50 protein-coding genes, 2 tRNA genes, 3 rRNA genes and 1 pseudogene (1 of these 56 only partly in view) are annotated in these 57,671 nt (G+C 48.5%); 26 read left to right on the top strand and 30 right to left on the bottom strand.

The window, feature by feature from the left end:
• Both ACZ5R2_RS01725 and ACZ5R2_RS01730 read left to right on the top strand, forming a co-directional pair.
• On the top strand, window positions 1-1,542 hold the 3' portion of the coding sequence (locus tag ACZ5R2_RS01725) for a hypothetical protein (protein ID WP_464900508.1). The gene continues 519 nt to the left of window position 1, outside the view; 1,542 of the gene's 2,061 nt are visible here — the last part of the coding sequence; its start codon lies off the left edge, out of view; its stop codon occupies window positions 1,540-1,542.
• 2 nt (window positions 1,543-1,544) lie between these two features.
• The gene (locus tag ACZ5R2_RS01730) at window positions 1,545-2,003 is read left to right on the top strand and encodes a hypothetical protein (RefSeq protein WP_464900509.1); all 459 of its coding nucleotides are present in this window, start codon (window positions 1,545-1,547) and stop codon (window positions 2,001-2,003) included.
• Window positions 2,004-2,244: 241 nt separating this feature from the next.
• Here the strand turns inward: ACZ5R2_RS01730 and ACZ5R2_RS01735 are convergent, their stop codons facing one another.
• The 5 genes from ACZ5R2_RS01735 to ACZ5R2_RS01755 form a co-directional block, all read right to left on the bottom strand.
• A complete protein-coding gene (locus ACZ5R2_RS01735; RefSeq protein ID WP_464900510.1) occupies window positions 2,245-2,871 on the bottom strand; it encodes a hypothetical protein in 627 nt (208 codons plus the stop codon).
• 130 nt (window positions 2,872-3,001) lie between these two features.
• On the bottom strand, window positions 3,002-3,262 hold the full coding sequence (locus ACZ5R2_RS01740) for a hypothetical protein (protein ID WP_464900511.1): 261 nt from the start codon (window positions 3,260-3,262) through the stop codon (window positions 3,002-3,004).
• Between the two features lie 54 nt (window positions 3,263-3,316).
• A protein-coding gene (locus ACZ5R2_RS01745) for an IS3 family transposase (RefSeq protein WP_464900512.1) occupies window positions 3,317-4,851 on the bottom strand; the annotation gives its coding sequence in 2 pieces (ribosomal slippage) (window positions 3,317-4,398 and window positions 4,398-4,851; 1,536 coding nt in all).
• A gap of 308 nt (window positions 4,852-5,159) precedes the next feature.
• Complete coding sequence (locus tag ACZ5R2_RS01750; protein ID WP_464900513.1) at window positions 5,160-6,545, bottom strand: DEAD/DEAH box helicase; 1,386 nt, start codon at window positions 6,543-6,545, stop codon at window positions 5,160-5,162.
• Window positions 6,539-7,063: a hypothetical protein gene (locus tag ACZ5R2_RS01755; protein WP_464900514.1), complete on the bottom strand. Its 525-nt coding sequence runs from the start codon at window positions 7,061-7,063 to the stop codon at window positions 6,539-6,541. The genes ACZ5R2_RS01750 and ACZ5R2_RS01755 overlap by 7 nt, the downstream gene beginning before the upstream one ends.
• A gap of 105 nt (window positions 7,064-7,168) precedes the next feature.
• On the opposite strand from ACZ5R2_RS01755, the gene ACZ5R2_RS01760 reads away from it, so the two are divergent.
• The 4 genes from ACZ5R2_RS01760 (at window position 7,169) to ACZ5R2_RS01775 (ending at window position 10,821) form a co-directional block, all read left to right on the top strand.
• Entirely contained in the window at window positions 7,169-7,513 is a 345-nt protein-coding gene (locus ACZ5R2_RS01760) for a helix-turn-helix domain-containing protein (RefSeq protein ID WP_464900515.1), read from the top strand.
• Window positions 7,514-7,869: 356 nt separating this feature from the next.
• Window positions 7,870-8,886, top strand: a complete 1,017-nt coding sequence (locus tag ACZ5R2_RS01765; RefSeq protein WP_464900516.1) for an SMEK domain-containing protein — start codon at window positions 7,870-7,872, stop codon at window positions 8,884-8,886.
• Entirely contained in the window at window positions 8,883-9,125 is a 243-nt protein-coding gene (locus ACZ5R2_RS01770) for an ABC-three component system middle component 6 (RefSeq protein WP_464900517.1), read from the top strand. Before ACZ5R2_RS01765 ends, ACZ5R2_RS01770 begins: the two co-directional genes overlap by 4 nt.
• Entirely contained in the window at window positions 9,091-10,821 is a 1,731-nt protein-coding gene (locus ACZ5R2_RS01775; protein ID WP_464900518.1) for a DUF2326 domain-containing protein, read from the top strand. The genes ACZ5R2_RS01770 and ACZ5R2_RS01775 overlap by 35 nt, the downstream gene beginning before the upstream one ends.
• A 40-nt stretch (window positions 10,822-10,861) precedes the next feature.
• Here the strand turns inward: ACZ5R2_RS01775 and ACZ5R2_RS01780 are convergent, their stop codons facing one another.
• From ACZ5R2_RS01780 to ACZ5R2_RS01790, 3 genes are all read right to left on the bottom strand, one after another.
• The gene (locus tag ACZ5R2_RS01780; RefSeq protein WP_464902404.1) at window positions 10,862-11,230 is read right to left on the bottom strand and encodes a transposase; all 369 of its coding nucleotides are present in this window, start codon (window positions 11,228-11,230) and stop codon (window positions 10,862-10,864) included.
• Window positions 11,231-11,711: 481 nt separating this feature from the next.
• The gene (locus ACZ5R2_RS01785; RefSeq protein WP_464900796.1) at window positions 11,712-12,323 is read right to left on the bottom strand and encodes a bifunctional 4-hydroxy-2-oxoglutarate aldolase/2-dehydro-3-deoxy-phosphogluconate aldolase; all 612 of its coding nucleotides are present in this window, start codon (window positions 12,321-12,323) and stop codon (window positions 11,712-11,714) included.
• Window positions 12,324-12,332: 9 nt separating this feature from the next.
• Entirely contained in the window at window positions 12,333-13,709 is a 1,377-nt protein-coding gene (locus ACZ5R2_RS01790) for a GntP family permease (protein ID WP_438461241.1), read from the bottom strand.
• Between the two features lie 151 nt (window positions 13,710-13,860).
• Here ACZ5R2_RS01790 and ACZ5R2_RS01795 point away from each other — a divergent pair, with 151 nt between their 5' ends.
• Both ACZ5R2_RS01795 and edd read left to right on the top strand, forming a co-directional pair.
• Window positions 13,861-14,379, top strand: coding sequence for a gluconokinase (locus tag ACZ5R2_RS01795; RefSeq protein WP_464900797.1), 519 nt, complete (start codon window positions 13,861-13,863; stop codon window positions 14,377-14,379).
• Window positions 14,379-16,175 (top strand): phosphogluconate dehydratase, encoded by a 1,797-nt coding sequence (gene edd / locus ACZ5R2_RS01800; protein ID WP_464900798.1) that lies wholly within the window; start codon window positions 14,379-14,381, stop codon window positions 16,173-16,175. The genes ACZ5R2_RS01795 and edd overlap by 1 nt, the downstream gene beginning before the upstream one ends.
• 54 nt (window positions 16,176-16,229) lie before the next feature.
• On the opposite strand, the gene ACZ5R2_RS01805 is transcribed toward edd, so the two are convergent.
• Entirely contained in the window at window positions 16,230-17,237 is a 1,008-nt protein-coding gene (locus ACZ5R2_RS01805) for a substrate-binding domain-containing protein (RefSeq protein ID WP_464900799.1), read from the bottom strand.
• 73 nt (window positions 17,238-17,310) lie between these two features.
• Entirely contained in the window at window positions 17,311-17,631 is a 321-nt protein-coding gene (gene metJ, locus ACZ5R2_RS01810) for a met regulon transcriptional regulator MetJ (RefSeq protein WP_438461245.1), read from the bottom strand.
• A 210-nt stretch (window positions 17,632-17,841) separates the two neighbouring features.
• On the opposite strand from metJ, the gene ACZ5R2_RS01815 reads away from it, so the two are divergent.
• From ACZ5R2_RS01815 to metF, 3 genes are all read left to right on the top strand, one after another.
• The gene (locus ACZ5R2_RS01815; protein ID WP_464900800.1) at window positions 17,842-19,008 is read left to right on the top strand and encodes an O-succinylhomoserine (thiol)-lyase; all 1,167 of its coding nucleotides are present in this window, start codon (window positions 17,842-17,844) and stop codon (window positions 19,006-19,008) included.
• 1 nt (window position 19,009) lies between these two features.
• Window positions 19,010-21,424 carry a bifunctional aspartate kinase/homoserine dehydrogenase II gene (locus ACZ5R2_RS01820; RefSeq protein ID WP_464900801.1) on the top strand — a complete coding sequence of 805 codons (2,415 nt, stop codon included), beginning with the start codon at window positions 19,010-19,012 and terminating at the stop codon, window positions 21,422-21,424.
• A 213-nt stretch (window positions 21,425-21,637) separates the two neighbouring features.
• Window positions 21,638-22,534, top strand: coding sequence for a methylenetetrahydrofolate reductase (gene metF / locus ACZ5R2_RS01825; protein WP_464900802.1), 897 nt, complete (start codon window positions 21,638-21,640; stop codon window positions 22,532-22,534).
• A 62-nt stretch (window positions 22,535-22,596) separates the two neighbouring features.
• On the opposite strand, the gene zapB is transcribed toward metF, so the two are convergent.
• On the bottom strand, window positions 22,597-22,839 hold the full coding sequence (gene zapB, locus ACZ5R2_RS01830) for a cell division protein ZapB (protein WP_438461249.1): 243 nt from the start codon (window positions 22,837-22,839) through the stop codon (window positions 22,597-22,599).
• Between the two features lie 255 nt (window positions 22,840-23,094).
• Between zapB and glpX the strand changes: the two genes are divergently transcribed.
• Window positions 23,095-24,102 carry a class II fructose-bisphosphatase gene (gene glpX / locus ACZ5R2_RS01835; RefSeq protein WP_438461250.1) on the top strand — a complete coding sequence of 336 codons (1,008 nt, stop codon included), beginning with the start codon at window positions 23,095-23,097 and terminating at the stop codon, window positions 24,100-24,102.
• A 169-nt stretch (window positions 24,103-24,271) separates the two neighbouring features.
• Here the strand turns inward: glpX and ltrA are convergent.
• A pseudogene (ltrA, locus tag ACZ5R2_RS01840) lies at window positions 24,272-25,535 on the bottom strand (group II intron reverse transcriptase/maturase).
• Between the two features lie 250 nt (window positions 25,536-25,785).
• On the opposite strand from ltrA, the gene ACZ5R2_RS01845 reads away from it, so the two are divergent.
• The gene (locus ACZ5R2_RS01845; RefSeq protein ID WP_464900803.1) at window positions 25,786-26,115 is read left to right on the top strand and encodes a hypothetical protein; all 330 of its coding nucleotides are present in this window, start codon (window positions 25,786-25,788) and stop codon (window positions 26,113-26,115) included.
• Between the two features lie 564 nt (window positions 26,116-26,679).
• Here ACZ5R2_RS01845 and ACZ5R2_RS01850 read toward each other — a convergent pair.
• The 3 genes from ACZ5R2_RS01850 to ACZ5R2_RS01860 all read right to left on the bottom strand — a co-directional run bounded on the left by ACZ5R2_RS01850 (window position 26,680) and on the right by ACZ5R2_RS01860 (window position 31,063).
• Window positions 26,680-28,299, bottom strand: coding sequence for an AAA family ATPase (locus tag ACZ5R2_RS01850; protein ID WP_464900804.1), 1,620 nt, complete (start codon window positions 28,297-28,299; stop codon window positions 26,680-26,682).
• A gap of 769 nt (window positions 28,300-29,068) precedes the next feature.
• Window positions 29,069-30,715, bottom strand: coding sequence for a chaperonin GroEL (groL, locus tag ACZ5R2_RS01855; protein WP_464900805.1), 1,647 nt, complete (start codon window positions 30,713-30,715; stop codon window positions 29,069-29,071).
• A gap of 57 nt (window positions 30,716-30,772) precedes the next feature.
• Window positions 30,773-31,063, bottom strand: coding sequence for a co-chaperone GroES (locus ACZ5R2_RS01860; RefSeq protein WP_464900806.1), 291 nt, complete (start codon window positions 31,061-31,063; stop codon window positions 30,773-30,775).
• A 284-nt stretch (window positions 31,064-31,347) separates the two neighbouring features.
• On the opposite strand from ACZ5R2_RS01860, the gene ACZ5R2_RS01865 reads away from it, so the two are divergent.
• On the top strand, window positions 31,348-31,677 hold the full coding sequence (locus ACZ5R2_RS01865) for a DUF3135 domain-containing protein (RefSeq protein ID WP_464900807.1): 330 nt from the start codon (window positions 31,348-31,350) through the stop codon (window positions 31,675-31,677).
• Window positions 31,678-31,827: 150 nt separating this feature from the next.
• On the opposite strand, the gene ACZ5R2_RS01870 is transcribed toward ACZ5R2_RS01865, so the two are convergent.
• From ACZ5R2_RS01870 to ACZ5R2_RS01890, 5 genes are all read right to left on the bottom strand, one after another.
• Window positions 31,828-31,918: transfer RNA gene (locus tag ACZ5R2_RS01870), tRNA-Ser, on the bottom strand.
• A 59-nt stretch (window positions 31,919-31,977) separates the two neighbouring features.
• Window positions 31,978-32,093, bottom strand: a 5S ribosomal RNA gene (rrf, locus tag ACZ5R2_RS01875).
• Window positions 32,094-32,181: 88 nt separating this feature from the next.
• Window positions 32,182-35,067 (bottom strand): 23S ribosomal RNA (locus ACZ5R2_RS01880).
• A gap of 341 nt (window positions 35,068-35,408) precedes the next feature.
• Window positions 35,409-35,484: transfer RNA gene (locus tag ACZ5R2_RS01885), tRNA-Glu, on the bottom strand.
• A gap of 99 nt (window positions 35,485-35,583) precedes the next feature.
• Window positions 35,584-37,151 (bottom strand): 16S ribosomal RNA (locus ACZ5R2_RS01890).
• Together the 16S, 23S and 5S rRNA genes with 2 tRNA genes alongside form the textbook arrangement of a ribosomal RNA operon.
• Window positions 37,152-37,645: 494 nt before the next feature.
• Here ACZ5R2_RS01890 and ACZ5R2_RS01895 point away from each other — a divergent pair.
• Window positions 37,646-38,191: a gamma carbonic anhydrase family protein gene (locus tag ACZ5R2_RS01895; protein WP_464900808.1), complete on the top strand. Its 546-nt coding sequence runs from the start codon at window positions 37,646-37,648 to the stop codon at window positions 38,189-38,191.
• 105 nt (window positions 38,192-38,296) lie between these two features.
• Here the strand turns inward: ACZ5R2_RS01895 and ACZ5R2_RS01900 are convergent, their stop codons facing one another.
• From ACZ5R2_RS01900 to tsaC, 4 genes are read right to left on the bottom strand one after another with little or no spacing between them, the layout of a single operon-like run.
• A complete protein-coding gene (locus ACZ5R2_RS01900; protein WP_464900809.1) occupies window positions 38,297-38,560 on the bottom strand; it encodes a DUF1488 family protein in 264 nt (87 codons plus the stop codon).
• Entirely contained in the window at window positions 38,560-39,393 is an 834-nt protein-coding gene (gene aroE, locus ACZ5R2_RS01905) for a shikimate dehydrogenase (protein WP_464900810.1), read from the bottom strand. Before aroE ends, ACZ5R2_RS01900 begins: the two co-directional genes overlap by 1 nt.
• A 12-nt stretch (window positions 39,394-39,405) precedes the next feature.
• Window positions 39,406-40,338, bottom strand: a complete 933-nt coding sequence (hemF, locus tag ACZ5R2_RS01910; RefSeq protein WP_464900811.1) for an oxygen-dependent coproporphyrinogen oxidase — start codon at window positions 40,336-40,338, stop codon at window positions 39,406-39,408.
• 34 nt (window positions 40,339-40,372) lie between these two features.
• The gene (tsaC, locus tag ACZ5R2_RS01915) at window positions 40,373-40,930 is read right to left on the bottom strand and encodes an L-threonylcarbamoyladenylate synthase type 1 TsaC (RefSeq protein ID WP_464900812.1); all 558 of its coding nucleotides are present in this window, start codon (window positions 40,928-40,930) and stop codon (window positions 40,373-40,375) included.
• Window positions 40,931-41,113: 183 nt separating this feature from the next.
• Here tsaC and purE point away from each other — a divergent pair, with 183 nt between their 5' ends.
• From purE to ACZ5R2_RS01930, 3 genes are all read left to right on the top strand, one after another.
• The gene (gene purE, locus ACZ5R2_RS01920; RefSeq protein WP_438461183.1) at window positions 41,114-41,599 is read left to right on the top strand and encodes a 5-(carboxyamino)imidazole ribonucleotide mutase; all 486 of its coding nucleotides are present in this window, start codon (window positions 41,114-41,116) and stop codon (window positions 41,597-41,599) included.
• Between the two features lie 3 nt (window positions 41,600-41,602).
• Window positions 41,603-42,733, top strand: a complete 1,131-nt coding sequence (locus tag ACZ5R2_RS01925) for a 5-(carboxyamino)imidazole ribonucleotide synthase (RefSeq protein WP_464900813.1) — start codon at window positions 41,603-41,605, stop codon at window positions 42,731-42,733.
• Between the two features lie 120 nt (window positions 42,734-42,853).
• Complete coding sequence (locus tag ACZ5R2_RS01930) at window positions 42,854-43,891, top strand: IS110 family RNA-guided transposase (protein ID WP_464900814.1); 1,038 nt, start codon at window positions 42,854-42,856, stop codon at window positions 43,889-43,891.
• A gap of 402 nt (window positions 43,892-44,293) precedes the next feature.
• Here the strand turns inward: ACZ5R2_RS01930 and ACZ5R2_RS01935 are convergent, their stop codons facing one another.
• From ACZ5R2_RS01935 to ACZ5R2_RS01950, 4 genes are read right to left on the bottom strand one after another with little or no spacing between them, the layout of a single operon-like run.
• Entirely contained in the window at window positions 44,294-44,872 is a 579-nt protein-coding gene (locus ACZ5R2_RS01935; protein ID WP_464900815.1) for a DNA topoisomerase family protein, read from the bottom strand.
• 8 nt (window positions 44,873-44,880) lie between these two features.
• Window positions 44,881-45,357: a DUF494 family protein gene (locus ACZ5R2_RS01940; protein ID WP_438461186.1), complete on the bottom strand. Its 477-nt coding sequence runs from the start codon at window positions 45,355-45,357 to the stop codon at window positions 44,881-44,883.
• Complete coding sequence (gene dprA, locus ACZ5R2_RS01945) at window positions 45,354-46,478, bottom strand: DNA-processing protein DprA (RefSeq protein ID WP_464900816.1); 1,125 nt, start codon at window positions 46,476-46,478, stop codon at window positions 45,354-45,356. Before dprA ends, ACZ5R2_RS01940 begins: the two co-directional genes overlap by 4 nt.
• Window positions 46,471-47,304 carry a hypothetical protein gene (locus ACZ5R2_RS01950; protein ID WP_464900817.1) on the bottom strand — a complete coding sequence of 278 codons (834 nt, stop codon included), beginning with the start codon at window positions 47,302-47,304 and terminating at the stop codon, window positions 46,471-46,473. The genes dprA and ACZ5R2_RS01950 overlap by 8 nt, the downstream gene beginning before the upstream one ends.
• A gap of 137 nt (window positions 47,305-47,441) precedes the next feature.
• Between ACZ5R2_RS01950 and def the strand changes: the two genes are divergently transcribed.
• The 5 genes from def to ACZ5R2_RS01975 all read left to right on the top strand — a co-directional run bounded on the left by def (window position 47,442) and on the right by ACZ5R2_RS01975 (window position 53,188).
• Complete coding sequence (gene def, locus ACZ5R2_RS01955; RefSeq protein ID WP_464900818.1) at window positions 47,442-47,960, top strand: peptide deformylase; 519 nt, start codon at window positions 47,442-47,444, stop codon at window positions 47,958-47,960.
• Between the two features lie 17 nt (window positions 47,961-47,977).
• On the top strand, window positions 47,978-48,925 hold the full coding sequence (gene fmt, locus ACZ5R2_RS01960; protein ID WP_464900819.1) for a methionyl-tRNA formyltransferase: 948 nt from the start codon (window positions 47,978-47,980) through the stop codon (window positions 48,923-48,925).
• A gap of 72 nt (window positions 48,926-48,997) precedes the next feature.
• Complete coding sequence (rsmB, locus tag ACZ5R2_RS01965) at window positions 48,998-50,278, top strand: 16S rRNA (cytosine(967)-C(5))-methyltransferase RsmB (protein ID WP_464900820.1); 1,281 nt, start codon at window positions 48,998-49,000, stop codon at window positions 50,276-50,278.
• A gap of 64 nt (window positions 50,279-50,342) precedes the next feature.
• A complete protein-coding gene (trkA, locus tag ACZ5R2_RS01970) occupies window positions 50,343-51,719 on the top strand; it encodes a Trk system potassium transporter TrkA (RefSeq protein WP_464900821.1) in 1,377 nt (458 codons plus the stop codon).
• An 11-nt stretch (window positions 51,720-51,730) separates the two neighbouring features.
• Window positions 51,731-53,188 carry a TrkH family potassium uptake protein gene (locus tag ACZ5R2_RS01975; protein WP_464900822.1) on the top strand — a complete coding sequence of 486 codons (1,458 nt, stop codon included), beginning with the start codon at window positions 51,731-51,733 and terminating at the stop codon, window positions 53,186-53,188.
• A gap of 22 nt (window positions 53,189-53,210) precedes the next feature.
• On the opposite strand, the gene trhA is transcribed toward ACZ5R2_RS01975, so the two are convergent.
• On the bottom strand, window positions 53,211-53,858 hold the full coding sequence (gene trhA / locus ACZ5R2_RS01980) for a PAQR family membrane homeostasis protein TrhA (RefSeq protein ID WP_464902409.1): 648 nt from the start codon (window positions 53,856-53,858) through the stop codon (window positions 53,211-53,213).
• A 71-nt stretch (window positions 53,859-53,929) separates the two neighbouring features.
• Entirely contained in the window at window positions 53,930-54,727 is a 798-nt protein-coding gene (locus ACZ5R2_RS01985) for a sporulation protein (RefSeq protein ID WP_464900823.1), read from the bottom strand.
• Between the two features lie 305 nt (window positions 54,728-55,032).
• Between ACZ5R2_RS01985 and ACZ5R2_RS01990 the strand changes: the two genes are divergently transcribed.
• From ACZ5R2_RS01990 to ccoG, 3 genes are all read left to right on the top strand, one after another.
• Window positions 55,033-55,200, top strand: a complete 168-nt coding sequence (locus tag ACZ5R2_RS01990) for a hypothetical protein (protein WP_438461195.1) — start codon at window positions 55,033-55,035, stop codon at window positions 55,198-55,200.
• A gap of 220 nt (window positions 55,201-55,420) precedes the next feature.
• On the top strand, window positions 55,421-55,687 hold the full coding sequence (locus ACZ5R2_RS01995; protein ID WP_464900824.1) for a YihD family protein: 267 nt from the start codon (window positions 55,421-55,423) through the stop codon (window positions 55,685-55,687).
• A gap of 535 nt (window positions 55,688-56,222) precedes the next feature.
• The gene (ccoG, locus tag ACZ5R2_RS02000; RefSeq protein ID WP_464900825.1) at window positions 56,223-57,626 is read left to right on the top strand and encodes a cytochrome c oxidase accessory protein CcoG; all 1,404 of its coding nucleotides are present in this window, start codon (window positions 56,223-56,225) and stop codon (window positions 57,624-57,626) included.
• Window positions 57,627-57,671 lie beyond the last annotated feature (45 nt).

A 57,671-nucleotide genomic window follows, 5' to 3' on the forward strand; every position in this document is an offset into this window, starting at 1 on the left:
CAATATACCCCTTGGCATAAGATAGCGTTGGGCTTTACTCCAATCGAATCAAATAAAGAAGCTAGGCGCTTAAATGATCTAGAGCGGCAACAAACATTAGTTATTCCTGAGCGTCTTTGTCACGCCATCTATGGCAAGGCAATGGCGCTTATTGAAGAAGCGCTCCCTAACGCCACGCTCATTGCCAATACTGAACGTGACCTCCAAGATAACTACATGCAAGGGAAGCAAATCGTAGAAGATAAGGTGAAAGCTGGCGGTGTATTCAGATTCATGAATTCCGATGGAAGTATTGATAATCAAAAGTTTTCCAGCGTTATTGCCGACAACCAACCCAAGCAACCAAATGAGCTGATTGCGCCACTGACAACAAAGCTACCCAACATCCCTTTGAAGAATGGCAATGATTTTAAGCGATACTTAGGCCTGCTCATCACGGCGAGTTACATTGTGTGTGGCGGCTTTAGTGGTATGCGTGATAGCGAACTCGATAAACTCACTCCGAACAGTTATTACCTAGACTCACTGAGTGGCCGAGAGCTTCACCTTCTGCAATCTCATACATTTAAACTAGGTGAAAAACGAGAGACTTGGGTCACGGCAGCCGTTTCAAAAACCGCGATTGATTTGATGTCCATCATCACAAAAAGATGGCGAGAAAAAGTCCAATACCCCGATGAGAAATATGCAAATTCTCTTTGGGTGAACCAAACTCACCGCTCTCATGCGCCAAAATTAATTGCGGATTGGAATAGGCGATTAAAACAATTTTGTAAACAGTTTGATTTTGTTATTACTGATGACGATTACCAAGATTGCGTGGAGTCGAACCCTCGCTCACAGGTCAAAATTGAAAACCAAGTTGTGGTTGGTCAACCTTGGCCTATGAGCACTCACCAATTCAGACGGAGCCTCGCGTTCTACTGCATTAAAAATCGGTTAAGCTCTCTGGTTGCACTCAAGCAGCAATTCAAACATCTGTATTTGGCGATGACAGAGTGGTACACGAATGGGGGGCAGTTGGCTAGCCTTCGTGATTTAACAGTCGATCCAAAAATCCAGCAAACACTTGATGAGATTAACGCTGAATCTACTACCAATAAAATCTTCAAACAGTGGCATTCTAATGAAACATTATCGGGCGCACATGGCAAAGCCATCATGATGATGCGAGGTGATGTCCCAACAATCTACAGCTCTTGGGACACCATTTATAAAGCGGTAAAAGACGGAAAACTCACGCTCCATGGTTCACTACATAGCTACTGCAAGAGTGGCTATGATTGCGATATGGATGGTGTTGTTGCACCGCAATTTTGCGTCGATTGTTCGTCTGGAAGCAGCATTATTGATGAGCAACAAGCAAAGTGGTGGCAAAAGAGGCATCGTAGTCTATCGGCCTATATGACAACAGGAGACGATATTACGGTCACGGATAGAAGCCATTACATTACTCAAATTAGAGCGGCAGAAAACGTTATGCGTGACTTTAAAATGGAATTTACTCCTTTTGAAGCTGAACTTAATATCACGGAGATTTAAGCATGAGCAAGCGCGAAAACACATTAGTCGCCCTCGAGGCAGCGTTAGACCGAATAGCCAATGGTAAGCCGAAGCACATCCCCAAAAGCCGCAAATTGAGCGTGAGAGCGGTAGAGGAAGAAGCAAAACTCGGTAATGGCAGTGGTTATTACTACCCCGAGTTTGTTGAGAAGGTGAAGCAGACCAAAGTTGATATTGCAGAAGGAAAAGGCGAATACGTTCAGCCAGAAATACAAGCGGTGCGGGGTAAGCTCAAAGAACAAAAGCGTATTAAAAGTAACTTCAAAGACAAATATGAGGCGGAGCGAGAGAAGTTGGCCCTGTTTGCGGCTGCACAGCACCACCTGAATGATAAGTTAGTTAAGGCACTTGCTCATATTGATGAACTTGAATACGAGAATGCGGAGCTTCGGGAGAAGCTTGCCAAGCTAAAAAGAAGTACTGTAGTGCCAATTAAGTAGTTCTACCGTTGCCCACTTGAATGATAGTTGAGTGGGCTTACCAACCAACGCTTTGTGATTACTGCCCTTCGTGACTCACTTCTGGACAAAGGTGCTTTACAGGTTTTGCTAAATAAGTAAATAACGGATTACTCTTAGTATCGAAAACGCACAGATCGTGAGCCGAATTTCGCACGCCCAGTGAAGGGGCAATTTTGAAGCGCAGCGGAAAAAGTGTACAGCTTGCGCAGCTTGTTAAGTTTTACTTGAGAAGAGATATAACCCCGAACACAATCGTTAGCACCAGACCTATTATTGCTAGCGGCACCGACCACTTATTCGAAGCCTGTACTCTATCAAGAGAATCTTGCCTTACTTCAATTAAGCCAGCTAAATCTGACAGTTTCTCGCTTGCTGATTCTTTGTCAGAGTGCTCAATGAATTTTTGCACATCAATTATTAAATTTCTTTCGGCAGTGGGGACATCACTAAATGGGCTTTCTGTTTCTATTGCCTTGATTATTTCAGTAACTTTATCTTTTATGCTCGATATGCTTTCAGTTGATAAACTCTGAGACGAAACAACGTTTACTAGGTATTCTCTGAGATGTTTTGAGAGACCAGCTCTATAGCTAGCATCGTCCCCACCAAGTTCGTTGATACCTTTGTAGATATTCACAACATCATCGACGGTATCCAAAGACCCGTTATAAAATCCTGCAGACAAGGTTTCCCAAAGCTTAACCTTCCTGTCTCTTCTCCGCTCTATGGTACGTAACAAGAATTTTTTTGCTGTAAATACATAAACTACCGTAAAAGCTACCGTAAACAACGAAAGGACAAACCTCCCATCCGAAAATAGGCTTGTTATTTCTATTATGGCACTCAATCAAAATCTCCTTGAAACTTAACGCTTGTCATACGTAAAACTGCTACATATCATTCTTTTCATTTTATCACCTATCACGCATAGTTTTAGTCTTTCTTGTCGAGTTTCTAACTTTAATGTTCACCGAAAACTAGTGAATAGTAACGTCGTTATCAAATTGATCTAGGCCTGGTAGGGAAAGGGCAGAATATGCTTGTAGCATACTTATGTGCTGATTGGAGTAAAGCTCTTTTAGCGTACCGTATAGAGTGCAAAGCTGTTGGCGAGTGGGTTTATATCCCATTGCCTCTAGTTCTAGTATTTCACTTTCAGACTTCAACAAAATAAGCTTAAGACGCTCTTGCTCTTCAGCTAGTTTCAAAGGGTCAAGTGATAGGGCCAGGTCCATCATAGACTCGATAGAAAGCGGCGTTTTTCAAGGTAGTTGTCATCATTTGCTTACTTATTAAGCGGCTTCTCTTTCTGGATTTAGGTGAACTTTACCAACCGGATCACAGTTCCTAATATCGCCAGGCCATCGTGCAGGAGTTCGCTGTTTTGCTGCAAGCAGCACCTTTGCTCGGCTCTCCAAGATCTCTTTGTCTTTACCATTGTGACGCTGCGAAGGCGTGACATAGTTCAGCTTGCTGTGCTTGTGCTCGGTGTTGTACCAACGCACGAAGGACTCCACCCAACCTCGACTAGCTTCTAGGTCTTCAAAGCCCTTCTTTGGCCAATTAGGCATGTACTTTACTGTTCGGAACAGTGATTCAACATAAGGATTGTCATCACTGACCCTTGGTCGGCTATATGATGAGGTTATGCCTAACTCATCCATTTTTGCTCTGAACGTCAGTGACTTCATCGGCGCGCCATTATCTGAGTGAAGAACCAGTGGCTGATTAAAGCACTGTTCGCGCATCACAGTGCGCTGAAGTAACTGCGAGGCTAGCGTACCGCACTCTTGTTCATACACCTCGTAACCGACGATTTTTCGGCTGTATATGTCCTCGATAGCGTAAAGATAAAAGTGCTGGCCTCGAACCTTTGACGGCAAGTAGGTTATATCCCATGTGTACACTTGGTTCGAGTCTGTAGCCGTGTAACTTGTTGGCTTTGCTTGCTTTTGTCGGCTCCGTTGACGCCCTCGATTGTGGAGCTGTCCTTGCGCTTTCAGTATCCGATAGTAGCTCGACTCTGAAGCGATATACTCACCTTTATCAAGCAAGGTTGGTACGATCTGAGTCGGAGGTAAGCTCGCGAACTCGGGGCGGTTACACACTTCGATAATGGCATCTCGCTCTTGCTGAGATAGCTTGTTAGCAGGCTCCGGGCGAGCGCAAGTCGGTCTTTTGTCCACCTGAACTTCACCTTGTCGATACCAGCGACGATAGGTTCTCAAGTCAATTTGAGCCTCATGACATGCCTGCTCTAATCGGCAACCACTTTGTTTCGCATCATGGATTAGAGCAATCAGGTAGTGCCTTTCATCGGCTGAGGTTAGTCGTCCTCTGGCTCTTCCCCGTAAAAGGCTCTCAGCTTTTTTCGCAGAACCAACAGAGCGGCAGTTTCGGCCAGTGCCTTCTCTTTGTGGCGTAACTCCTTCTTAAGCTCTTTGATTTCAAGCTTATCGGCTTTAGCTTGCTTCTTTGCTTCGGCTTCACGCTCTTTACTCGACATAAACCCTTGCATACATTCACTGCGCCAGCCTTGGACTTCTTCAGGGAACAAGCCTTTTTCACGACAATATTGGCCGAGTTCACTCTCGGTCATCGAGTAAGTCTCGGCCACGATGGCGAGTTTAGTTTGAGCAGACCAATGCTCTGATGAAGTGTTGCTATTTGGCACTGCGGCTCCTGAACTTCTAAGTTGCTTTCGCCAATGATACAGGGTTGCGGTGCTAATGCCTTCTTCTTTTGATAGTTCACTCACTGACATTGAATAGGGAGGCAGTAGCTTCTTCAATATGGCTTCTTTTCTTTCTGCTGGAATACGAGACAAGGTTCACTCACTTCCGCCCAAACTGGTTAAATTTTAACAGTGACAACTATCCTGCCAGAGGGGGAAAGTTTGCCATCTGCAAAAGGATAGATATTGGTCACGTCCAATAATATGCTTGTAAAATGTTTTTTCATTTCTGCTAACCTTTGTTTCTAGTTATAACGTCAATAGGCGTTCAATAACTAAAGACAATAATTTGACTCACGCACACAAGAGGCCAGAGTTTTGCGACGAACAACGCAGTTATCGAACGATGAGAGTTCCTAGGAAATGATATGTTGAACAGTTGGTGGCTTGGTAGCCTCAAACTAGTCTTGCCTTGCCGTGAAGGCGGCTATCACACGCTGCCTGAAATAACCTAGTTTTATCTCGTTCAAAGCGAAGTTTGGTACCAATGATTCGCGTGGATTTTGATTTTTAGATCCCCAGCCAACCTGTGAGTAGTTACTTTGTCTTTCTTCATGCAATGACAGGGTACTCAAGTTATCAGTTTTGTTATTGGTATCACATACTATCGGTGTTTCCACGCTCGCGAACATACATGATGCCGGTATGTCTTGTTCAATCTGTTCCGAAAACTCTATTAAACTTTGTTCCGCAAAAGTGAATAGCCATGCATGTTGGTTTTCTATTCCATTAACCCGGAGAATCCGGCCAAGTACTTGTCTAAAGTACAATTCTGTTTTGACTGAGCTCATATGACAACAAACCTGAAGACGAGGGATATCTGTACCCTCACTAATCATCCCGACACTAACGATCCATTGTGTGTTGTCATTACGAAAACGGTCTATTTCGGCTAAAGGTTCGTCATGTCGGTAGCTTACGATAGAAACGGTTTGAGCGTATTTTTCCGAAAGAATTTTTTTTATTTTTTGCGCATGCTCAACCGAAGAAGCAACAACCAAACCACCGGCATCATGAGTTAAACGGCGTATCTCCTCGAGCTTTTTGCACCCTAGGCCAAGTAGGTGTTCCATTGCTTCTTGATTGTGTAAAACACTTTGATAAGAGGCCTTAGTTTGCTTAAGCATTTCAAGAATTGACGAAAAAGATTGTTTTTCGCCGTCATTTGTTACTGTCAAATGTTCGTTATCGACGAGAACTACCTTAGGGCTCCGACAAACGTTATCGGCAATGGCTTGTTTTAAGCTGTATTGGTAGTCAACCAGAAGCTTACCATCAGGATCACTGTATTGAGCCATAACGATTGGTAAGGAGTCTGAGCGCCAAGGAGTACCAGACATTGCGAGAGTGTACGTTGCTAATCCTTGGATTTTTGTCAGTATTTGTTCTCCCCAAACATTCGCAATACCGGTCTCGGAGCCAGAGCAATGGTGGATTTCATCAAACACAACAAATACTCGGAAGTTACTCAGGCTCTCCCAAAATTCATCATCAAGAAATTGAATCGACTGATAGGTGAGTGAACGGCCAATAGCGCCCAACCCACCACTAAAAGAGCACTTTAGAGTTTTCGAAAATGTCTTTTTAATCCCTTCGGCTACAGCCAACGACGGAGAGAAACACAGTACGAGGTCTATCATGTCATTTTGCAACAACCTTGAAGCTATGTTGGCAGCTAGCACTGTTTTTCCGGCGCCGGGGGTCGCTTGGCAAAAAAAGTGGTTGTGTACGGTGGAGTACTTTTCTAGCGCTTTGTCGGAACACTCGGCTTGCCAGTACCTCAGCATGAGGCTGCTTCCTCAGAAAGACTGTTGATAGCATGGGTAAGCGCGTTTACTTTACCAAGCAAATGCGCCGAGCGCTCTTTTGCTTGTTCGAGTAAAGGGCTTAGCTTTGTTTCTAGCTCCTGGAAACGACGGATGACTGATTGATACTCATCTATTTCACTGAGAACAATTTCTAGCTCTGCTTTGTACTGGCCGTGCTCGCAGAACAATACTGAGTAATCATTACCAGAAGGTGAGCTAATCCGAGTCGTCTGAACCTTTGGCTCGACTTGTAGGTTTTTAAACTGGCCAGTCTGGAAGTACCTTTTCTTTCGTCCTTTACCCTCACTTACAAGCCAATTGTTGTCAGTAAAGCGCTTGATCTGGCGATATACCATCCGTCTAGCTTCGTCTGGGTCAGTTCTACCATTATCAGTAGAAACAAAGGCATCTCTTAACTCAACAACTGAAAAGCCATCCATTTCTTGTTCAATCAACAACTTGTGCATCATGGCACTGATTTTAGTAGAACGTTTCATTTACAACTCATACAAAGTCAAAAAAACTAAGGATTGCTTAGTATACAGAAATTAGTAAAACTAAGAAAATCTTAGTTACCTTGAGATCAGATGTATGAATAGTCAGTGTCGTTCATTAGCCCAATCCCAGAGCGTCTTAAACAAGCTCGAAAGAAAGCAAAAATTTCCCAAAAGGCTTTGGGTGAGCGTATAGGCATGGATGAAAGCTCCGCAAGCCCCAGAATGAACCAGTACGAAAAGGGCAAGCATACCCCTGATATAGGGACACTAAAGGCATTAGCAGATGAACTTGGTGTGCCCTTGAGCTACTTCTTTTGTGAAGATGAGATTTCTGCTGAGTTGGCTGTTAATCTGAATAAGCTTTCTCTAGCTGATAAGAAGAAAGTTCTTGCAATGACAACTCTATTGATTGACGAATCGGGTGAAGATAGCAGTTCAAATCCTCGTTAAGTGGTTTCTATTAGAGTTGGTGCGGTGGTGTAATAACGTGCACTTGTTCTCCCAGGTCAGGTCATCTCATCACACATCGCCCTACAAGGGCGTGTTTCATGCACAGTGCATGTTTGATGCCGTTCCAGAACACCTCTGGACAAAACCGTGTCAGTCACATTGCTAATTTAGTAATTGCTGAATTAACTCTGATATGGAAAGTCGCTTTGCTAAGCACCCAGTCTGAGTGATGCAGATCAGAACACTTCTCTCAATAATCCTCTCACTATATTGTACCAAATCGTTGGTTTTCATAGAATGGAGTGAAAGAGAAAGGCAAATCTCCTATAGATTATATTTTGGTTAAGTAGCAGGTTATGACTCAAGACGAGCGCATTGAAGTTATCAATAAGATATCTCGAACACTATCAATATTGATGTGTGACATGAAGTTGCATCAGTCAATGAACATCTATGCATTAAACATTCATGCGGAAGATTTTTACTGTAATGTGTTCAACTTTCTTTACCAAGGTAAAGACTTCAATAATGCGAATTCGGCTAGTTCTAACGAGGCATACATAGACCTAGTTGATCACAAATCAAAACACATGATTCAAGTGACGACATCAACGGGTAAAGATAAAATTGATAACAGCCTCAAGATATTGGAGTCATATAACCCACATTACAAGCAGTATGAGTTTGATATCTTCTTCTTACTTGACAAGCCTAAAAACCTCCAAAGAGCAACAATTGAGTCATACAAGAACAAGTATGGTATTGAAGACATTCGAGATCATCTGAAAGATCATACAGATTTGCTTAATGATATTAAGATCTTAAAAGATGGTAGGTTACGAGCTATCTATGAAGAGTTCTTCAAGGATATCAGTGAAAAGTACACTGATGAAATGACGTTGCAAATCGTATTCGACCTACTAGTTAAGGACAGTAACTCTAAGAACGTGGATTACTCGGTTGACTTCAACAATGTAGGCCTAGAAAAGAAAATTGGGATAAACAATTTGAATCGCCGCGTTTCTAATCAGTTACTTATGGGGAGTGAGGCTTCTCTGCCTGTATATGAACACATTGAAGGTGCGGTCTTAACAGAGTTGCGAGTACTGATTGTTGACGGTTTATACACTAATATTATTAAACAATCTCTTTCTAAGGTTGGTGCCGCTCCTAGAGAGTTAGCTAGAAAGAAAACCGACGAGCTTCACCACCTAGCGAGTAAAGATTATAAGTTGGACTTTTCTGCGATACTTGGAGAGCTTTGCCACAAGATTGAAGATGAAACGTACAAGGTTAGCTACCAAGAAACGTCCATGGCTTGGGTTATCATTGCTTACTTTTTTGAAGAATGTGATATTGGAATGAAACAATGATTTTGCCAACCAAAGTCTTAAAACCAGTTGATTCTTTGTATTGTATCTCAGCCTATGTGGTTGAGGTTTTACAGGGGACTGATGGGGTTGATTTTGACGTCCTTTTGGATGAGCTTAACCGTGTGTATCCAATAGAAATTTCCATTGAAAAACTACAATATTGTTTAGACTTCCTATTCATTATGGGAAAGCTGGAGCTAGAAAATGAAACTTTTAAAGCTGTATTCAAGCAATCCTAATTTTAAAACCATCAATTTTAATGAGGGGATGAATATTGTCGCAGGTCTACAAACTAGCTCACTATCAACCCGTACCTGTAATGGAATCGGGAAGAGTACATCTCTTCAATTAGTCCACTTGTTGCTTGGTGGGCAATTAGATTCAAAATACCCAAGTGATAAAACGCTACAGAGCTATTTGTCTGAATACGGAACATTTTCATTAGACTTTGAGGTTGGAACAGTACCTTACACCTCTACCGTCCACTTTAAGGATGGTATCTACTATTTAAATGAGGAAAAAATAGGAAAGTGTAAGACGTTTTCGAACAAGCTCTCTGAGAAAATATTAATGGGGGCAATCAATGATGTGTCTTTTAAACAAACATTAAATTGTTTTGCTAGAAGATACCTCCCTGGTCGTAACTATTACTCTGATGCATTGATGCAGCAAGGAAGGTCTGCTGAAGACTTTTACCAACGAATTGCAAACCTATCGCTTCTTGGGTTAGATGTTTCTCTAGCTAAACAGTTTAAAAGTGTTCGTGAAGACTTGGATCAAATCAAGAAAACAAAAGATTCGCTTCAGAAAGCAAACTTAACTGCTAATGAAAGTGAGTTGCGAGACCTAGAAGATAAATTAGAACGTTTGCTTGAAAGTAAAGCCAACTTTGATATTGCTCCAAATTACAATGAGTTGAAGCGTGATGCTGATTTACTGACTGATGAAATGAATAAGTTCCGAAATGAAGTGTTTAAAATTGAACGTGACGTTAGGAACAAAGAGCGGGCGCTCGATGAAAGCCAGGAAGTAAAATCAGTAGATCTAGATAGAGTGGAACAGATATTCACTGAAGCTGAGTTCCACTTCCCAGATTCAGTACAGGTACAGCTTCAGCAAGCACAAGATTTTCATGTACGTATTCATAGTGCTCGTCGAGAACGTTTGATGTCTCAGGTAAAAATGCTCAATGATAAGCGTGAGCATCTAGAGGCTTTGTTAACAGAAAAAGAAGAGCGCCGAGATAGCATTCTTAAAGACTTGGATTCGAAAGGTGCACTTGAAGAGTTTAACTCAATCGTTGAGCATATCCGTACGACAGAAAATAAAATCGCAGACCTATCAAGTTACCAAAATACTTTTGCTGAGCTAGAGAAACAAAAACTCGCATTAGAAAGTAAAAAGGCCGCTTTAAATCTCAAAGCTATAGAGTACATTGATGCTCAAAGCGCTCATATTCAAGGGATAGAGAAAAAGTTCCGTACATTGGTTCGACGATTCTATGATGATCATGGTGGCGCGATACGAATTCAGAAGAATAGCGGTGAAGCAAAGTACCTCTTTGACATAGAGCCATATATTCAAAAAGATTCATCTCAAGGCGTAGGTGAAGTGAAAATATTCTGTTATGACATGTTGTTATTTGAACTAAACAAAAATTTATTAGGTTTCATGGCTCATGATAGCGCGCTATTTGGTGGGGTAGACCTACGTCAAACTAAGATGATGTTTAAGATTGCGCTGGAAATGTGTAAAAAGCATGGGCTTCAGTATTTTGTGAATATCAACAAAGACGTCTATGAAAAACTTATCTCTACTGACCAAGAGGGTGACATTCTTACTATTGAAGATAAGCAAGCGCTACTAGATGGAACTGTGCTAGAACTATTCGATGATAAACCTGAACATACTCTCTTTGGTGAGTACTTCGGATAAGCAAAGAGGGCGTTCAAAAATCTGTGTCAGCTAATTTTGGCTAGATATCTAAGACATCATCCAAGCGCCCATCAAAGTGAATCGCCAGTTGGGACAATGTCATATTCCAGTTCTGGATTGGCATTGTCCATTTCTTAGAAGCATTCAATAACTCTGCGTACAGCAGTTTTAGCAAGCTATTTTCGTTCGGGAACCCACCCTTAGTTTTGGTCAGTTTACGGAACTGACGGTGTACCACCTCGATAGCATTCGTCGTGTAGATAGCTTTTCGAATGTACTCTGGATACTTAAAGTAAACGGACAGATTTGCCTGTTTGTTCCGCCAAGAACGCAGCACGATTTCAGGATAAAATGTGGACAGTTTTATCGCAAAAGCCTTTGCAGCGCAGATTAGGTATATTGGGTCAATTACTGCGTACTTTAGGAAAGTAGTTCTAAGGAGCTAAAAAGATTTGGGGCAGAAAGTGAGTTCATCACGCAGTGTGCGTGACGCAAGCTGCGTGATTAGTTTATAGCTCGGAAAGGGGCATAAGTGATTTAGGGTCGGTATAAACCGAGATTGAATGTGGTTAATTTTCTGGAAAGTGGTATATTGAATTTAACTTTTTTGGGAAAATTAGTTCCAAAAGTCGATTTTTCTGGAAAGGCTAGAAAGGCTCTTCCTATCAACCTTTCCAGATTTATTTCAGAAACCACCTGTGTTGGTAGTTCGTTACGATGCGCTAAGCGCAACGTCGATTAAATAGCAAAAGGGTCATCATAATGATGACCCTTTTCTTTTAGGTGCGAGGTTCGGGGACGGGCGTTGTCCTACGAGACGCGAGGAATTTCTCACTTGCTGGATATACTCGCACCTCGGAGCGCAGCGTTACTCGAACCCCGCCCCTGTTTTAATTTAGCGCTTTAACCAACGCAGCAATACCATCCCAGTCGCCATTATCGAGCATCTCTGGGGGTACCATCCAAGTACCGCCGCAGGCAAGGACTGAGCCTAAGCCAAGGTAGTCATCAACATTCGCTGGGGTAATGCCACCAGTAGGCATAAAACTCACTGGGTAGACTGCCGAGAGTGCTTTGAGCATCGGCACGCCGCCAGACGGCTGAGCTGGGAAGAACTTCAGCGTTTTTAGGCCAAGCTCCATCGCCTGCTCAACCAGGCTTGGGTTGTTGACCCCTGGAACAATCGCGATATTGCGCTGCTGACAGTATTTGACTGTTGTCGGGTTAAGACCTGGGCTGACAATAAAGTCTGCCCCAGCCTCAATCGCCATATCCACTTGCTCTGTAGTCAAAACAGTACCTGCGCCGATCAATAGCTCAGGGTAAGCCGCGCGCATCTTGGCAATCGACTCCGCTGCCGCTGGCGTACGAAACGTCACTTCTGCGCAAGGTAGGCCATTGTCCACCAACACTTTCGCCAAGGGCTCAGCATGTGCGACATCGTTGATCGCAATAACCGGAACGATTTTGATTTGTTTGAGTTTCTCTTCTAGCGTCTTCATATCAAACCCTTACAGAATGAAGCTAAGGATAGCGACGATAAGGAAGGCAATTGTACCCAGTAGGGTCTCCATCACAGTCCAAGTTTTCAGTGTGGTCTTCTCATCCATCTCAAGTAGGCGAGACACCAGCCAGAAGCCAGAATCGTTAAAGTGAGACAGCACCGTTGCACCACCAGCAATCGCAATCACGATAAAGCATAGGTCAAGCTCGCTTAGGCCAGTTGATGCCGTTACCACTGGTGCAATCAAAGCAGCTGTCGTCGTCAGTGCCACGGTTGCCGAGCCTTGAGCAACACGCAAACAAGTAGAGATAACAAACGCAGCGACAACCACTGGCATGCCTGTGTCGGTCAGAACGCCCGCTAGTGCATCACCGATACCGCTTGCACGCAGCACGCCGCCAAACATACCACCTGCGCCAGTCACCAATATAACGCCACAGATAGGTGCCAGTGAATCGCCACACAGCTTCTCAAGTTTTGCCATGCCGTAGTCTTTAGCAAACACAGCCAGCGCCACAATCAAGGTGATCAGTAGAGCTACCGGGGTTTTACCCAGCATACGTAAGAATTCAACCGTTGGCGTTGAGCCTTCGATCACACCCGCAACCGCCAGCGTATTAAGACCGGTATCCAAACAGATAAGCAGAACTGGCAAAACCAAGATGGTCATAACTGTGCCGAACTTTGGCAGCTTAGACTCATCGATCACGGTATCGCTGTTGAAGAAGGCTTTTGATAGTGGAATATCAAACTTCTTACCTGCATACAAACCAAATAGATAAGCACCTAGGTACCAAGTTGGGATAGCAACGAGAATACCAACAACAAGTAGTAGACCAATGTTTGCGCCTAGGAACTCCGCTGCCGCGACCGGCCCTGGGTGAGGCGGTACAAACGCGTGCATTACCGCAAAGGCACCGGCTGAAGGCAGTGCGTATTTGATTGGTGAGCCGCCAAATCGAGCCGCAACACTGAAGATGATTGGCATCATCACCACTAGGCCCGCATCAAAAAAGATTGGGAAGCCAAATAGTAGCGAGGCAACACCTAGAGCTAGAGGAGCACGCTCCTCACCAAAGCGACCAATCAGGGTATCTGCCAGAACTTTCGCCCCGCCGGTCACTTCAAGAATCTTACCGATCATGGCGCCAAGACCAACGAGTAGAGCAACAGAGGCCAATGTGCCACCAAAGCCCCCCATCATCGTCGGTACAACTTGATCAGAAGAAACGCCCGTCGCAATTGCCGTGCCTAAGCTTACGATAGTAAGCGAAGCAAATGCGTGGACTTTTAATTTAATAATCAATAACAAAAGTGCAGCTATCGCGACTGCAGCAATGGTCAGTAGGTAGGTAGGGTCAGAGACTTGGGCTAACTGCTCCATAATTTCACCTTTTAATGATTGTTTGTGATGTAGTTCACTTTTATCTCAGTTACGGGTAACATGTTACCGATAACATGAATAATATAAACCCATATTTTAAAGTGATATCCAAAAGTGAGATCACGCGCAAAATTTGTTATGAGGATAAGTTATGGCTGGTAGTAGTGTCATTGTGATGGGTGTTTGTGCCTGTGGAAAGAGTACCATTGGTGAACATTTAGCAAGCAGATTAGGACGTAAATTCATCGATGGAGATGACCTTCACCCACGAGCAAATATTCAGAAAATGTCCTCTGGACAACCACTCAACGATGAGGACCGCGCTCCTTGGCTTGAGCGTATTCGCGATGCCGCGTACAGCCTAGAAAACAAAAATGAACACGGTATCATCGTCTGCTCGGCGCTAAAGAAGAAGTATCGCGACCAAATTCGCGAAGGCAATAGCAACGTCACCTTCGTCTTCCTTGATGGTGATATGGACCTGATCCTAGAGCGCATGCGCATGCGCAAGGGCCACTTCATGAAAGAAAACATGGTGAAGAGCCAATTTGATGCACTCGAGCGACCAGACGGCGAGCCTCAAACCTTAGTGGTAAGCATTGAAGGCAGAATCGATGATGTCGTTGAGCGCGCCGCATCACAACTGCAAGCAGCACAAGAGGTAGCATAATGACGCATTCAGTGATCCTTGACGTTACTGCACGACTTGTCGAACGCAGCCAAACCTCACGCGCCGCATTCCTAGCGCGTACTCAGCAACAGGCAGAACAAGGTAAGGGTCGTAAAGCCCTGACTTGTGGTAACCTCGCCCACGCGGTAGCAGCGGCCTGCTCTACAGAAAAAGAACAACTGCTTGATTTTACTCGCAACAACATCGCTCTGGTCAGTTCTTACAATGATATGCTCAGCGCGCATCAGCCTTACCAAACCTACCCTGATCAGATTAAGCAAACACTAGCAGGCTATGGTCATACCGCCCAAGTAGCCGGCGGTGTACCCGCGATGTGTGATGGCGTGACCCAGGGTCAAGCGGGCATGGATATGTCGCTGTTCTCTCGCGATCTAATTGCTCAGTCTACTGCTCTATCGCTGAGCCATAACCTGTTTGATGCCACCCTACTGCTGGGCATCTGTGACAAGATTGCCCCAGGACAGCTGATGGGCGCGCTGACTTATGCCCATCTACCAACCGCATTTATCCCAGCAGGCCTGATGCCAACCGGGATCAGCAACGATGAAAAAGTCGATGTGCGCCAAAAGTATGCCGCGGGTGAAGTGGGTAAAGAAGCACTACTTGATATGGAGTGTCGCGCCTACCATGCTCCAGGTACCTGTACCTTCTATGGCACCGCGAATACCAACCAGCTGGTGTTTGAGGCTATGGGTCTGATGCTCCCGGGCTCTGCATTTGTTCACCCGCACTCAGAGCTGCGCCATGCCCTGACTGAGCATGCTGCGATCAAGATTGCTTCAATGAGCTCGGGCTCTGCTAACTTCCGCCCGCTTTCCGAAGTAGTGACGGAGAAGAGCCTTATCAACGGTATTGTTGCCCTACTTGCCTCAGGTGGCAGCACCAACCACACCATCCACATGATCGCCGTAGCTCGCGCAGCCGGTCTGATGCTGACTTGGCAAGATATCAGCGACCTGTCTGAGGTAGTGCCTCTGTTAGCTCGCGTCTATCCAAATGGCCCAGCGGACATGAACGCCTTCCAAGAGGCCGGTGGCGTTCCTGCCCTATTGCATCGCCTGGATCAATCACAGCTACTGCATCGTGATGTCACACCAGCGTTTGGCGACTTTGCGAGTCAGATGACCTTACCTAAGCTTGAAAATGGCACGCTGAGCTGGCATGCATGTACCCAAAGCACTGATCCAAGCGTTATTGCCGCCTGTGATGAATCATTCCAGAAAACAGGCGGAACGCGCGTACTGGATGGCAACTTAGGCAAAGCGGTGGTTAAGGTGTCAGCAGTAAAAGCAGACCAGCGTATTATTGAAGCTCCTGCCGTGGTTTTCCAGTGCCAACACGAAGTCGAAGCGGCCTATCAGCGTGGCGAGCTAAACAAAGATTACGTCGTGGTCGTGACACACAATGGTCCTGCGGCTAATGGCATGCCAGAGCTGCACAAGCTAATGCCTATCTTGGGTAATATCCAAAAAGCCGGCCACCAAGTGGCCTTGGTCACCGATGGTCGTTTATCTGGCGCGTCAGGCAAAATCCCATCAGCGATCCACCTATCCCCAGAAGCCCTGCGAGGCGGTGCGATTGGCTTGGTGCGTGACGGCGATATGCTCCAGCTCAACTGTGAAACGGGTGAGCTAAACAACCTGTCGGATATGACTGGACGTGAGCCACTCGCGATCGATACCGAGGCGAATCAGCAGACTTGGGGACGAAATCTATTTAGCGTACTGAGACAAAGTGTCTCTAGCGCTGAAGACGGTGCAAGCTTTATCATCTAACTCGCTTGTCATCTGACTAAAGATAAAAATGGAGCCACTCGGCTCCATTTTTATTTAGATACTCTCACCAGAGTTGACTCGATAACCCATATCCACACTGGTGCTATCTATGGGCTCACCTTTTAAGCGTGCGACCAATAGCTCAGCACTTTTGACCCCAATCTCAAAGCGTGGCGTGTCGACACTGGTCAGCTTCGGGCTGACGATATTGCCGATGTCGAGCGCATTGTAACCCACTACAGACAATGACTCTGGCACTTGAATGCCTCTGCGCTGGGCACTAAGTAGTACCCCAACCGCGATATCATCATTGGTGCAAAACACACCATCGAGATCTGGGTATTGTGCAAAGGCCATGTCCAACAGGTCATCTGCCATCGAGAAGCTCGAGTGCGCCTCCGTCAGAATATGTTTCGGCGTGAAACCTGCCTCAATCACCGCCTTGTCATAACCGGCCATACGTAGACGGGTTCGAGTATCCAAACGTGCACCAAAGTAGGCGATGGAGCGTTTGCCAGCGGCAATCATCTGCTTGGTCACATCATAAGAAGCAGCAATATGATCTAGGCCGACCGCCATATCGATCGGTTGCTCTGGCAGCTCCATTGTCTCAACCACCGGGACACCGGCGGACTTAATCATCTGCAGCGTGCGCTGGGTGTGATGACTCTCAGTCAAGATCAAGCCATCTACCTGGTAAGAGAGCAGCGAGGCAATCTTGCTCTCCTCCTCTTGCTCATCATAGCTAAAGTGCGCGATCAAGGTTTCGTAGCCATTGGCCTTAGTGACCGTTTCTACGCCCTGCACAAACGAGGCAAAGATCTGGTTAGACAGAGAGGGCAATAGGATACCGATGGCTTTACTCGACGAGTTTGCCAGCATCGCAGGCGCTCGGTTTTCGATATAACCGATGTCCTCGACGACCTGAGCAATCTTAAGCCGGGTTTTTTCTGCAACGGAGTTCGGGTCTCGCATATAGCGCGACACGGTCATTTTGGTGACGCCAACCTGGTCGGCGATATCTTGTAGAGTGGTACGTCTCTTTTTACTGTGCTGAACCATATATCCCTGAGAACTTCAAAGACAGGTCAGCGCATGCCCACCTGTCACAATCCTATTGAGAGCAGCCTACACGCTACTCTTCATCAAACGCTTCAAACTCAATCCCCATCTCGGTCATCAGCGCTTTGGCTTCAGCCGGGATCTCATCAGGACGGTCTTTACGCAAGTCTTCATCGGTTGGCAGAGGTTGCCCGGTGTACGCATGCAAGAATGCCTCACACAGCAACTCGCTGTTGGTGGCATGGCGCAGGTTGTTTATCTGACGACGCGTACGCTCATCCGTCAATACTTTCAGTACTTTAAGCGGAATTGACACGGTAATCTTCTTTACCTGTTCGCTTTTTTTGCCATGCTCAGCATATGGGCTAGTGTAGTCGCCATTCCAGTCTGCCATGAGAAACCTTTAGTCATTTTTGGTTGGAGTGAGTAAGGGAGATATTTTAGCCGGATTTAAGGCTAAGAGCAAAGACATATAGACGTCTAGAAGTATTGACGTCTTGTTGTAGGGGCAGTAAAGTGTCTGCTAATGGAATTTAATACCGTTATAACCAGTAGGTGTAACGGTTTTGTGAAGCACAATCATTTTTTTGGGAAGGACACTCATATGAGCGCACGCAAGCCTGCCACCATTGCCGTTCGCACTGGCATCGAATCAGACACTCAACACCATGCGGTTGTTCCCCCCATCTACCTCTCGACCAACTACAGCTTTCCAGCCTTTGGGGATGTGCCTAAGTATGACTATACGCGTTCTGGCAATCCAAATCGAGGGCTACTTGAGCAAGCTTTGTACGAGCTGGAGTCAGGTTGTGGGGCCGTCGTCACCAACTGCGGCACTTCCGCGCTTAATCTGTGGGTTTCAGCATTTTTAGGTCCCGATGACCTGATTATTGCGCCACATGATTGCTATGGTGGAACCTATCGTCTGTTTAACACCCGAGCGCAAAAGGGTGACTTTAAAGTACAGTTTGTCGATCAAACCGATAGCGATGCACTCGCCAGCGCTATGGCACAAAAACCCAAGCTAATCCTGCTTGAGACCCCGTCAAACCCCTTAGTTCGCGTGGTTGATATTGCTGCAATCTGCGCCGAGGCCAAAAAAGTCGGTGCGCTTGTTGCCGTCGACAACACCTTTTTGACACCAGTGTACCAAAAGCCGCTTGAGCTGGGTGCGGATTTTGTTATCCACTCTACCACTAAGTACATCAACGGCCACTCCGATGTGATTGGCGGCGTCGTGATCACCAAAACCGAAGCGCATGCTGAGGAGCTCGCTTGGTGGGGTAACTGCATTGGAGCAACCGGTACACCATTTGATAGCTACATGACCCTGCGCGGAATTCGCACGCTAGGCGCCCGCATGCGCGTCCATGAGGAGAGCTCACAGCACATTCTTAACTACTTGGTCGAGCAGTCGCTGGTAAGCAAGGTGCACCACCCAAGTCTTGAGAGTCACCCAGGCCATGAGATCGCCAAAAGGCAGCAATCTGGCTTTGGTTCGATGCTAAGCTTTGAGTTTGCAGGCTCGTTCGAGCAATTGAAATTCTTCGTCGGCCAACTAGAGCTGTTCTCGCTCGCCGAGTCGCTAGGTGGCGTAGAAAGCTTGATCTGTCACCCTGCGTCTATGACTCACCGTGCAATGGGAGAAGAAGCCCTCGCTGAAGCTGGGATCTCGCAATACCTATTACGCCTCTCAGTGGGGCTTGAGGATCATCGAGACCTTATTGCTGACCTAGAGCAAGCCTTCAGCAAAGCCAAGGAGGCGTTTTAACATGACTCTACAGCGTCAGTTGCACAAATTTGGCGGCAGTAGTCTTGCCAATGCAGAGTGCTATCGAAAGGCAGTGCGTATCCTGCGCGATTACTCGTCAAGTGAGGATCTGGTGGTGGTTTCTGCTGCAGGCAAGACCACCAATCAGCTGATTGAGTTTCTGGATAACCTCGAGAGAGATGGCCGGCTTGCACACGAGACCTTACAGGCTCTGCGCCAGTTCCAATTGGAATTAGTCGAAGAGCTAATCCAGGATGGAGCCAGTAAGGCGCGCCTATTGGATAACGTGATCACCGAGTTTAGCGCCCTTGGGGAGCTGGCCTATCCGATTAATCCAAAGATTAGAGCATCTGTGCTTGGCCATGGTGAGATGTGGTCAGCACGCCTATTGGCAGCGGTGTTGTGTGAACAAGGCCTGGCAGCCGTTGCAGAAGATTCTCGCCAGTTTTTGCGCGCAGAGAGCGGCACTCAGCCAGAGATCGACCGCGGCGCATCCTATCCATTACTCAAAGAACTACTGGCCCAACACAGTCATCACCGGGTCGTCTTTACCGGCTTTATGGCGCAGAACTTCCGTGGTGAAACGGTACTTTTGGGTCGAAATGGCTCAGATTACTCCGCAACGATTATCGGCGCGTTAGCAGAAGTTTCACGTGTGACCATCTGGAGCGATGTGGCCGGAGTGTATAGTGCCGACCCTAGACTGGTTAACGATGCCTGTCTGCTGCCATTATTGCGCCTAGATGAGGCCAACGAACTGGCTCGCCTCGCAGCTCCAGTACTGCATAGCCGCACGTTGCAACCTGTCGCTCAAAGTACCATGGACTTGCACCTGCGATGCAGCTACGAACCAGAGGCTGGCTCGACCCGCATTGAGCGTGTCCTTGCCTCCGGTCGCGGAGCCAAGATTATCACCTCGCTCGATGATGTCTTGCTGATCCAGCTGCGCTTCTCTCATAACCATGACTATCAGCGTGCCGAGCGAGAAGTGCTTGAGAAGCTCAAGCGTGCTCAACTCGAGCCTTTGTCTTATGACTCGCAGCCCGATCAATACATGCTGCGTCTAGCGTACACCCAAGAGATCGCCAATGGCTCACTCGCCTTCCTTCAGGATGCCGCAATTGAGGCGGAGATTAAGCTCAAAGAGGGCTTTTCCCTGTTCGCGGCAGTGGGTGCTGGCGTAGGTAAAAACGCCACCCACAGCTTTGGCTTCTATCAGCAGCTCAAGAGCTCTGCGATAGAGTTTATCAGCGAGTCAGAGTCGGGATTAAGCTTAGTGGCCGTCACGCGCAAGCAAGATACTGAGCCACTGGTTGTTGAGATCCACTCGCAACTGTTTCAAGCGCAAAAGCGCGTTGCGATTGCCCTGTGTGGTAAAGGTAACATTGGCTCAAGCTGGCTGGAGCTGTTTGCTGATCAGAAACAAGAGCTCGAAAAACGTCACAACATGAGCTTTGAGCTGGTTGCCGTGGTTGATAGCCAAACATACTGGTTTAACCCACAAGGCATTGACCCAAGTTTGGTCGCTGAGCACTTTAGTGAAGAAGCCGTGCCTAATGATGGCAAGGCCTGGATTGAGCAACTCGGTGCAATGACCGGCTTTGACGACGCTGTGGTGCTCGATGTCACGGCCAGTGCCACATTAGCGGGTCAGTACCTCGATATTGCCCAGCAAGGCATGCACCTGATCTCGGCGAATAAAGTCGCTGGCTCAGCCTCAAGCGAGTACTATCACCAAGTGCAAGATGCGTTTGCCAAGATTAACCGCCACTGGCTCTACAACGCCACTGTGGGCGCAGGGTTACCGATAAACCATACCGTGCGTGACCTGCGCGAGAGCGGTGATGAGATTGTCGCTCTATCAGGGATTTTCTCTGGCACCTTATCTTGGCTCTTCCAGCAGTATGATGGCTCGATTCCATTTAGTGAGTTGGTCGATCTGGCTTGGCAGCAGGGCCTAACCGAGCCTGATCCGCGCTGCGATCTCGATGGCTCCGATGTAATGCGTAAACTGGTTATCTTGGCGCGCGAATCAGGACTGCATATCGAGCCCGAGCGCGTTAAGGTAGAGTCTCTGGTGCCAGAGGCGCTCAGCAGCATGAGTTTGGATGATTTCTTTGATAATGGCACTATCCTTAGCGATGCCCTAGCAGAGCGCCTAGAGAAGGCTCAGCGCGAAGACAAGGTATTGAGATACGTTGCGCGTCTCGAGAAAAATGGCACCGCAACGGTCGGCGTAGAGGCACTTAACCGCGAACATGCCCTGGCTAACCTCCTGCCTTGCGACAACATCTTTGCGATTGAGAGTAAGTGGTATAAAGATAATCCACTGGTGATCCGCGGCCCAGGTGCAGGTCGAGAAGTCACGGCCGGAGCGCTGCAATCGGATATTAATCTGCTTGCCAGCCGACTGTGATCTAGCGTAAAACAAACAAAGGGGCTGGCTTAGCAGCCCCTCATCGATATCCCCACTCCGTCAGTCATTGTATTTCTTCTCATCTGACGCAGAAATTTCACACCAATCCCATTGACATTAATCCACTTTCATTACATTCTGTAGCCATATAGACGTCTATACGTCGATTGAAGGATTCAGATTTCGGTGCCGTTTCACCACAGGGAGAATGTTATGGGCTACACACACGCAAGCCATATCGATGCGCTTAACCAAAATATCGCTGAGTTATCAGATGAGAACATCAATGTTTCGTTTGAATTTTTTCCACCGAGCAGCGAGAAAATGGAGCAGACATTGTGGGATTCGGTTCATCGCCTAAAAACACTTAAGCCGAAGTTTGTCTCGGTGACCTACGGTGCCAACTCGGGTGAGCGCGACCGCACTCATTCGATCATCAAAGAGATCAAATCGGCAACCGGCCTGATTGCCGCGCCTCACCTGACCTGCATTGACGCCTCACGTGAAGAGCTGATCCAGATTGCGGATGACTACTGGCACAACGGTATCGAGAGCATCGTCGCGCTACGTGGAGATATTCCAGCGGGGGGTGGTAAGCCGGATATGTACGCTTCCGATCTGGTTGAGCTCCTTAAGTCTCGCCACGACTTTGATATCTCGGTCGCCGCTTTCCCTGAAGTTCACCCAGAAGCAAAGAGTGCTCAAGCGGACCTACTCAACCTAAAACGCAAAGTGGATGCGGGGGCGAATCGCGCTATCACCCAGTTCTTCTTTGATGTCGAAAGCTACTTACGTTTTCGTGACCGCTGCGTAGCAGCAGGGATTGATGTCGAGATCGTACCGGGCATCTTGCCGGTATCGAACTTTAAGCAGGCCTCGCGCTTTGCTGCGCAAAACAGCGTTAAGGTACCAAACTGGATGGCAAAACAGTTCGAGGGGCTGGATGATGACATCACGACCCGTCAGTTAGTCGGTGCTAGCCAAGCCATCGATATGGTGCGTATCTTAAGCCGTGAGGGCGTGAAAGATTTCCACTTCTACACCCTCAATCGTGCAGAAATGACCTACGCCCTGTGTCACACCCTAGGCGTGCGTCCAAAGGTGGTTTAATCACAAAGCAGTAGATAGCAAAAGAGCTGACCTTGGTCAGCTCTTTCTAATTCTGGCGTCGATTACTCAACTTCGTCCATTTTACCTAGCAGACCGCGAATGCGCTCTTGCCAAGCTTGATGTTCTTGTTGCATCTGCTGAACCTTTACTTCCAAGGCTTCACGGCCTGAACGGAGATCTGTCGCTTCAGTTTCTAGTTGTGATTTTTCTTGTTTCAGCTCTTCTACTTCCATCTGCAGAAGAGTGATAGTGTCAACTGCGGTTTGGATCTTTGCTTCCAACTGCTCTAATACTTCAAAAGACATCATCGCCTACCTTTATTATCCGTTTGAATGAAGGTTTTCTTCACTGTATGCCCCATTCTACCTAGCCATTTGTGCAGAAACACCTGCTATCTTAAGAAATTGTGCCATCTGCCTGAGATTTAACCACCTCTGACTTTCTCCTGTCAATAAGCGCTGATTTGATCTGCGTTAAGCAAAAAAGCAAACGTTTACGCCCGACTATGCTAGAATCTGCGCGTCCAATTTCTTTCCCCTAAAATATTGTTTGGAGTCATCATGAAACGCGATTTAGCAATGGCCTTTTCACGTGTTACGGAAGGTGCTGCCCTAGCAGGTTACAAATGGCTAGGACGTGGCGATAAAAACGCTGCGGACGGCGCTGCGGTTGAAGTCATGCGCGCCCTTCTAAATAAAACCGAGATCAGCGGTGAGATCGTGATCGGCGAAGGTGAGATTGATGATGCTCCAATGCTGTACATTGGTGAAAATGTCGGTATCGGTGGTGATGCTGTCGATATCGCGGTTGACCCTATTGAGGGGACTCGCATGACGGCAATGGGTCAGTCAAACGCACTGGCTGTACTTGCCGCTGGCGAGAAAGGCAGCTTCCTGAAAGCACCAGACATGTATATGGAAAAGCTGGTTGTTGGCCCTGGCGCTAAAGGTTGCATCGACCTCAATAAGCCTCTGAAAGAGAACCTAGAGAATGTTGCTCAAGCGCTCGGTAAGTCAGTTGATACCCTCGTTGTCGTTACCCTAGCTAAGCCTCGTCACGATGCTGTCATTGCAGAGATGCAAGCAATGGGTGTACGCGTATTCGCTGTGCCAGATGGTGACGTAGCGGCTTCTATCCTAACTTGTATGCCAGACAGCGAAGTTGACCTTATGTACTGTATCGGTGGCGCGCCTGAAGGCGTGGTTTCTGCAGCCGTTATCCGTGCCCTAGACGGTGACATGCACGGTCGCCTACTGCCGCGTCACGATGTAAAAGGTGACAGCGAAGAAAACCGCATCTATGGCGCAGCTGAGCTACGTCGCTGTGAAGAGATGGGTGTTGAGGCGCACAAAGTGCTGCGTATGGAAGATATGGCGCGCAGTGATAACGTTGTATTTGCCGCAACCGGTATCACCAAGGGTGACCTGCTTGAGGGCATCACTCGCCAGGGTAATATCGCCACAACTGAGACCCTATTGATCCGTGGTCGCTGTCGCACGATTCGTCGCATCAAGTCGACGCACTACCTAGAGCGTAAAGACCCTGAGGTTCGTGATATCATCTTATAATTCATAAGATTCTAAGAAAGCGAGGTACATGTACCTCGCTTTTTTTGTGTCCATTTCCGGCGTTACCCACAGCGACGTTTTACGGATTACTGCTGAGATCATCGAGTAGGGTGAGGCGTTACCGCCTCATCCCTCTCACAGAACCGCACGTACGGACCTCGTATACGGCTCATGCACATTTCCATTCAGCATATTCGCTGAACACATACCCTGTTCTAACATGATCAAGGTTGACCAGACCAAGGTCGTTGAACCATTGGTTTGGCATCGCAAGACTCGCTAAAGGGCTTAACGAGTTTCTCCAGTTCGTCATATTGATAAACTTAAACGGCGGACTATAGCCTAACTGTTTTAGCCTACGGTGTAGCCGTGTCGGTTTCTTCCACAGTCTTAACTGGATACTTCTCAGCCTTCGTCTTACCCAACCTGCTATACGCCTGAACTCCTTGCTACTATTGGCTATCCTGAAGTACTGGCTAAAACCCCTCAGCACTAGATTGAGATCTGATATCACCTGACTCACTGGTTTTCCACCACTGCGCTTGGTCATCTGCTTTAGCTTCTCTTTCAGCGCTGACAGTTTCTTCGTTTGAATACGGGTATATCGACTCCCGATTTCTACACCAAGGAACTTCACTCCCTCATCGCTATGCGCTATGTGGGATTTGCTCTGATTGACGCTAAGCTTCAGATCGCTTTCCAGTATTTTACTCGCCTGACATAACGCATTCTCTGCTCCCTTTCGACTACGATAGAAGATCAGTATGTCATCTGCATAGCGAACGATACGGTGACCTCGTCTGCGCATCTCTTGGTCGAATGCATCCAGATAGATGTTCGCTATCAAGGGACTTATCACCCCTCCCTGCGGACTGCCTATTTCTGTCTGCTGCCTATAGCCATCTATCATCACACCACTTTTTAGCATCTGATCGATCAGTGCCAGCACGCTGCTATCTGTGACACGCTTTCGGATGCTCTTTAAGATCAGCTCGTGGTCAAGCTTGTCAAAGCACTTTGATAAGTCCATGTCTACCACATGCTGTAGGCCGTATCGGCGTATAAGCATCGTGGCAACTTCGTTTTGGCCGATATCCAAAGCTTGATGGATGGAACCGCTCTTCGAAGATGGGGGTGAGGATATCGTTCAAGGCTTGTTGAACGACTCTATCCCGGACTGTCGGGATACCAAGGAGTCTTACTCCTCCTCCGTCTTTGGGGATCTCTACCCGTCTGACTGGCTGAGGGCAATACTGCTTGGTTTTAAGCTCCAGAAGAAGTAAGTCGAGGTTATCACTCAGATTTGAGGCGAAGTCACTCAGGCTCTGCTTATCTATTCCAGCCGCGCCTTTTGCTTTCTTCACTTTGATAAATCCTTTGTACAGGCGACGTTTACTTAATAAGTGCCCATACAAACTGTAATAAACTCTCAAAGTCTCATCTCTTCCTTCGGTTTGTGCGCTGTGTGGGGGCGCGATATTTCTTCTTCGTGTCGGTTTATTTCACTTCACTCTTTAGCCTTCTAGCTCAAGGGCAATCTACTAAAGTTCATCAAAGCTACTCCCATGTACGGTTTCTCATTTCAGTCGATTATTTCCATAACTGACCAAGCTGGAATACCCCGATAGCGAACCGGTTTGGGTACCACTAAAAAAAAAAACATCTGCTCATCACAGACTTAAAATGTACTTCATCCCTTCGCAGCGCTGGATTGCTTTTGGCAACCTGCACTCCATCAGACATATTGCTGATGATCTGCTTGGTTTTGTCCTCCACACCATTACTGGCTTTCATCGGCCAAGCTTTACTCACTACTACGGATTCATCTGCCACCTCACACCAACGCTGAGCTTGGCTTTCACCTTGATTCAGCGCTTCCGGCATTTGCCCGGATGTGGTGCCAGGCTTCCCCAGTTACTGCACTGGCTCCCTGTTAACAATGCCACCCTCAAGCACAGCTTAGGTCTGACTGAGTATTGGGCTTCGCGCTATTTTGCACGCTTACCCACCTAGGCTGCCGAAACAGGGGGGACGCCTAGTCTTCACTTACGTTGTGTACTGTTAACTTCCTATCGCTTCCTTCAGACCCTGCCGTTGGCCAGCAACGCCCTTGCGATTCGGATTATCTTCCCCTCAGTCGGGGTGACTCAGGTTTCTTTCAACCTGACGGGTTTGCCAGCTTCGCTGGGCAAACAAAAAAGGGTCCTCACAGAGGACCCTTTTTAGTTTAATCGGCTGGCTTACATCAAAGACCCCGAAACCCCCACTAATCGCTACATCCCTCTCCAATAGAGACATTCAAGCCGCCAAGCGTGCTACATGTCGTTTTACATAACCAATTTTGAAGAGGAATTTACATATGGCTACATCAAACAAACACCTTAAGAAACACCATGACACTTGGGTTTACTCTCGTCGAGTTCCTAAAATGCTGAAGCACCTATATCCAGAGCAACGCTAAACATGATGTTAAGCACTTGGCTGAAACAGCTCAAACGATTGCTGATCGGGTTGATATAGAATGGCTGAGTCACTTATACTTAGACCAAATAGCCCCGAAAGGGGCTTTTTATCGATCTAATGAGTCACAATATTTGAATACAAAGGCTCAAGTAGGTTTATAAGCTTATCTCGTATTTCCATAGATGAAGACGTAGCTTTGCGCACTGCTGACTCATATGCTTTCCGATCTTTAAATGGACAGCTGGTGGCAATCAAATCAAGTACGGGAGTCTGCCTTAGTGGATAGCGAGAAGTTATTAGCGCTAAGTCTTTTTTTTCTAACGCTTCATTAAATATTGCTTGCTCACTTGATAGGAAGGTTTGAACTTCTTCGACCCCAAACTCAATGTTACTCGACAATCCATTCATAATTGTCTTCCAATCAGGACTCTTTCGAGTCAGAGCATTTCGGACTCTTCTTTGGACTAACATAGCACACATGCGCTTGACTGTAGGTTCATCTAACTTATTAATAACTTTAGTTATAATCTCATCATATACCTTATCAGCTTTTATATCATGAATAGCCGAGGCACATTCGAGTACCGCCTTTATGATATCGGGATGGTAATACAATGATTCTACCGAGTATTGGGAAAGAGCGAAGATATTGGAAGCTTGCAATTCTGCAACCTCTTCCTCTCCTCTATTATCTCGATCTACAATTCCATACGCTTCCATCCAATGTAGTGCTTGAGCATTATTTAGACCACGAACAACTCTTTCTATCTCTGTACACGAACCTAGTGCATGAATGCTAAAGTCAGGAAACAATCGGTGATAAAGCTGTATATCCATACTTGCTTGGTTTCCTTCAACAAACAAAATCCTGTTTCTTGAACCAAGAACAACCTCAGACAACTGCGGATCAAGATCTTGAATACCCTCTATAAAATCTACTGTCCATTGTCTTTTGGAGGGGTTAAAGTCTCTTACGAGGATTGCATTAGAATCTTCAGTGTCCAATGGCAAATGAAGGTCATGAGTTGCAATTACAAATGCACAATCAGAACGGTAAGATAAAAGAGTCTGAAGCAAAGGTGCCGAGATAGAGCGATGCAAATGGCGTTCTGGTTCATCTAGCAATATAAGAGAGTCTTGAGGACTTAATAAAACATCAGCAATCAATAAAAGAGCGTTTCGTTCACCGTCTGATAGCATAGAGATACCATAAGAAGGCATTCCGCTTCTTTGTGCACACACCTGCTCTTTCTCACCGATACTGATTTCTAAGTCAAAATTCGATAGTTTGAGTATTGTGTTCATTTTCTCTAGTAATGAACCATCTTCTGACAAGCTCTTAAGCTGCTCCTTATCATCCCTTCGAAATGCTGCTGCCAGTGTCCGTGCTGCATGGTTCTCAGCAGAAACGATATCAAAAATAGTGCCTAGAGCTTTATTAGATGCATTGCTATCTTTGTATCTGGCTTCTTCTCGGGTTTCTCGACTATTCCAATTTGCTTCTTGTTGCTTTTTCTGTGCTGCAGTCATATTCACATAGTCAGACTCCAACCACACCTGACGCTGAGCACTAATTCGTTTAGCGTTTCTGTTATGTGCTTTGAAGTTATGTAAGAGCGTTGATTTCCCTGAACCATTGGCTCCGAGTAAAAAAGTAAGACTACCGCTGCTAACTTCAAAATTACTTACCTCATTATTAGGTCTGCAAGGTATAGGTAATGAAAATGATGCCATCTGGTAGTCCTTATTCTTAACTAGTTGATGTTAATACATTGGGCTTTGATCTTAATTTCTCAAGCTACAATGAATCAAAACACATATTCTATGTTTCTCTTTCAGAGGAATAGCACGGCCATCTACCATTTTGGTCTGAGCGTTGGGCGCAAACTTTCACATGTGAAAGTATCGCTCCCTCAATAGCGTTTCGCTCATTCAGGCTCATGGTGTTTATCAGTAGTTCACATACGTTAACCATATAACTCAGCCTAGCCCCTCAACCACATGCTATTTGCGGTATCTCACCACCTTCTTCACAGAGGGCAATGACTGCTTGAGCAGGGGTACATTGTTAGGAAGCTCCGCACACTGCGTTACCGCAAATGCACTATCCCTAGGCTACTATTGGCTGAACAATAGGTCTTGCTACCTCATTCCCACCCGTCCGAGTGAGTCTGTGGTTAAGACAATAATGAAAATAGCTTCGCACCGTATAGGCGGCTAAAGATAAATAAGACACAATAATTCCCGTTGCATGGCTGCTTGCTAGAAACAACTTCAACGTATATCGGGCGCACTGCTTTGCAGTGGCGAGGGATATAGACTTTCGCCCATACCTAAACATCGGACTCCAATGGAGACCGATATTCGGGCTTGAGTTAAGCCCGAATATCGGGTTTTATTCATTGCTATTTCGGCGGGATTGATAGTGGCAACAAATTACAATAGTTAGTACTCACTATGGACGTAGCCCACTCGGCTAGCTACCTATGCGACTCTCGTCGCACTACATCATACCTGGCATACCGCCCATGCCACCCATGCCGCCCATGTCAGGCATTGCTGGTGCATCTTTTTGCGGCAGGTCTGTTACCATCGCCTCTGTGGTGATCATTAGACCCGCAACTGAAGCGGCAAACTGTAGTGCACTACGAGTTACTTTTGTCGGATCAAGGATACCCATCTCTAGCATATCGCCGTACTCACCAGTTGCTGCGTTGTAGCCGTAGCTGCCTTCGCCTTGCTTAACCTGATTAGCAACTACAGACTCTTCGTCACCAGCGTTCATTGTGATTTGACGAATCGGCGCTTCCATTGCACGTAGTGCTACGCGAATACCCACGTTTTGCTCTTCGTTGTCGCCTTCAAGCTCAGTGATTTTTGACGCTGCGCGGATAAGTGCAACACCACCGCCAGCAACCACGCCTTCTTCAACCGCTGCACGTGTTGCGTGTAGCGCGTCTTCTACGCGGTCTTTCTTCTCTTTCATCTCAACTTCAGTCGCAGCGCCAACCTTGATCACGGCAACACCGCCAGCAAGCTTAGCAACACGCTCTTGTAGCTTCTCTTTGTCGTAATCAGAGGTCGCTTCTTCGATTTGTTGACGGATCTGCGCCACGCGACCTTGGATCATCGCTTCTTGGCCAACACCATCGATAATCGTCGTGTTCTCTTTAGTGATAGACACGCGCTTAGCTTGACCTAGGTCTTCTAGTACAACCTTCTCAAGCTCAAGACCCACCTCTTCAGAGATAACCGTACCACCGGTTAGGATAGCGATGTCTTGTAGCATCGCTTTGCGACGGTCACCAAAGCCAGGTGCTTTCACTGCAGCGACTTTCACGATACCGCGCATGTTGTTCACAACCAAAGTGGCTAGTGCTTCACCCTCAACATCTTCAGCGATGATAAGTAGCGGACGAGATGCTTTTGCTACCGCTTCTAGCGTTGGTAGTAGCTCACGGATGTTTGAAACTTTCTTGTCGATAAGAAGAATGAATGGGTTCTCTAGGTCAACAGAGCCAGCTTCTTGGTTGTTGATGAAGTAAGGTGATAGGTAACCACGGTCAAACTGCATACCCTCAACCACGTCTAGCTCATCTTGTAGAGCCTGACCTTCTTCTACCGTGATAACGCCATCACGACCGACTTTTTCCATCGCTTCAGCAATGATGTTACCAACGCTGGTGTCAGAGTTTGCAGAGATAGTACCTACCTGAGCAATCGCTTTGGTGTCTGCACATGGAACAGAAAGCGCTTTAAGCTCTTCAACCGCAGCGATAACTGCTTTGTCGATACCACGCTTAAGATCCATTGGGTTCATGCCCGCAGCCACAGCCTTAAGGCCTTCGTTGACAATAGATTGTGCCAGTACAGTCGCCGTCGTCGTACCGTCACCAGCAGCATCATTGGCTTGCGAAGCAACTTCTTTCACCATCTGTGCGCCCATGTTCTGGAACTTGTCTTCCAGCTCAATCTCACGCGCAACTGATACACCGTCTTTAGTGATTGTCGGTGCACCAAAAGATTTATCTAGAACTACATTACGGCCCTTTGGACCCAGTGTTACTTTTACCGCGTCAGCCAGAACGTTTACACCTTCAAGCATTTTTACGCGAGCGTCATTACCAAATTTAACGTCTTTAGCAGCCATCTTTAGTTTCCTTTCTTAATTCTGTTTTTTGAGTCGTTTTTGAATCAGAGCAAAAAATTACTCAACGATTGCCATGATGTCGTTTTCAGACATGATAAGAACTTCTTTACCGTCAATCTTTTCTGTCTTAGTGCCGTAGCCCTCAGCAAAGATCACTGTGTCACCAACTTTCACGTCCAACGGCTGAACTGAGCCGTTCTCAAGGATACGGCCTTTACCTACTGCAAGTACCACACCGCGTGTTGATTTTTCTGCAGCAGAACCAGTTAAAACGATGCCGCCAGCCGACTTTGATTCAACTTCTTTGCGTTCAACGATAACTCGGTCTTGTAATGGACGAATGTTCATTGGTCGTCTCTCCTGATAATTTCCATGTTTAGTTAGGTGATTGTCCCACAACGCTTTCTCACAGCGTACATTGCAGAACCTTGTTAAGACTTTATATGAGGTGTGTTTGGGACAAACCCAAGGGGTAGAAATAAAAAAAATGCGATTGGAGGGCTAAAAATAGAGGCTTGATCGGGTTTATGTTAGCCAAAGCTTCTTAGTTGTGAGAAAGAGCACAGATTGTGCTCGGCATCAAAACTGGTTGCATACAATTTAAAGTGAAGTCATTAACATGGATGGTGATTATGACGACACACCCAACCCTACCGAGCTTTGATGAGTTAGCAGAACTCGCACAAAAAGATCCCAAAGCCTTTGATGAGCTCAAAGCATCATTATGCCAAGCCTGTATCGACGCCTCTTCACCTCAAATGCAGCAACGACTGCAGGCACAGCAGAGCCACCTAGACAGACTCGTCAGCCAAAGTAAAAACCCCATTCACGCCAACGTCTTGCTCAGGCGCGAATTACTCGTCCAGTTTCAAAAATTTCGCCAAGTACTGAGTGAGGGAAAGCTTGATGATAAGCAGGGAAATGTCATTGACTTTCGAGGTCGCGAGAATTCTTGGAGTTAGACATTTCAGGGGCGGGGTTCGAGGGCGGGCTATGCCCTTCGGGGTACGAGGAAGAGCATTACTACGCCTCGCACCTCGAAGCGATACCGTACCCGCTCCTCGAATCTTAGACGTAAAAAAGCCCAAGTCTTTCGACTTGGGCTTAGTATGTGGCGGAGAGATAGGGATTTGAACCCTAGATACGCTATTAACGTATGCCGGTTTTCAAGACCGGTGCTTTCAACCACTCAGCCATCTCTCCACAATATGTAATCTCACTAAAGTCTTACTCTAAATTGCTTCAGTTAGATATTGTTCAAAGCCTGGCGATGTCCTACTCTCACATGGGGAAGCCCCACACTACCATCGGCGCTATTGTGTTTCACTTCTGAGTTCGGCATGGAATCAGGTGGGTCCACAACGCTATGGTCGCCAAGCAAATTTGTTAATTCAGAAAGCTGTTAAAAGTCTTTATACACATTCAAAGTTCTTGCTTTGAGTCCATCAAAACCCTTTGGGTGTTGTATGGTTAAGCCTCACGGGCAATTAGTACAGGTTAGCTCAACGCCTCACAACGCTTACACACCCTGCCTATCAACGTTCTAGTCTCGAACAACCCTTAAGGATACTTAAAGTATCAGGGAAGACTCATCTCAGGGCTCGCTTCCCGCTTAGATGCTTTCAGCGGTTATCGATTCCGAACTTAGCTACCGGGCAATGCGTCTGGCGACACAACCCGAACACCAGAGGTTCGTCCACTCCGGTCCTCTCGTACTAGGAGCAGCCCCCTTCAATCTTCCAACGCCCACGGCAGATAGGGACCGAACTGTCTCACGACGTTCTAAACCCAGCTCGCGTACCACTTTAAATGGCGAACAGCCATACCCTTGGGACCGACTTCAGCCCCAGGATGTGATGAGCCGACATCGAGGTGCCAAACACCGCCGTCGATATGAACTCTTGGGCGGTATCAGCCTGTTATCCCCGGAGTACCTTTTATCCGTTGAGCGATGGCCCTTCCATACAGAACCACCGGATCACTATGACCTGCTTTCGCACCTGCTCGAATTGTCATTCTCGCAGTCAAGCGGGCTTATGCCATTGCACTAACCTCACGATGTCCAACCGTGATTAGCCCACCTTCGTGCTCCTCCGTTACTCTTTGGGAGGAGACCGCCCCAGTCAAACTACCCACCAGGCACTGTCCTCAACCCCGATTAGGGGTCTAAGTTAGAACATCAAACATACAAGGGTGGTATTTCAAGGATGGCTCCACAGATACTGGCGTACCTGCTTCAAAGCCTCCCACCTATCCTACACATGTAGGCTCAATGTTCAGTGCCAAGCTGTAGTAAAGGTTCACGGGGTCTTTCCGTCTAGCCGCGGGTACACTGCATCTTCACAGCGATTTCAATTTCACTGAGTCTCGGGTGGAGACAGCGTGGCCATCATTACGCCATTCGTGCAGGTCGGAACTTACCCGACAAGGAATTTCGCTACCTTAGGACCGTTATAGTTACGGCCGCCGTTTACCGGGGCTTCGATCAAGAGCTTCGACCTAAGTCTAACCCCATCAATTAACCTTCCGGCACCGGGCAGGCGTCACACCGTATACGTCATCTTACGATTTTGCACAGTGCTGTGTTTTTAATAAACAGTTGCAGCCACCTGGTATCTGCGACTCCCCATAGCTCCATCCGCAAGGGACTTCACCGCGAGGAGCGTACCTTCTCCCGAAGTTACGGTACCATTTTGCCTAGTTCCTTCACCCGAGTTCTCTCAAGCGCCTTGGTATTCTCTACCCGACCACCTGTGTCGGTTTGGGGTACGATTCCTTACAATCTGAAGCTTAGAGGCTTTTCCTGGAAGCATGGCATCAATGACTTCACATCCGTAGATGCTCGACGTCGTGTCTCAGCCTTAAAAAGAGCCGGATTTACCTAACTCTTAAGCCTACGCACTTGAACCTGGACAACCGTCGCCAGGCCCACCTAGCCTTCTCCGTCCCCCCATCGCAATTGTAAGAAGTACGGGAATATTAACCCGTTTCCCATCGACTACGCCTTTCGGCCTCGCCTTAGGGGTCGACTTACCCTGCCCCGATTAACGTTGGACAGGAACCCTTGGTCTTCCGGCGAGGAGGTTTTTCACCCCCTTTATCGTTACTCATGTCAGCATTCGCACTTCTGATACCTCCAGCAAACCTTACAGTTCACCTTCAACGGCTTACAGAACGCTCCCCTACCCAATGACCTAAGTCATTGCCGCAGCTTCGGTGTATAGCTTAGCCCCGTTACATCTTCCGCGCAGGCCGACTCGACTAGTGAGCTATTACGCTTTCTTTAAATGATGGCTGCTTCTAAGCCAACATCCTAGCTGTCTAAGCCTTCCCACATCGTTTCCCACTTAGCTATACTTTGGGACCTTAGCTGGCGGTCTGGGTTGTTTCCCTCTCCACGACGGACGTTAGCACCCGCCGTGTGTCTCCCGGATAGTACTTACTGGTATTCGGAGTTTGCAAAGGGTTGGTAAGTCGGGATGACCCCCTAGCCTTAACAGTGCTCTACCCCCAGTAGTATTCGTCCGAGGCTCTACCTAAATAGATTTCGGGGAGAACCAGCTATCTCCAGGTTTGATTGGCCTTTCACCCCTAGCCACAAGTCATCCGCTAATTTTTCAACATTAGTCGGTTCGGTCCTCCAGTTGATGTTACTCAACCTTCAACCTGCCCATGGCTAGATCACCTGGTTTCGGGTCTATATCCAGCAACTCGACGCCCAGTTAAGACTCGATTTCTCTACGGCTCCCCTAGATGGTTAACCTCGCTACTGAATATAAGTCGCTGACCCATTATACAAAAGGTACGCAGTCACACTTTGAGGTGCTCCTACTGCTTGTACGTACACGGTTTCAGGTTCTATTTCACTCCCCTCACAGGGGTTCTTTTCGCCTTTCCCTCACGGTACTGGTTCACTATCGGTCAGTCAGTAGTATTTAGCCTTGGAGGATGGTCCCCCCATATTCAGACAGGATATCACGTGTCCCGCCCTACTCGATTTCACTGATTATGATATGTCGGTTACGGGGCTATCACCCGGTATCGCGCCACTTTCCAGAGGCTTCACCTGTATCATTAAAAGCTTAAGGGCTAATCCAATTTCGCTCGCCGCTACTTTCGGAATCTCGGTTGATTTCTTTTCCTCGGGGTACTTAGATGTTTCAGTTCCCCCGGTTCGCCTCACTAACCTATGTATTCAGTTAGTGATACTCTCTTATGAGAGTGGGTTTCCCCATTCAGAAATCCCAGACTCACAGGTTGTTACTACCTAATCTGGGCTTATCGCAAGTTACTACGTCTTTCATCGCCTCTGACTGCCAAGGCATCCACCGTGTACGCTTAGTCACTTAACCATACAACCCCAAAGAGTTTCCAAAGGAAAATCTAGAGATTGTTTAATCAAACAACCAAAGTTGTCTGCAATTTTTATACATGATGCAGACTCGATTTTGCCGGACTCAAATATTAAGTAGCTTTCGCTACTTCCAAGAACACTTGAATGTGTGTTGGTACCTATATGTTCCCTTAATAAAAAGGTTCGATATAGGATTTGAGAACTTTTATTTGAATAACAACGCTTATCTAAAAGATAAGGGGATTGTTGTTATTCGTCAGCTTTCCAAATTTTTAAAGAGCAAATCACTTCAAATGAAGTAATCATTTTTAAGAACACTTAAGCAAATGTGCTTAAAGATGGTATCCCGTAGGGGAGTCGAACCCCTGTTACCGCCGTGAAAGGGCGGTGTCCTAGGCCTCTAGACGAACGGGACACTAGGTGAGCTCAATATAACCATATCAATCTGTGTGAACACTCATCGCGACTTATTTGTCTTCACTTTAAAAAGTGAAAGCAAACTATCCGTATCGTATAAGGAGGTGATCCAGCCCCAGGTTCCCCTAGGGCTACCTTGTTACGACTTCACCCCAGTCATGAACCACAAAGTGGTGAGCGTCCTCCCGAAGGTTAAACTACCCACTTCTTTTGCAGCCCACTCCCATGGTGTGACGGGCGGTGTGTACAAGGCCCGGGAACGTATTCACCGTAGCATTCTGATCTACGATTACTAGCGATTCCGACTTCATGGAGTCGAGTTGCAGACTCCAATCCGGACTACGACGCACTTTTTGGGATTCGCTCACTCTCGCAAGTTGGCTGCCCTCTGTATGCGCCATTGTAGCACGTGTGTAGCCCTACTCGTAAGGGCCATGATGACTTGACGTCGTCCCCACCTTCCTCCGGTTTATCACCGGCAGTCTCCCTGGAGTTCCCGACATTACTCGCTGGCAAACAAGGATAAGGGTTGCGCTCGTTGCGGGACTTAACCCAACATTTCACAACACGAGCTGACGACAGCCATGCAGCACCTGTCTCAGAGTTCCCGAAGGCACCAATCCATCTCTGGAAAGTTCTCTGGATGTCAAGAGTAGGTAAGGTTCTTCGCGTTGCATCGAATTAAACCACATGCTCCACCGCTTGTGCGGGCCCCCGTCAATTCATTTGAGTTTTAATCTTGCGACCGTACTCCCCAGGCGGTCTACTTAACGCGTTAGCTCCGAAAGCCACGGCTCAAGGCCACAACCTCCAAGTAGACATCGTTTACGGCGTGGACTACCAGGGTATCTAATCCTGTTTGCTCCCCACGCTTTCGCATCTGAGTGTCAGTATCTGTCCAGGGGGCCGCCTTCGCCACCGGTATTCCTTCAGATCTCTACGCATTTCACCGCTACACCTGAAATTCTACCCCCCTCTACAGTACTCTAGATGACCAGTTTCAAATGCTGTTCCGAGGTTGAGCCCCGGGCTTTCACATCTGACTTAATCATCCACCTGCATGCGCTTTACGCCCAGTAATTCCGATTAACGCTCGCACCCTCCGTATTACCGCGGCTGCTGGCACGGAGTTAGCCGGTGCTTCTTCTGCAGCTAACGTCAAATACCGCAGCTATTAACTACGATACCTTCCTCACTGCTGAAAGTGCTTTACAACCCGAAGGCCTTCTTCACACACGCGGCATGGCTGCATCAGGCTTGCGCCCATTGTGCAATATTCCCCACTGCTGCCTCCCGTAGGAGTCTGGACCGTGTCTCAGTTCCAGTGTGGCTGATCATCCTCTCAGACCAGCTAGGGATCGTTGCCTTGGTGAGCCATTACCTCACCAACTAGCTAATCCCACCTGGGCTAATCTTGACGCGAGAGGCCCGAAGGTCCCCCTCTTTGGCTCCTGTTCGTTATAAACAAGGGCATTATGCGGTATTAGCTATCGTTTCCAATAGTTATCCCCCACATCAAGGCATATTCCCAGGCATTACTCACCCGTCCGCCGCTCGCCGCCCAGAAACGCACCCGAAGGATTGTAACCGTCGCTGCCGCTCGACTTGCATGTGTTAGGCCTGCCGCCAGCGTTCAATCTGAGCCATGATCAAACTCTTCAATTTAAGATTTTGTCGGCTCAATGAATACTGAATTCATATCTAACGATATGTGAATTGACTGTGCTCGAATGATTGCTCATTCAAATTGGTCACTCAGTTCATTGAAACCTAATTTGAAGCCTAAGCTTCTAATTGGATTATCATCAACGAGTGCCCACACAGATTGATAGGTTTATATTTTTAAAGAGCTTCGCTTTGTGAGCTTTCTCTCAAAGCGGACGTGCATTTTAGCGATTTAAGTTATCGTGTCAACCACTTTCTTTAAATCTTTTTTCAAGCGATTCGCTTGAAGCCTTGCACTTACTGAGCTGAGCTGTTGTCTCGCGACCGTTGCCGTGTCAGTGGGGTGGCATTATAGAGAGCTGCGTCACATTGGCAAGCGCTTTTTCCAGTTTTTTTGTATTTTTCTTGCGTTTGGTGATTTTTCATTCAAAAAGGGCTATTTTAGCTAGTATTCACCGTATGAAACGACGAATTATTGGAGATTGAGTGTAAATATGACCAGTTTAAGAAGCTATAAAGGTATTGCCCCTCAGATTGGCAAGGGTGTCTATATAGATGAAACATCGGTTTTGGTCGGCGATATTGTCTTAGACGACGATTCGAGTATTTGGCCTCTAGTCGCCGCAAGAGGCGATGTGAATCATATCCATATCGGTAAGCGCACCAATATTCAAGACGGCTCGGTACTTCATGTTACTCATAAGAACGCAGAAAACCCGAATGGTTACCCGCTTATCATAGGCAGTGATGTCACGGTTGGGCATAAAGTCATGCTACATGGCTGTGAGATCCACGATGAGGTGCTAGTTGGTATGGGTGCAATCGTGCTTGATGGTGCTGTGGTCGAATCACAAGTGATGATCGGTGCGGGCTCTCTTGTTCCACCAGGCAAAAGACTAGAGTCTGGCTATCTCTATATAGGCAGCCCGGTCAAACAGGCTCGCCCACTGAGTAAAGAGGAGTTGGCCTTTCTCAAGCGCTCGGCGAACAATTACGTCGAGAACAAGAACGATTACCTAGAGCACGTCGCTCGAGTCTAAGTCTGATTGATGTCGCTTTAGCGCTATACGGTGCGGCTAAGCATCCCTATTGCATCTTCCTCTCTATATAGAGGAGATCCTAACGATAGACTCAGCCGCACTTGGTTAGCTAAGCTCAATCTGACCTTGGCTATTGAACTCTTCGTCTTCTATTTGCTGCTCAGCCCACTCTTCAAGATCAAAACGCAACTCGGCAAATGCTTTTAGCACCTCTGCTTCACCTTCAAGCGAGCGTGATACCATTTTCTCGAGTTGCACTAGGCTAATAACGCACTCGATCAACGCACCACCTTGCTGAGCAGGGAAGATAACCCGCTGCGACACTGAGTCCCAAGTCTGTATATCTGGAAATAAGATCGACTGGTTCATTATTGCCCCTCAAAGTTCTTTCGCAGCTCACGCAACACTTGTTTGGTACCCGGCATCAAACCACGCCAAACCATAAAGCTCTCCGCCGCCTGACCAACCAACATCCCAAGCCCATCCAAGGTCTTGGCTGCCCCTGACTCTTTTGCCCAGCGATTAAAACTGGTTTGTTGGGGTTTGTAGGTCATATCGTACGCTGTGGTTATCGATGAAAAGATGCAATCAGGCACCCCTGGTAGGTCCCCGGTCATGCTGGATGCCGTCGAGTTGATCACCACATCAAATTCACTGGTTAATTCATCCGCTTGCACCGCACGAATCGGTCCAAATGGCGCAAACAGCTCGGCGAGCTCACACGCTTTACTGTAAGTACGATTGGTGATCAGCAGCTCTTTAGGCTTTTGCTCCAACAATGGCTGTAATACCCCGCGACAAGCACCACCGGCACCAATCATTAGAATTCGCGCCCCCGTGAGCTCCACCTGTGCATTGAGCAAGTCTTGAACCAGCCCGGCACCATCAGTCGTATCACCAATGATCTGCCCATCATCCAGCTTTTTAAGCGTATTCACCGCCCCAGCAAGCTGCGCGCGTTCTGTCAGACGGTCAGCAAACTCGAACGCATCAAGTTTAAACGGCATGGTGACATTACATCCTTTACCACCTTGGGCGAAGAATTCACGCGCGGCCTGAGTGAATTGACCCACCTCTGGCTCTGCCATGGTGTACTCCATCACCTGATTGGTCTGTCTCGCGAACAGGGTATGAATAAAAGGTGACTTACTCTGCTTGATCGGATTACCGAACACCAAGTAGCGGTCCACTGGCGAATTCATTGTTTGCTTTCCTTATTGTTCTTGCTCTAGCCAATCTCGTGGCTTGAGGAATTGATCGGTCAATTGCTTCTCGGCTGAACCACTCTCAGCCTGATAGCCGTACTCCCAGCGCGCCAACGGTGGCATCGACATCAAGATCGATTCGGTTCGCCCACCACTCTGCAGGCCAAACAGCGTGCCACGGTCATACACTAGGTTAAACTCAACATAACGGCCACGGCGATAGAGTTGGAACTCTCGCTGCTGCTCAGTAAATGGTGTGTTCTTACGTCGCTCGACGATCGGCAGATAAGCGCGACAATAGCCATCACCAACCGCTTTGATGTAGTCAAAACAGCGCTCAAACCCCCACTGGTTGAGATCATCAAAAAACAACCCTCCCACCCCTCGGGTCTCATCGCGATGTGGTAGATAGAAGTACTTGTCACACCAAGCCTTATGCTCTGAATAAACATCCTCACCAAAAGGCGCACAAAGGTCGCTAGCGGTCTGGTGCCATTCGATGCAATCGGCCTCAAATGGATAGAAGGGCGTCAAATCAAAACCACCTCCAAACCACCAGATTGGCGATTCACCGTCTTTTTCGGCAATGAAAAAACGCACATTCGCGTGCGACGTTGGCACAAAAGGATTGTTGGGGTGCATGACCAAAGAGACACCCATAGCCTCAAAGCGCCTTCCAGCCAGCTCTGGACGATGCGCCGTCGCCGAGGCTGGCATTTTCGCGCCAGTGACATGAGAAAAATTGACGCCACCTTGCTCGAAAACGTCACCAGCTTTCATCACTCGACTGCGGCCACCGCCGCCTAGCTTGTCGTCTTGCTCTCGTGACCATGCGTCCTCAACGAATCGAGCACGACCATCAACCTGCTCAAGCTGTTGGCAGATCTCATCTTGAAGCCCAAGGAGATAGTTTTTTACTGCATATTTGTCGATCACTGACACTGTCTTCCTTTTATTTGATTAACCCTGTGTTTAATTAACCCTGACGAAACACCTGACCTGTTTTGGCATCACGGATTTCCGTTGGGTTGGCTCGCCCACCCGTCTCGCCTTCAACAATCGTCACCGGTAGATTACCCAGTTGCTCCACCACCTCTTGATGAGTTTTGCACGGAGGCTGACCGGTCAGGTTGGCACTGGTTGAGGTGATCGGCTTGCCAAACTGCTGACACAGCTGCTGGACTAACGGATGGTCTGTCACGCGGACCGCGACCGAATCAAACTGACCAGACACCCAAGGCGAAACCTTATCACTCGCCGGAACAACCCAGGTCACAGGGCCTGGCCAAGTCGCGCGGATAGCCGCCAGCTGTGCTTCACTGAGCTGAGTTTCATCAATATAGGCCTTAATCTGCTCGTAGCTAGCAGCGATCAAGATCAGGCCTTTTTCAACCGGGCGCTGCTTAATGGCAAGCAGGCTCTGTATCGCCTGTGGATTGTCAGGATCGCACCCTACCCCAAACACGCCTTCGGTCGGATAGGCTATCACTTTTCCTTGAGTCAGGGCATCAATCGCCGCTGCAAAATTGTCCACGCTGTCACTCCCGGCATCGTTGAAAATGGTATTGAACTGAGACTTTGCTATGACTTAACTAATAGTGCAAACACTATTCTTTTTTGCCACCGCGCGCAAACGTTTGCTTGCAACACAAATACTCGTATAATGCGCTCAAATTCTACTTTACCACCTCAAATTGTGATTATTTAGGAGCAAGAGATGAAAGTCGGCATCATTATGGGTTCAAAATCTGACTGGCCAACAATGAAACTAGCAGCAGACATGCTGGATCAGTTTGGCGTGCCTTACGAAACAAAAGTGGTTTCAGCTCACCGTACTCCTCAGCTACTTGCTGACTATGCAAACAGCGCCAAAGAGCGTGGTATCAAAGTGATCATCGCTGGTGCTGGCGGCGCTGCGCACCTGCCGGGTATGGCAGCCGCGTTCACTAGCGTGCCAGTTCTGGGTGTACCGGTACAATCACGTGCACTAAAAGGCATGGACTCACTGCTGTCTATCGTGCAAATGCCAAAAGGTATCGCAGTCGGTACTTTAGCAATTGGTGAAGCAGGCGCTGCCAATGCCGGTATTCTTGCCGCGCAAATCATCGGTACCCACGATGAAGAAGTAATGGCGAAGGTCGAAGCTTTCCGAAATGAGCAAACCGAAACGGTTCTTGCTAACCCAAACCCAGCTGAGGACTAATCCATGCAGGTGCTTGTTTTAGGTGCCGGTCAGCTAGCACGCATGATGTCGCTAGCGGGTGCACCGCTAAACATCCAAATCACAGCATTCGATGTGGGCAGTGAGAACATTGTTCACCCATTGACTCAAGCCGTGGTTGGCCACGGCTTGGAGAATGCGATTGAGCAAGCGGACGTGATCACGGCCGAGTTTGAGCATATTCCACACGATGTGCTGGATATCTGTGAACGCAGCGGCAAGTTCCTCCCGACCACAGATGCGATTAAAGCGGGCGGCGATCGCCGGATTGAAAAAGCCTTACTCGACAACGCTGGGGTAAAAAATGCCAAGTACGCGGTGATCAACAGCCGTGAAGACTTCGAGCAAGCGATTGAGACTGTAGGTATCCCGATGGTGCTAAAAAGCGCGCTCGGTGGTTACGATGGCAAGGGCCAATGGCGCTTAAAGTCGCGAGATGATGTCGATGCGATCTGGAACGAGATGGCAGAGTGTATCGCTGCGACCGCAACTCAAGCTATCGTAGCGGAAGAGTTTGTGCCATTTAACCGCGAGGTCTCTCTGGTTGGGGCGCGTGGTAAAGATGGTCAGGTTGAGGTCTACCCGCTGGCTGAAAACATTCATACCAACGGCGTACTGTCACTTTCTACTGCGATTGAAGATAACGCACTGCAGTTGCAGGCAAAAGAGATGTTCACCGCCGTAGCGAACAGCCTCGACTATGTTGGCGTACTGGCGCTCGAATTCTTCGATGTTAACGGTCAGCTATTGGTTAATGAGATTGCGCCGCGCGTGCACAACTCTGGCCACTGGACACAACAAGGTGCGATCACGTGTCAGTTTGAAAACCACTTGCGCGCGGTTTGCGGCATGCCGCTTGGCAGCACCAAGCTGATCCGCCAAACCTCAATGATCAACATCTTGGGTGAAGACACACTGCCAGATAGCTTGTTGGCAATCGAAGGCTGCCACATCCACTGGTATGGCAAAGACAAACGCCCAGGACGCAAGATGGGGCACATCAACGTCTGCGCAGACAGCAAAGCCGCACTGACACAGCAATTGATTGCTCTTGCGGATGAGCTGGATAGCCAGGCTTACCCGGCTGTGCACGAGTTTGCCGAGCAAAATCGCTAACAACGGATAGGGGCGGGGAGCGGGTTACACTTCGTTCCGAGGAGATAATTGGACTCCCCCAACCCCGAAAGGTTGACTAACATTTGAGTTGTAAAGCCTAAATGTTAAAAGGAGTCCAATATGAAACGTATAGTATCTGGTGTTGATTTAGCAAAGAGTGAAATCCAAGTTTGTGTTACGCAACACAGCAAAGTGCGTTCCAATAAGGCAATGACACCTCAGGATTTTAACCACTGGCTTATAACGTCTAAACCGATGACCATCGTTTTCGAAGCGTGTGGCACCTCTAACTACTGGAAGCAACAAGCTATAGCGTGCGGGCATGATGCCAGACTCATTTCAGCTAAGCTGGTTGCCAGTATTCGACAAAACCAAAAGACCGATAAGAATGATGCACTAGCTATCGTTCAGGCTTCGCAAGTTACTGATATTCAGTTTATTAATGGCAAATCTAAAGAGCAACAAGAGAAGCAAAGCCTTATTCGCCTACGAGACCTTGCAGTGAAACACAAGGTCGCCAGTCTCAATCAACTCTCTTCTCTATTACTCGAGTTCAATATCCGTATTTCGCCGAGTAAAGGGGGAATAAACGGTGTTGTTGCATCGGCTCTAGAAGATGCAGAGAATGGTTTTTCTAGTGAATTTAGGGTGGCACTTAATACGGCCTGGCAACAGTATTTAACCCATGTTGAAAACGTCGACCAATATGATAGCTGTATAGAAAAAGCTGCACATAGGCAGAAGGAATGCAAAAAGCTTATGGCGATAGAGGGTGTAGGCCCTTTGAATGCGATTAATCTATATATTTCTCTTGGTTGTGGCGAGATGGGTTTTTTCAAAACAGGGCGTGATGCAGCAGCTTGTATTGGCTTGACCCCAATACAGCACTCTTCTGGTGGTAAGACCAAACTGGGCTCCATAGGTAAGTATGTCAAAAATAAAATGGTTAGGAGCTACTTGGTGAGTGGAGCGATGTCGGTGATAAATCAAGTAATGCGCCGCGAAGCCAGAACCAAAAAAGAACAGTGGATCCAACAGTTGGTTGAGCGACGAGGAAAGCGCTGTGCTGCTGTGGCTTTAGCAAATAAAACAGTCAGAACAGCGTTCTCTATGCTAACCAAAAATACCGAATACAAAGCCGAGCCTTTAGAGGCTTAAAGCGTTAAACAACAGTAATGCTCAATAAAAGATGAAAATCAGCTCGTAGAGTCAGTATCTCGCTAGGAGCATTAAGCTCGCCGAGGAGAGTTGACCACGAGTTCGCGTAAATATCACAGAGCCAGAGATAGCTTCTCAATCAGAGCTCGTACATAAGCACGCATTTATTCTTTATTTGTTAATTACTGCTGTTGACAAGGGGGAGTCCACATAAGCGAGCAGTCTACAGCGAGTGTTTCGTATTGAGTGTGCTGCCCTCTAATCCGATGTTTTGAATACTAAAAAGGAGCCTTATGGCTCCTTTTTAGTATTCAAAACAGACTCTATATTGTTCAGGAAAGCGTGTCGTGTTCCGCGAGCGCTAACCCCTCGCTCCGCCCATCCCCGCACCTCGCCCCTTTTTTACGGGTTTTGCTGGTGTTGGCACTTTTTATCGGCGCACAGGAGTACCTTACCTGACGCGCGTTTCTTCTCAACCAGAAGGTTGAAGCCACATGCGCTGCACTGTCCGGCGATCGGTGGCAGGTTCACTGCAAAGCGGCATTTGGGATAGGAGTCGCAGGCATAAAAAGTTTTGCCGTGGCGGGTTTTACGTTCGACCAGATGGCCTTTGAGGCACTCTGGGCAGGTAATGCTAGCGGGTGTTTGCTCTTCTTGCACATTGAGCGATTCAATATGATGGCACTCAGGGAAGTGGCTACAGCCGATAAACATGCCATAACGTCCCTGGCGCAAGACAAGCTCATGCTGACACTCAGGACACGCTACACCAAGGTGCTTGATGATATGGCCATCATTTTGTTGTAGTGGGCGAATGTATTCACAACTTGGGTATTGATTGCAGCCAAGAAAGGCGCCGTGCTTACCATGACGCATCTCAAGCTCACCGGTGCGCCCTTGCTCTTGGCAAACCGGGCACACTTGATGGTCAAGCGCATGCTCGTGGGCGGAAAACAGTTGATTGTCGATCTTACTACTCATAACGCGACTTAGTGCAGAACACCTTGTTCTTTTGAGTACAACAGCTCTTCCATCAGGGTGTACGCATTCTCATTGCCCGGCACATTAAACAGCACCATCAATACAATCCACTTGAGATCTTCGAGCTCAAATTCATTGGTTTCAAGCCCCATGATACGATCGATCACCATCTCACGGATATCGGCTTTCAGTACGCCCACCTGCTCAAGGAACATCAAAAAACCACGGCACTCGACATTAAGTCGGTCCGTTTCCTTGCTGGTGTAGATGCGAGTTGAGGTCATACCGCCAGCAGCAATCGCCGCATGGTCATCACTCTGCTGCAGGGCTGCTAGCTCTTCAAGCCAATGCAACGCCTTGTAGATGTCTTTTTCCTGAAAACCCGCTCTGAGTAGCTCATCTTCCAGTTCGTCCTGGTCGACTTGTAACTCTGCATCACTATGGACATAGGTTTCGAACAGGTACATCAAAATGTCCATCATCATAGTTTGCCTCCCCCTAAACGAACGTAGCCACCCGGAACAGCCCTAACCGCACCGAGTAATTCAAGCTCAAGAATTTGATTCATTGCTTCTTGTATATTTATATGGGTCCGACTCGCCAATATATCAATAGGTGTCGGCTCCAGTCCTACGTTAGCGAACAGTTGGGGAAATGGCAACGGCTCATCACTGTTTGCGCTGATTTGATGCGCTGATTCGAAGCAAAGTTGAGACTGAGCTTGCTGGCTCCAACGCACCAAGGTGTCAATTTCAACCAGGATATCGTCAACCGTCTGCACCAAGCAGGCGCCATTTTTAATCAATTGATGATTGCCGCGATAAGTTGGGGTATGAATCGACCCAGGCAAAGCAAACACTTCTCGCCCCTGCTCAGCGGCATAGCGCGCCGTGATCAGAGAGCCGCTCCTTTCGGCAGCCTCAACCACCAACACACCGGTGGCCAAACCGCTTATAATCCGGTTGCGCCGGGGGAAGTTAACTCGTTTAGGCGGTGTGTCGGGTGGAAATTCTGACACCAGCGCGCCACACTCGATGATCTTTTCGGCAAGTGAGCGATGCTTGGCTGGATAGAGGCGATTGTGCCCAGAGCCAAGCACCGCAATCGTGACGCCTTTGGCCTCAAGCGCGCCGTGGTGAGCACTGCCATCAATCCCTAGAGCTAGACCACTGGTGATGGTGATTCCCGAACGCGACAGCTCAGCGGCAAAGCGCTTGGCATCATTGAGACCATCAATCGTGGCATGGCGACTGCCAACCATCGCCAATTGGGTACTCTGCAAACTGTCTGCTTGCCCCTCGACAAACAGTACCCGAGGTGGGACTGACACCTCAGCAAGAAGCGCCGGGTAGCTAGGATCAAGCGGGGTAATTATTGCTTTACCCTTCCCTTGCTGCCACTCAAGCATGGGAGTAACTCGCGACTCAGACTCTTGCTTAAGATAGCTTGCCTGCGCTTGACTAAAGCCCGCCTCAATTAACTCTTTAGTAGGCAAATCCAGCCAATGTTCAGCTGGAGCTTTGCCTAGCAAGCGCACAAAAGCTTGTCCGGTAAGCCCAGGGATAAAGGCTAAGCTTAGCCAAGCCATCAATTGTCGCTCAGTCATCGTCATGTACACCGGATTTGAACTGCGAATGGTGAACAGTGGCAGGCAATAGTAAGGTTTGACTATCAATCGGCTCGGTGGCCTCAATGATGGTAGCCAGGCTATGGCTTTGATGAGAGTAGGTCACAACCAGTTGACCGACGCGTTGGTCTGAGGTGGGAAGGTTGGAGAGAGCCTTTTGACCTCGCTCATGGGCAGTAAAGAGATCAAACGTGCTACCGGGCTGCAATCCATCCTCGGTGCCTTTGTTCAGCACTAACTTTGCTCCCGTGGCGACGAACTTGCGCCCAGAGACAAACGCCACAATCGTTGGCTTTACCTGCCTTGGCCCTGATTGCACGCTAAACGATGACACCCGATCAGCCTGGCTCTCAATTAGCGCTATCTCGCCACCACGCAGTTCCTGAGACTGATCCAACAGCGCGATTCGCGTCATACCCTGCTCAGCCAGTTGCGAGCGACCACGAGCCACTTTTTGTACAACGATGACCTTAGACCTGCCACCCAAAGTCAGCACATGACGATAAAGGCCCCAGAAAGCGCCTGGATGTTCACCCTCAATATATAAGCGCGCCGTGCTTCCGAGATAGTGTCGATTCACCTCACCGCTAATCACTCGGCTTGCCTTCTGCCAGTGTGGCCACTCAAGCATCCGTACCTGCAAATCATCCGTCATTTGCATGGGCTCAGGGATTTTGGGCGTCGCTACCCTCATTTTGGGGCTCAACTCAATAACGCGAGGGATGGCAGACACCCTAGAACTTACGCCCAAGCAAAGCAGTGTGACCAAAGCATAGATAGATGAGGCTAGTTTTATTCGCTTCATGACGTTATTCCTTGGCTCTGTTTACCGATAACGATCCTGAAATTGCACGCCCTGATGCTGTCATTTCGGTTATAAAATGTCTAGAATTGTCCCATCAACATCGTGCTCTTACGGCACAGTTCAATATTTGAGTGTTTATGGCTGTTTTAAATGTATTAAGTTTCCCAGACGAACGTCTTCGTACCGTGGCAAAGCCCGTTGAAGCCGTGACGCCTGAAATCCAGCAAATCGTTGACGATATGCTAGAGACCATGTACGCAGAAGAGGGCATTGGCCTGGCTGCAACTCAGGTGGACGTCCACCAGCGCATCGTTGTGATTGATATCTCTGAATCACGCGAAGAGCCTATGGTTCTGATCAACCCTGAGATCACCGAAAAGCGCGGTGAAGACGGCATTGAAGAAGGTTGTCTATCAGTACCAGGCGCGCGTGCTCTAGTGCCTCGCGCTGCTGAAGTGAGCGTAAAAGCGCTCAACCGTGACGGTGAGGAGATCACCTTTGATGCAGATGACCTACTGGCGATCTGCGTTCAGCACGAGCTTGACCACCTACAAGGCAAACTGTTTGTCGATTACCTATCGCCACTCAAGCGTAAGCGTATTCAAGACAAGCTTGCCAAGATCAAACGCTTTAACGAAAAGCAAGTTAGAGCCTAATTACAAAGGAGCCCATCTTGAGCAAGCCATTACGAATTGTCTTTGCTGGTACTCCCGATTTCGCCGCCCTTCACTTGGCGGCGTTATTGTCTTCAGAGCATGAAGTCATCGCGGTGTACACCCAACCCGACCGTCCTGCTGGACGCGGCAAAAAACTCACCGCAAGCCCAGTCAAAACCATTGCGCTAGAGCACGACATTCCGGTTTACCAGCCAGAAAACTTTAAGTCCGACGAGGCCAAGCAGCAGCTTGCTGAGCTTGACGCCGATATCATGGTCGTGGTCGCCTACGGCCTATTGCTACCGCAAGCAGTATTGGATACACCAAAACTGGGCTGTATCAATGTGCACGGCTCTATCCTGCCTCGCTGGCGTGGCGCCGCGCCAATCCAGCGCTCTATTTGGGCTGGCGATAAGGAGACGGGTGTAACCATCATGCAGATGGACATTGGCCTAGATACCGGTGATATGCTGAAGATTGCCACTCTGCCGATTGAGCCAACAGATACCAGTGCTAGCATGTACGACAAGCTGGCTGAGCTTGGCCCAGAGGCACTGGTTGACTGCCTGGCTGAAATTGCTAATGGCAGCGCAATCGCTGAAAAGCAAGACGATGCCCTAGCCAACTACGCTAAGAAGTTGAGTAAAGAAGAGGCACGCATCGACTGGAGTCAAGATGCTGAGCGTATTGAGCGCTGCGTACGTGCGTTTAACTCATGGCCGATGAGCCACTTCAGTGTGGCTGACAACAGCATTAAAGTGTGGCAAAGCCGCGTAGCCGACCAGACAACGGACAAACCAGCGGGTACTATCCTGCAAGCCGATAAAACCGGCATCTATGTTGCTACGGGCAACGGTGTTTTGGTCCTTGAACAGCTACAGGTGCCGGGTAAAAAAGCCATGTCGGTACAAGATATCCTTAACTCTCGTGCCAGCTGGTTCGAAGTGGGCTCATCGCTTAGCTAGCCCACACGACCCTATGGGGTCAGAGTACATTTTGAGGGCAGAGATGCCCTCCCTTAGCATAAGGTAATCACTATGAATGTTCGTGCGGCAGCCGCCAACGTCCTATTTAACGTGGTCGACAAAGGCCACTCTCTCTCTTCCGCTCTGCCTGCGGCCCAGCAAACCATCAAGCCACGCGACCACGCCTTGCTGCAAGAGATCTGCTATGGTGCTCTGCGCTATTTACCGCGCCTTGAGTCAATCGCAGGCGAGCTAATGGATAAACCGCTCAAGGGCAAACAGCGTGTCTTCCATCACCTGATTTTGGTCGGTGTTTACCAGCTGAGCTTTATGCGTATCCCAGCTCATGCGGCTGTCGGTGAAACGGTTGAGGCAACCAAAACACTGAAGGGTCCTCGCCTGCGCGGGTTGATCAATGCGGTGCTGCGTAATTACCAGCGCAACCAAGAGCAACTCGATGCCCAGGCGGTCAGCCATAACGCGGGCAAGTATGGTCACCCTGGCTGGCTACTTAAGCTACTGCAAGAGAGCTACCCACAGCAGTGGGAGAGCATCATCGAGGCCAACAACAGCAAGGCGCCGATGTGGCTGCGTGTTAACTATCAGCACCACAGCCGTGATGAGTACCTTGAGCTGCTCAAAAATGAAAACATTGATAGCAGCGTACACAGCCAAGCGGAGGATGCCATAAAATTGGCTTCACCTTGTGACGTGTACAAATTGCCTGGGTTTGAGAAAGGTTGGGTCTCAGTGCAAGACGCCGCTGCGCAATTGTCCGTTGACTACCTCAAGCCACAAGATGGTGAGCTGATCTTAGATTGCTGCGCTGCGCCTGGTGGCAAAACCGCGCATATCCTAGAGCGTACTCTGGATGCGCAAGTGGTAGCGATTGACTGTGATGATCAGCGTCTTAAGCGTGTGCACGATAATCTCAAACGCCTGAATCTAAAGGCTGAGGTGATTTGTGGTGATGCACGTGAGCCAAGCGAGTGGTGGCAAGGCGAACAGTTTGATCGCATCCTACTCGATGCCCCATGTTCAGCACTGGGGGTGATCCGTCGTCACCCAGACATTAAGTGGCTGCGTCGCGGCGATGATATTGCGGCACTGGCAACACTCCAGAGTGAAATTCTCGATGCAATGTGGCAACAATTGAAGCCGGGTGGCACACTGGTCTACGCAACATGCTCGATCACACCGCAAGAAAACGTTGAGCAGGTCAAGGCGTTCTTAGCTCGAACCGGTAATGTCGATCTTATCGATAGTGACCCTGCCAAGCCTGGTCGACAAATCCTTCCGGGTGAAGAAGATATGGATGGCTTCTACTACGCCGTGTTGAAAAAACACGCTTAGTCAGTAACAACACAAGGATGGCAAGCCACCCAATACGGGTGGCTGCGTTTTAAGAGAGCAGAACATGAAGATCATTATCCTTGGTGCAGGCCAAGTAGGTGGCACACTGGCTGAAAATCTGGTTGGTGAGAACAACGATATCACTATCGTCGATAAAGACGGTGAACGCCTGCGCGAGCTTCAGGACAAGTACGACCTGCGCGTAGTCAACGGTCATGCCAGTCATCCTGATGTACTGCGCGAAGCCGGCGCGCAAGATGCGGATATGTTGGTTTCGGTCACCAATACGGATGAAACCAACATGGCCGCCTGCCAAGTTGCCTTCACTCTATTTAACACCCCAAACCGTATCGCCCGTATACGCTCTCGTGAGTACCTCAACGAAAAAGAGGCGCTGTTTCAATCGGGCGCTGTCCCTGTTGATCACCTAATTGCCCCTGAAGAACTCGTCACTAGCTACATCGAGCGCTTGATCCAATACCCTGGCGCTTTGCAGGTGGTGAGCTTTGCCGATGAGAAAGTCAGCATTGTTGCTGTGAAGGCCTATTATGGCGGCCCGTTGGTTGGTAATGCCCTTTCTGCCCTGCGCGAGCATATGCCACATATCGACACTCGTGTTGCCGCTATCTTCCGTCAGGGGCGTCCCATTCGCCCGCAAGGCACCACCATCATCGAGGCCGATGATGAGGTGTTCTTTGTTGCGGCTAGTAACCATATCCGCTCAGTGATGAGTGAGCTGCAGCGGCTTGAAAAGCCGTATCGTCGCCTGATGATCGTCGGGGGTGGTAACATTGGTGCAGCCCTCGCCAAGCGCTTGGAGCAGAGCTACAGTGTGAAACTGATTGAGCGTAACTACCAACGCGCTGAGCGCCTGTCTGAGGATCTCGAGAACACCATCGTCTTCTGTGGTGATGCGGCGGACCAAGAGCTGCTCAACGAAGAAAATATCGACCAGGTCGATGTGTTTATCGCCCTGACCAATGAAGATGAAACCAACATCATGTCGGCGATGCTGGCCAAGCGAATGGGTGCAAAAAAGGCCATGGTCTTGATCCAGCGCGGTGCGTACGTCGACCTTGTGCAAGGCGGTGTGATTGATGTGGCGATTTCACCGCAACAGGCGACCATCTCAGAGCTGCTAACCCATGTCCGTCGGGCTGACATCGTCAACGTCTCTTCACTGCGGCGCGGTGCGGCTGAGGCCATCGAAGCGATCGCCCACGGGGATGAGACTACCTCGAAAGTTGTGGGTCGTGCGATAGGTGATATCCGCTTACCGCCAGGCACCACTATCGGCGCTATCGTACGAGGCGAAGAGGTGCTGATCGCCCACGACCGCACCGTTATCGAACAAGACGATCACGTGGTGATGTTCTTGGTTGATAAGAAATATGTGCCCGATGTTGAGGCGCTATTCCAACCTAGCCCATTCTTCCTCTAGAAGGGCAAGCTATGGTCAATGTCCGTCCGGTACTGTTTGTGATAGGGCTTGTGTTATCCAAGCTCGCCCTGTTTATGTACCTACCGACCCTCTTGGCCTTTTTTGCTCGCAGCGAATCAGGAACCAGTGGCTTTCTTGAGTTTGGTCAGTCGGTACTGATCACCCACTTAGTCGCGCTGGTGTGCCTAACCATCGGTAGAACGCGCCCCTTTCGACTCGGGGTACGTGATATGTTTTTGATCACAAGCTTGGTGTGGACCATCGCCAGCGCCTTCGCGGCATTGCCGTTTGTGTTGATCAACCACATCAGCTTTACCGATGCCTATTTTGAGACCATGTCGGGGATCACCACCACCGGCTCGACGGTGCTAAGTGGTCTCGATGAGATGGCCCCGAGTATCTTGCTGTGGCGCTCGACGCTGCAATGGCTTGGTGGGATCGGCTTTATTGTGATGGCGGTCGCCATCCTGCCGATGCTCAACGTGGGTGGGATGCGCTTATTCCAAACCGAGTCGTCCGATTGGTCGGATAAAAGCAGCCCAAGGGCCAAAACCGTCGCGAAGAACATCGTTGCGGTTTATGTACTTCTTACCCTCGCCTGTTTAGTGGCTTATACCCTCACAGGGATGAGCTTCCTCGAGGCGACCAATCATGCGTTTACCACCCTGTCTACCGGTGGCTACTCCACCTCCGACAGCTCAATGAACCGCTTCTCACACAGTGCACACTGGGTTGCAACGTTATTTATGTTCCTAGGTGGGCTGCCCTTCTTGCTGTTTGTGATGGCACTGAAGAAAAAGCAGTTCTCACTACTGACGCGTGATGAGCAAGTTAGAGGGTTTAGCTACCTGTTCCTGCTGACGAGCGTGATCATTAGTGCTTGGCTAGTTATTCGTGATGGCTATACGATTGCTGATGCGGTGCGGGTGGCGATGTTTAATATCGTCTCTGTGGTCACTACGACTGGGTTTGGGCTTGAGGACTTCACCGCCTGGGGCGCGCTGCCGACGACCCTGTTTGCCTTTCTGATGATGGCCGGAGCCTGCTCAGGCTCGACGTCTGGTGGGATCAAAATCTTTCGCTTTCAAATCGCACGCACCCTACTGACCAAACAGATGATGAAGCTGATCCACCCATCCGGCGTGTTTGTGCAGCGCTACAACCAACGCCCAGTCAACGACGATATCGTGCGCTCGATTGTCGCCTTTGGCCTGATGTTCTTTATCACCGTTATCGTGATCGCAGGCATGCTCAGTGCCATGGGACTTGATCCAGTCACCAGTATCTCTGGCGCAATAACGTCCGTGGCGAATGTCGGGCCTGGCATGGGTAGCGTGATTGGGCCGACGGGCAATTTTGCCCCCCTCCCCGATGGCGCCAAATGGGTGCTGAGTCTAGGGATGCTCCTCGGGCGTCTTGAGATAATTACCTTAATGGTGCTGTTCTTCCCCGCATTTTGGCGTCGCTAATCCCCCTTAAAACACCAGCCCCCTAAATCGGCACGACAAACCAATAGATCGCAAGAAAGTGGCAAGCACAGCCCGCCAAAACAAATCCGTGCCAGATCGCATGATTAAACGGAATACGCTTAGCCACATAGAAGATCACCCCCAGTGAGTAGGTTACACCACCAGCGGCAAGCAGAGAAAGACCGGCAACATCGAGACGCAGTGCCAGTTGATAGATCACCACCAAAGACAGCCAACCCATCGCCAGATACGTCATTAGAGATAGGCGTTTAAAGCGATAAATAAAGGCGACCTTCAAGATAATACCCACCAAGGCAATCAGCCATATCACCGCCATTAACCCTATTGCCAGGGGAGTGCGTAGGCTTACTAGCATAAATGGGGTGTAGCTACCGGCGATCAGCAAATAGATCGCACAATGGTCGAATGTCTTAAGCAGGCGCTTGGCTCGCGGTGAAGGAATGGCATGATAAAGGGTTGAGGCGAGAAACAGTAAAATGACGCTCGCCCCATAAATAGCCATACTGGCGATGGTCATACCATCGGCTTGCTGCGCGAGGGCTTTATCCAGGAGCAATACCAAACCCACAATCCCCAGCACAATGCCGAGTCCATGGGTTAGCGCATTGAGTAACTCCTCACGCGCAGTGTATTGTTGTTTGTTTTGCATCATCTGACCACCGAGTGTCTATCATCTCTGTGGTCAGTATTGCAGATTAAGCGTACAAGTGTAAGCTTAAATTAGCAATGCGCCTCTAGATACTCGATCACTTGCTGACCGGCTTGCTCTGAGGTCAGTTGACTCGAGAGCACCATATGTCGCTGAAGCTTACCGCCGCCGAGTAAACTCGCCAGCATGCCTTGCACGCCAGTTTTATTGCGATCCACCTCAAGCCACAGTTCAAGCTCATCATGGCTGCGGTGAGCCACTATCTCTAACTCACGCCAGCGGCCGTGATAAGGACCGGTAGTCGGGACAAACTCAAACTCTTGAACGAATGGTAGCGAAAAACCTTTGGTCTCTTCACACTCTACCTGGCGTATTCTCATGCCCTGCGCTTCTAGGGCAGCAAACACGCCTTCGGTCAGTGGATCGGGTCGAACGGTTAAGATGTCTTTGTCGGTAGGATCAATCGCGTGCGAGATATCCAGCCCTGTTTCCAGCCACACCTTGGAATCACCGACCGTGATCGGGGTGTTCCACGGTACATCAATGCTGACATCAAATTCGCGCGTCTCGCCTGGGTGAATGGTAAATGCATAGGGCAACTGCCAATGACCTAAGACATAAGGTCGCTTAACGCGGTGAGTGCGCAGCGAATCACCGCCTTCACCGGTACGCTGGATTGGCTCCTCGACCATGTACTGACAACATAAATTGACATCGATATTGTCAATCTCCTGCTCACTGCGTCCCCCATAAACATAAATTTTCAGCGCTACGGGCTGCCCCGGATACAAAACATTTTGCTGCAATATCGTATCGACCTTGGCAGAGCCAATACCAAAACTTGCTAAGGTTTTCTTGAGAAAAGACATTGCTACCTCCTTGAGCCTAAATTGCCATAACCACTGTATGCGCTTGCCACTGTTTCATTTATACACCATTTCCCTGTCCACGGAACTAAGCAATGGACACATTTCCGTGCCGAATTTGATTAATTATCGATCGTTTATTGCAGCAGTGTTACTATTAACAGGACACCTGTGTGTCATTAACCCTTACTGGTGGATTGGATAGGCGTGAGCCATAGAGCAAACTTTGCCCATTCGCGCAAGGCAGTACTCAAGATCAGTAAGGCCATTACTTCGGCAATGGATATGCCTGACAGTTAGGTAAACGAATGCGCCCAACTACCGTCAGGTCTTCGCACTCATATCGCAGTGCGGCTCGCCGCCGTAGCGGATTTACTTCTGCTCCAGTGGCAAAGAAAACGGCTCCATCAATGAGCTTAGTCGAGCAACAAGCGCGCCTAGCGCCAACCTCAGCTAAACAAGTGAAAGCCGCATAACGAAAAGCGCAGCGTGGTCTGCGCTTTTTTATTCCCCAAAATCAGAAGCGAGAGACGAGATCACTTCGTTTCGAGAGGCGAGATATTCCAACGCGCGTCAAACTCCTCGCTCCTCGTAGGGCAAAGCCCGTACCCGCACCTCGCCCCTTTTGCGATGCATTAATATCTGGTACTTTAAACACATAACTACTCATATAATGAAAGTACAGCGGAGAAAGTGATGCAGTGTCATCGTATTGAAGAGCTCATCGAGCTAATGCAGCCAGAATGGCTAAAAGACCAAGAACTCAACCTGATGCAATTTATCGCCAAGCTTGCCCAAGAGGCCGGCTATGATGGAAAACTAGAAGATCTGACCGATGATGTGCTGATCTATCACCTCAAGATGCGCAATAGCGGCAAAGACGAGATGATCCCTGGCCTAAAAAAAGACCAAGAAGATGATTTCAAAACCGCCATCCTAAAAGCGCGCGGCATCATCAAGTAACCCACTCAAGGCGACCAAACAGGTCGCCTTTTCATTGTTCTACACCTAGTGCCCTAATGGCAGAGGCGAGAACACCGAGTTTCGAGGTGCGAGTTACACTTCGTTCCGAGGTGCGAGGAGCTCCCAACGCGTGTTGAGCCACTCGCACCTCGGAGGGCTTTAGCCTGAACCCCGCCATGCCCAAGGGCAGAAGCGAGAGACGAGATCACTTCGTTTCGAGAGACGAGAACTTCCACGTTGCACTTCACTCCTCGCTCCTCGTAGGGCGCAGCCCGCCCCCGCACCTCGCCCCCTACTGTGCCCTGATGGCAGAAGCGAGAAGCGAGATCACTTCGTTTCGAGCGACGAGAACTTCCACGCTGCACTTCACCCCTCGCTCCCCGCAGGGCGCAGCCCGTCCCCGAACCTCGCCCCTTAACAGTGGTTAATAAAAAGTTATAAAAGTGATACCACTAGCTACATTTTGTCGATGGGCACGGTATAATCGCAGCTTACCGTCATATCCAACCGAGACGACTCGTCGTAAGGAAGCCCCATGAGTCAGGATAAGATCAAGATAAAAGACATGACGTCGCCAAGCCGCAAAGGCAATCGAGACCGATTCAATCCCAGTAATCGCATCTATGTACGTGAGAGCAAGGGTCAGTTCCAGCGATTAAGGCGCTATGGCGCGTGGTTCTTGCTGGTGCTCTTTGCCGTCATTCCCTGGATCCCTTACGGTGAACGTCAGGCTATCCTGCTCGATATCGCTCATCAGCAGTTCCATTTTTTCGGTACGACCCTCTACCCACAAGATCTGATGCTGTTAGCTCTGCTGTTTATGCTCGCTGCATTTGGTTTGTTCTTTATTACCACCTTTCTTGGCCGAGTCTGGTGCGGATACCTGTGCCCGCAAACCGTGTGGACCTTCATGTATATCTGGTTTGAAGAGAAACTCGAGGGCAACGCCAATAAGCGGCGCAAGCAAGATAGCCATCCCCCAACTCGCAACCTATTGATAAGAAAAACACTCAAACACAGCGCATGGATAATGATTGCCCTACTAACGGGACTCACGTTTGTCGGCTACTTTGTCCCTATTCGCGATTTAGTCATCGATTTTTTCAGCGCTAACGCTGCCTTTTGGCCCACCTTCTGGGTGGTATTTTTTACCTTGTGCACTTATGGTAATGCCGGGTGGATGCGCTCCATCGTTTGCCTGCATATGTGCCCGTATGCACGCTTCCAGTCTGCGATGTTCGATAAGGATACCTTTATCGTTGGTTATGATACACAACGCGGCGAAACCCGTGGGCCTCGCTCACGCAAAGCCGATCCAAACCAATTGGGCCTTGGGGATTGTATCGATTGTGACTTGTGCGTGCAGGTGTGCCCAACTGGCATCGATATTCGTGATGGCCTGCAATACGAATGCATCAACTGCGGGGCCTGCATCGATGCCTGTGACCGCACCATGGAGCGAATGAATTACCCCAAAGGCTTGATTAGCTACACCACCGAACATCGCCTTGAGGGGGACCAAACCAAGGTGCTGCGACCGAAACTGATCGGCTATGGTGTGGTGTTGTTGGTCATGATGGGCTTATTCTTTACTCAGATAGCGCGCGTGGAGCCAGCAGGCTTGAGTGTACTGCGCGATCGAACCCAACTGTATCGGATCAATAATGCAGGGGAGGTTGAGAACACCTATACCCTTAAGATAATTAATAAAACGCAGCAGCCACAGACCTATCAACTGGATGTTTCTGGTCTGCAAGGTGTCACCTGGTACGGACGTCAATCCGTTGAGGTTGCTCCGGGCGAAGTGCTTAGTGTGCCGATGACCCTCGGTATTGACCCCGACACATTATCCTCTGCGGTCTCGACGATTCAGTTTATACTCACCGACAGTGGCAGCTTTACCGTCCAAGTAGAGAGTCGTTTTATCAACCAACTCTAGTTGCAACCTTGAGGAAAAGGGCTCAGCAATGCGCCTTTTCTATTC

The organism is Vibrio sabulosilitoris (assembly GCF_055391395.1).

What these genes read in the sequence shown, in the direction of transcription:
- ACZ5R2_RS01730 (WP_464900509.1), top strand. Translation starts at nt 1,545, where the DNA reads ATGAGCAAGCGCGAAAACACATTAGTCGCCCTCGAGGCAGCGTTAGAC.
- ACZ5R2_RS01740 (WP_464900511.1), bottom strand. Translation starts at nt 3,262, where the DNA reads ATGATGGACCTGGCCCTATCACTTGACCCTTTGAAACTAGCTGAAGAG.
- ACZ5R2_RS01750 (WP_464900513.1), bottom strand. Translation starts at nt 6,545, where the DNA reads ATGCTGAGGTACTGGCAAGCCGAGTGTTCCGACAAAGCGCTAGAAAAG.
- ACZ5R2_RS01755 (WP_464900514.1), bottom strand. Translation starts at nt 7,063, where the DNA reads ATGAAACGTTCTACTAAAATCAGTGCCATGATGCACAAGTTGTTGATT.
- ACZ5R2_RS01765 (WP_464900516.1), top strand. Translation starts at nt 7,870, where the DNA reads ATGACTCAAGACGAGCGCATTGAAGTTATCAATAAGATATCTCGAACA.
- ACZ5R2_RS01770 (WP_464900517.1), top strand. Translation starts at nt 8,883, where the DNA reads ATGATTTTGCCAACCAAAGTCTTAAAACCAGTTGATTCTTTGTATTGT.
- ACZ5R2_RS01775 (WP_464900518.1), top strand. Translation starts at nt 9,091, where the DNA reads ATGAAACTTTTAAAGCTGTATTCAAGCAATCCTAATTTTAAAACCATC.
- ACZ5R2_RS01785 (WP_464900796.1), bottom strand. Translation starts at nt 12,323, where the DNA reads ATGAAGACGCTAGAAGAGAAACTCAAACAAATCAAAATCGTTCCGGTT.
- ACZ5R2_RS01790 (WP_438461241.1), bottom strand. Translation starts at nt 13,709, where the DNA reads ATGGAGCAGTTAGCCCAAGTCTCTGACCCTACCTACCTACTGACCATT.
- ACZ5R2_RS01795 (WP_464900797.1), top strand. Translation starts at nt 13,861, where the DNA reads ATGGCTGGTAGTAGTGTCATTGTGATGGGTGTTTGTGCCTGTGGAAAG.
- edd (WP_464900798.1), top strand. Translation starts at nt 14,379, where the DNA reads ATGACGCATTCAGTGATCCTTGACGTTACTGCACGACTTGTCGAACGC.
- ACZ5R2_RS01805 (WP_464900799.1), bottom strand. Translation starts at nt 17,237, where the DNA reads ATGGTTCAGCACAGTAAAAAGAGACGTACCACTCTACAAGATATCGCC.
- metJ (WP_438461245.1), bottom strand. Translation starts at nt 17,631, where the DNA reads ATGGCAGACTGGAATGGCGACTACACTAGCCCATATGCTGAGCATGGC.
- ACZ5R2_RS01815 (WP_464900800.1), top strand. Translation starts at nt 17,842, where the DNA reads ATGAGCGCACGCAAGCCTGCCACCATTGCCGTTCGCACTGGCATCGAA.
- ACZ5R2_RS01820 (WP_464900801.1), top strand. Translation starts at nt 19,010, where the DNA reads ATGACTCTACAGCGTCAGTTGCACAAATTTGGCGGCAGTAGTCTTGCC.
- metF (WP_464900802.1), top strand. Translation starts at nt 21,638, where the DNA reads ATGGGCTACACACACGCAAGCCATATCGATGCGCTTAACCAAAATATC.
- zapB (WP_438461249.1), bottom strand. Translation starts at nt 22,839, where the DNA reads ATGTCTTTTGAAGTATTAGAGCAGTTGGAAGCAAAGATCCAAACCGCA.
- glpX (WP_438461250.1), top strand. Translation starts at nt 23,095, where the DNA reads ATGAAACGCGATTTAGCAATGGCCTTTTCACGTGTTACGGAAGGTGCT.
- ACZ5R2_RS01845 (WP_464900803.1), top strand. Translation starts at nt 25,786, where the DNA reads ATGTACTTCATCCCTTCGCAGCGCTGGATTGCTTTTGGCAACCTGCAC.
- ACZ5R2_RS01850 (WP_464900804.1), bottom strand. Translation starts at nt 28,299, where the DNA reads ATGGCATCATTTTCATTACCTATACCTTGCAGACCTAATAATGAGGTA.
- groL (WP_464900805.1), bottom strand. Translation starts at nt 30,715, where the DNA reads ATGGCTGCTAAAGACGTTAAATTTGGTAATGACGCTCGCGTAAAAATG.
- ACZ5R2_RS01860 (WP_464900806.1), bottom strand. Translation starts at nt 31,063, where the DNA reads ATGAACATTCGTCCATTACAAGACCGAGTTATCGTTGAACGCAAAGAA.
- ACZ5R2_RS01865 (WP_464900807.1), top strand. Translation starts at nt 31,348, where the DNA reads ATGACGACACACCCAACCCTACCGAGCTTTGATGAGTTAGCAGAACTC.
- ACZ5R2_RS01895 (WP_464900808.1), top strand. Translation starts at nt 37,646, where the DNA reads ATGACCAGTTTAAGAAGCTATAAAGGTATTGCCCCTCAGATTGGCAAG.
- ACZ5R2_RS01900 (WP_464900809.1), bottom strand. Translation starts at nt 38,560, where the DNA reads ATGAACCAGTCGATCTTATTTCCAGATATACAGACTTGGGACTCAGTG.
- aroE (WP_464900810.1), bottom strand. Translation starts at nt 39,393, where the DNA reads ATGAATTCGCCAGTGGACCGCTACTTGGTGTTCGGTAATCCGATCAAG.
- purE (WP_438461183.1), top strand. Translation starts at nt 41,114, where the DNA reads ATGAAAGTCGGCATCATTATGGGTTCAAAATCTGACTGGCCAACAATG.
- ACZ5R2_RS01925 (WP_464900813.1), top strand. Translation starts at nt 41,603, where the DNA reads ATGCAGGTGCTTGTTTTAGGTGCCGGTCAGCTAGCACGCATGATGTCG.
- ACZ5R2_RS01930 (WP_464900814.1), top strand. Translation starts at nt 42,854, where the DNA reads ATGAAACGTATAGTATCTGGTGTTGATTTAGCAAAGAGTGAAATCCAA.
- ACZ5R2_RS01935 (WP_464900815.1), bottom strand. Translation starts at nt 44,872, where the DNA reads ATGAGTAGTAAGATCGACAATCAACTGTTTTCCGCCCACGAGCATGCG.
- ACZ5R2_RS01940 (WP_438461186.1), bottom strand. Translation starts at nt 45,357, where the DNA reads ATGATGATGGACATTTTGATGTACCTGTTCGAAACCTATGTCCATAGT.
- dprA (WP_464900816.1), bottom strand. Translation starts at nt 46,478, where the DNA reads ATGACTGAGCGACAATTGATGGCTTGGCTAAGCTTAGCCTTTATCCCT.
- ACZ5R2_RS01950 (WP_464900817.1), bottom strand. Translation starts at nt 47,304, where the DNA reads ATGAAGCGAATAAAACTAGCCTCATCTATCTATGCTTTGGTCACACTG.
- def (WP_464900818.1), top strand. Translation starts at nt 47,442, where the DNA reads ATGGCTGTTTTAAATGTATTAAGTTTCCCAGACGAACGTCTTCGTACC.
- rsmB (WP_464900820.1), top strand. Translation starts at nt 48,998, where the DNA reads ATGAATGTTCGTGCGGCAGCCGCCAACGTCCTATTTAACGTGGTCGAC.
- trkA (WP_464900821.1), top strand. Translation starts at nt 50,343, where the DNA reads ATGAAGATCATTATCCTTGGTGCAGGCCAAGTAGGTGGCACACTGGCT.
- ACZ5R2_RS01975 (WP_464900822.1), top strand. Translation starts at nt 51,731, where the DNA reads ATGGTCAATGTCCGTCCGGTACTGTTTGTGATAGGGCTTGTGTTATCC.
- trhA (WP_464902409.1), bottom strand. Translation starts at nt 53,858, where the DNA reads ATGCAAAACAAACAACAATACACTGCGCGTGAGGAGTTACTCAATGCG.
- ACZ5R2_RS01985 (WP_464900823.1), bottom strand. Translation starts at nt 54,727, where the DNA reads ATGTCTTTTCTCAAGAAAACCTTAGCAAGTTTTGGTATTGGCTCTGCC.
- ACZ5R2_RS01990 (WP_438461195.1), top strand. Translation starts at nt 55,033, where the DNA reads ATGCGCCCAACTACCGTCAGGTCTTCGCACTCATATCGCAGTGCGGCT.
- ACZ5R2_RS01995 (WP_464900824.1), top strand. Translation starts at nt 55,421, where the DNA reads ATGCAGTGTCATCGTATTGAAGAGCTCATCGAGCTAATGCAGCCAGAA.
- ccoG (WP_464900825.1), top strand. Translation starts at nt 56,223, where the DNA reads ATGAGTCAGGATAAGATCAAGATAAAAGACATGACGTCGCCAAGCCGC.